Annotated in this window: 48 protein-coding genes (2 of these 48 only partly in view); 42 read left to right on the forward strand and 6 right to left on the reverse strand. The window is 53.8% G+C overall.

Annotation, left to right across the window (positions count from 1 at the left end; all coding sequences use genetic code 11):
- The 4 genes from FHS19_RS06020 to FHS19_RS06035 form a co-directional block, all read left to right on the forward strand.
- Positions 1 to 434 carry the 3' portion of a PTS mannitol transporter subunit IIA gene (locus tag FHS19_RS06020; RefSeq protein WP_183579989.1) on the forward strand. Its footprint begins 4 nt before the window's first position, so the window shows 434 of its 438 coding nt (coding positions 5–438); its start codon lies off the left edge, out of view; its stop codon occupies positions 432 to 434.
- Positions 431 to 1,570, forward strand: a complete 1,140-nt coding sequence (locus tag FHS19_RS06025) for a mannitol-1-phosphate 5-dehydrogenase (protein WP_183579992.1) — start codon at positions 431 to 433, stop codon at positions 1,568 to 1,570. The genes FHS19_RS06020 and FHS19_RS06025 overlap by 4 nt, the downstream gene beginning before the upstream one ends.
- Positions 1,571 to 1,633: 63 nt before the next feature.
- Positions 1,634 to 3,358, forward strand: coding sequence for a phosphoenolpyruvate--protein phosphotransferase (gene ptsP / locus FHS19_RS06030; protein ID WP_183579994.1), 1,725 nt, complete (start codon positions 1,634 to 1,636; stop codon positions 3,356 to 3,358).
- 2 nt (positions 3,359 to 3,360) lie between these two features.
- Complete coding sequence (locus FHS19_RS06035) at positions 3,361 to 3,624, forward strand: HPr family phosphocarrier protein (protein WP_183579997.1); 264 nt, start codon at positions 3,361 to 3,363, stop codon at positions 3,622 to 3,624.
- Between the two features lie 83 nt (positions 3,625 to 3,707).
- Here the strand turns inward: FHS19_RS06035 and FHS19_RS06040 are convergent, their stop codons facing one another.
- The gene (locus tag FHS19_RS06040) at positions 3,708 to 5,444 is read right to left on the reverse strand and encodes an ABC transporter ATP-binding protein (RefSeq protein ID WP_183580000.1); all 1,737 of its coding nucleotides are present in this window, start codon (positions 5,442 to 5,444) and stop codon (positions 3,708 to 3,710) included.
- A 309-nt stretch (positions 5,445 to 5,753) separates the two neighbouring features.
- Between FHS19_RS06040 and FHS19_RS06045 the strand changes: the two genes are divergently transcribed.
- Positions 5,754 to 6,044: a YrhK family protein gene (locus FHS19_RS06045; RefSeq protein WP_183580004.1), complete on the forward strand. Its 291-nt coding sequence runs from the start codon at positions 5,754 to 5,756 to the stop codon at positions 6,042 to 6,044.
- A gap of 160 nt (positions 6,045 to 6,204) precedes the next feature.
- Here FHS19_RS06045 and cypC read toward each other — a convergent pair whose 3' ends face one another.
- Positions 6,205 to 7,464, reverse strand: a complete 1,260-nt coding sequence (gene cypC, locus FHS19_RS06050; RefSeq protein ID WP_183580007.1) for a CYP152 family fatty-acid peroxygenase CypC — start codon at positions 7,462 to 7,464, stop codon at positions 6,205 to 6,207.
- A 419-nt stretch (positions 7,465 to 7,883) separates the two neighbouring features.
- Here cypC and FHS19_RS06055 point away from each other — a divergent pair, with 419 nt between their 5' ends.
- The 9 genes from FHS19_RS06055 to FHS19_RS06095 all read left to right on the forward strand — a co-directional run bounded on the left by FHS19_RS06055 (position 7,884) and on the right by FHS19_RS06095 (position 20,326).
- Entirely contained in the window at positions 7,884 to 8,876 is a 993-nt protein-coding gene (locus FHS19_RS06055; protein ID WP_183580010.1) for a BadF/BadG/BcrA/BcrD ATPase family protein, read from the forward strand.
- Between the two features lie 556 nt (positions 8,877 to 9,432).
- Positions 9,433 to 10,395, forward strand: coding sequence for an ABC transporter permease (locus FHS19_RS06060; protein ID WP_183580013.1), 963 nt, complete (start codon positions 9,433 to 9,435; stop codon positions 10,393 to 10,395).
- A gap of 13 nt (positions 10,396 to 10,408) precedes the next feature.
- Complete coding sequence (locus tag FHS19_RS06065) at positions 10,409 to 11,281, forward strand: carbohydrate ABC transporter permease (RefSeq protein ID WP_183580016.1); 873 nt, start codon at positions 10,409 to 10,411, stop codon at positions 11,279 to 11,281.
- Between the two features lie 82 nt (positions 11,282 to 11,363).
- Positions 11,364 to 12,995 carry an ABC transporter substrate-binding protein gene (locus FHS19_RS06070; protein ID WP_183580019.1) on the forward strand — a complete coding sequence of 544 codons (1,632 nt, stop codon included), beginning with the start codon at positions 11,364 to 11,366 and terminating at the stop codon, positions 12,993 to 12,995.
- 148 nt (positions 12,996 to 13,143) lie between these two features.
- Positions 13,144 to 13,950 (forward strand): Nif3-like dinuclear metal center hexameric protein, encoded by an 807-nt coding sequence (locus tag FHS19_RS06075; RefSeq protein ID WP_312887153.1) that lies wholly within the window; start codon positions 13,144 to 13,146, stop codon positions 13,948 to 13,950.
- Positions 13,951 to 14,055: 105 nt separating this feature from the next.
- Positions 14,056 to 14,730, forward strand: coding sequence for a GntR family transcriptional regulator (locus FHS19_RS06080; RefSeq protein ID WP_183580025.1), 675 nt, complete (start codon positions 14,056 to 14,058; stop codon positions 14,728 to 14,730).
- Positions 14,731 to 14,755: 25 nt separating this feature from the next.
- On the forward strand, positions 14,756 to 16,831 hold the full coding sequence (locus FHS19_RS06085; protein ID WP_183580027.1) for an alpha-glucuronidase family glycosyl hydrolase: 2,076 nt from the start codon (positions 14,756 to 14,758) through the stop codon (positions 16,829 to 16,831).
- A 43-nt stretch (positions 16,832 to 16,874) separates the two neighbouring features.
- Positions 16,875 to 19,244: a glycoside hydrolase family 2 TIM barrel-domain containing protein gene (locus tag FHS19_RS06090; protein WP_246426431.1), complete on the forward strand. Its 2,370-nt coding sequence runs from the start codon at positions 16,875 to 16,877 to the stop codon at positions 19,242 to 19,244.
- Positions 19,245 to 19,504: 260 nt separating this feature from the next.
- Positions 19,505 to 20,326: an isocitrate lyase/PEP mutase family protein gene (locus FHS19_RS06095; RefSeq protein WP_183580030.1), complete on the forward strand. Its 822-nt coding sequence runs from the start codon at positions 19,505 to 19,507 to the stop codon at positions 20,324 to 20,326.
- Here FHS19_RS06095 and pdxR read toward each other — a convergent pair.
- Complete coding sequence (pdxR, locus tag FHS19_RS06100; RefSeq protein WP_183580033.1) at positions 20,323 to 21,738, reverse strand: MocR-like pyridoxine biosynthesis transcription factor PdxR; 1,416 nt, start codon at positions 21,736 to 21,738, stop codon at positions 20,323 to 20,325. The genes FHS19_RS06095 and pdxR overlap by 4 nt on opposite strands.
- A gap of 123 nt (positions 21,739 to 21,861) precedes the next feature.
- Here pdxR and FHS19_RS06105 point away from each other — a divergent pair, with 123 nt between their 5' ends.
- Entirely contained in the window at positions 21,862 to 22,827 is a 966-nt protein-coding gene (locus FHS19_RS06105) for a DMT family transporter (protein ID WP_183580036.1), read from the forward strand.
- On the opposite strand, the gene FHS19_RS06110 is transcribed toward FHS19_RS06105, so the two are convergent.
- Positions 22,808 to 22,951 (reverse strand): hypothetical protein, encoded by a 144-nt coding sequence (locus FHS19_RS06110; RefSeq protein ID WP_163873822.1) that lies wholly within the window; start codon positions 22,949 to 22,951, stop codon positions 22,808 to 22,810. The two genes, FHS19_RS06105 and FHS19_RS06110, sit on opposite strands and share 20 nt — an antisense overlap.
- 275 nt (positions 22,952 to 23,226) lie before the next feature.
- Here FHS19_RS06110 and FHS19_RS06115 point away from each other — a divergent pair, with 275 nt between their 5' ends.
- From FHS19_RS06115 to FHS19_RS06155, 9 genes are all read left to right on the forward strand, one after another.
- Positions 23,227 to 24,834: a gamma-glutamyltransferase family protein gene (locus FHS19_RS06115; RefSeq protein WP_204797506.1), complete on the forward strand. Its 1,608-nt coding sequence runs from the start codon at positions 23,227 to 23,229 to the stop codon at positions 24,832 to 24,834.
- A 199-nt stretch (positions 24,835 to 25,033) separates the two neighbouring features.
- Complete coding sequence (locus FHS19_RS06120) at positions 25,034 to 25,894, forward strand: AraC family ligand binding domain-containing protein (RefSeq protein ID WP_183580039.1); 861 nt, start codon at positions 25,034 to 25,036, stop codon at positions 25,892 to 25,894.
- Positions 25,891 to 26,823 carry a DMT family transporter gene (locus FHS19_RS06125; RefSeq protein WP_183580042.1) on the forward strand — a complete coding sequence of 311 codons (933 nt, stop codon included), beginning with the start codon at positions 25,891 to 25,893 and terminating at the stop codon, positions 26,821 to 26,823. The genes FHS19_RS06120 and FHS19_RS06125 overlap by 4 nt, the downstream gene beginning before the upstream one ends.
- Before the next feature lie 130 nt (positions 26,824 to 26,953).
- Positions 26,954 to 27,952, forward strand: a complete 999-nt coding sequence (locus FHS19_RS06130) for an iron-hydroxamate ABC transporter substrate-binding protein (RefSeq protein WP_312887168.1) — start codon at positions 26,954 to 26,956, stop codon at positions 27,950 to 27,952.
- Positions 27,953 to 28,133: 181 nt separating this feature from the next.
- Positions 28,134 to 30,422, forward strand: coding sequence for a 5-methyltetrahydropteroyltriglutamate--homocysteine S-methyltransferase (gene metE / locus FHS19_RS06135; RefSeq protein WP_183580045.1), 2,289 nt, complete (start codon positions 28,134 to 28,136; stop codon positions 30,420 to 30,422).
- 162 nt (positions 30,423 to 30,584) lie between these two features.
- Positions 30,585 to 30,875: a DUF4183 domain-containing protein gene (locus FHS19_RS06140; RefSeq protein ID WP_183580048.1), complete on the forward strand. Its 291-nt coding sequence runs from the start codon at positions 30,585 to 30,587 to the stop codon at positions 30,873 to 30,875.
- Between the two features lie 128 nt (positions 30,876 to 31,003).
- Positions 31,004 to 31,561, forward strand: coding sequence for a GNAT family N-acetyltransferase (locus FHS19_RS06145; RefSeq protein ID WP_183580051.1), 558 nt, complete (start codon positions 31,004 to 31,006; stop codon positions 31,559 to 31,561).
- A gap of 262 nt (positions 31,562 to 31,823) precedes the next feature.
- Positions 31,824 to 33,776 carry an elongation factor G gene (locus FHS19_RS06150; RefSeq protein ID WP_183580054.1) on the forward strand — a complete coding sequence of 651 codons (1,953 nt, stop codon included), beginning with the start codon at positions 31,824 to 31,826 and terminating at the stop codon, positions 33,774 to 33,776.
- A 183-nt stretch (positions 33,777 to 33,959) separates the two neighbouring features.
- A complete protein-coding gene (locus tag FHS19_RS06155) occupies positions 33,960 to 35,264 on the forward strand; it encodes a discoidin domain-containing protein (protein ID WP_246426433.1) in 1,305 nt (434 codons plus the stop codon).
- Between the two features lie 67 nt (positions 35,265 to 35,331).
- Here the strand turns inward: FHS19_RS06155 and FHS19_RS06160 are convergent, their stop codons facing one another.
- Positions 35,332 to 35,532: a hypothetical protein gene (locus FHS19_RS06160; RefSeq protein ID WP_246426434.1), complete on the reverse strand. Its 201-nt coding sequence runs from the start codon at positions 35,530 to 35,532 to the stop codon at positions 35,332 to 35,334.
- A gap of 303 nt (positions 35,533 to 35,835) precedes the next feature.
- On the opposite strand from FHS19_RS06160, the gene FHS19_RS06165 reads away from it, so the two are divergent.
- Genes FHS19_RS06165 through FHS19_RS06175 form a run of 3 tightly spaced genes read left to right on the forward strand, consistent with a single transcriptional unit; the run spans position 35,836 to position 37,915 of the window.
- Complete coding sequence (locus FHS19_RS06165) at positions 35,836 to 36,828, forward strand: Gfo/Idh/MocA family protein (protein ID WP_183580057.1); 993 nt, start codon at positions 35,836 to 35,838, stop codon at positions 36,826 to 36,828.
- A complete protein-coding gene (locus FHS19_RS06170) occupies positions 36,828 to 37,697 on the forward strand; it encodes a sugar phosphate isomerase/epimerase family protein (RefSeq protein ID WP_116230725.1) in 870 nt (289 codons plus the stop codon). The genes FHS19_RS06165 and FHS19_RS06170 overlap by 1 nt, the downstream gene beginning before the upstream one ends.
- A gap of 26 nt (positions 37,698 to 37,723) precedes the next feature.
- The gene (locus FHS19_RS06175) at positions 37,724 to 37,915 is read left to right on the forward strand and encodes a hypothetical protein (protein ID WP_183580090.1); all 192 of its coding nucleotides are present in this window, start codon (positions 37,724 to 37,726) and stop codon (positions 37,913 to 37,915) included.
- 82 nt (positions 37,916 to 37,997) lie between these two features.
- On the opposite strand, the gene FHS19_RS06180 is transcribed toward FHS19_RS06175, so the two are convergent.
- Complete coding sequence (locus FHS19_RS06180; protein WP_183580093.1) at positions 37,998 to 38,891, reverse strand: AraC family transcriptional regulator; 894 nt, start codon at positions 38,889 to 38,891, stop codon at positions 37,998 to 38,000.
- Between the two features lie 254 nt (positions 38,892 to 39,145).
- Between FHS19_RS06180 and rhaB the strand changes: the two genes are divergently transcribed.
- From rhaB to FHS19_RS06250, 15 genes are all read left to right on the forward strand, one after another.
- Positions 39,146 to 40,594 carry a rhamnulokinase gene (gene rhaB / locus FHS19_RS06185; protein WP_183581476.1) on the forward strand — a complete coding sequence of 483 codons (1,449 nt, stop codon included), beginning with the start codon at positions 39,146 to 39,148 and terminating at the stop codon, positions 40,592 to 40,594.
- A 36-nt stretch (positions 40,595 to 40,630) separates the two neighbouring features.
- On the forward strand, positions 40,631 to 41,908 hold the full coding sequence (gene rhaA, locus FHS19_RS06190; RefSeq protein WP_183580096.1) for an L-rhamnose isomerase: 1,278 nt from the start codon (positions 40,631 to 40,633) through the stop codon (positions 41,906 to 41,908).
- Positions 41,909 to 42,213: 305 nt separating this feature from the next.
- Positions 42,214 to 42,756, forward strand: coding sequence for a BNR-4 repeat-containing protein (locus FHS19_RS06195; protein ID WP_204797505.1), 543 nt, complete (start codon positions 42,214 to 42,216; stop codon positions 42,754 to 42,756).
- A gap of 46 nt (positions 42,757 to 42,802) precedes the next feature.
- Complete coding sequence (locus FHS19_RS34555) at positions 42,803 to 43,003, forward strand: hypothetical protein (RefSeq protein WP_221223834.1); 201 nt, start codon at positions 42,803 to 42,805, stop codon at positions 43,001 to 43,003.
- Between the two features lie 373 nt (positions 43,004 to 43,376).
- Complete coding sequence (locus FHS19_RS06200) at positions 43,377 to 45,167, forward strand: sensor histidine kinase (RefSeq protein ID WP_183580099.1); 1,791 nt, start codon at positions 43,377 to 43,379, stop codon at positions 45,165 to 45,167.
- Positions 45,168 to 45,288: 121 nt separating this feature from the next.
- Positions 45,289 to 46,038, forward strand: coding sequence for a response regulator (locus FHS19_RS06205; protein WP_183580102.1), 750 nt, complete (start codon positions 45,289 to 45,291; stop codon positions 46,036 to 46,038).
- 150 nt (positions 46,039 to 46,188) lie between these two features.
- Positions 46,189 to 47,526, forward strand: a complete 1,338-nt coding sequence (locus FHS19_RS06210) for an ABC transporter substrate-binding protein (RefSeq protein WP_183580117.1) — start codon at positions 46,189 to 46,191, stop codon at positions 47,524 to 47,526.
- A gap of 348 nt (positions 47,527 to 47,874) precedes the next feature.
- Positions 47,875 to 48,756, forward strand: coding sequence for a carbohydrate ABC transporter permease (locus tag FHS19_RS06215; protein ID WP_183580120.1), 882 nt, complete (start codon positions 47,875 to 47,877; stop codon positions 48,754 to 48,756).
- A gap of 23 nt (positions 48,757 to 48,779) precedes the next feature.
- Complete coding sequence (locus tag FHS19_RS06220; RefSeq protein ID WP_183580123.1) at positions 48,780 to 49,625, forward strand: carbohydrate ABC transporter permease; 846 nt, start codon at positions 48,780 to 48,782, stop codon at positions 49,623 to 49,625.
- 4 nt (positions 49,626 to 49,629) lie between these two features.
- Complete coding sequence (locus FHS19_RS06225; RefSeq protein WP_183580126.1) at positions 49,630 to 51,876, forward strand: FAD-dependent oxidoreductase; 2,247 nt, start codon at positions 49,630 to 49,632, stop codon at positions 51,874 to 51,876.
- Between the two features lie 209 nt (positions 51,877 to 52,085).
- The gene (locus FHS19_RS06230) at positions 52,086 to 54,161 is read left to right on the forward strand and encodes a serine hydrolase domain-containing protein (RefSeq protein WP_183580128.1); all 2,076 of its coding nucleotides are present in this window, start codon (positions 52,086 to 52,088) and stop codon (positions 54,159 to 54,161) included.
- A gap of 211 nt (positions 54,162 to 54,372) precedes the next feature.
- Positions 54,373 to 55,053: a serine/threonine protein kinase gene (locus FHS19_RS06235; RefSeq protein WP_183580131.1), complete on the forward strand. Its 681-nt coding sequence runs from the start codon at positions 54,373 to 54,375 to the stop codon at positions 55,051 to 55,053.
- A 77-nt stretch (positions 55,054 to 55,130) separates the two neighbouring features.
- Positions 55,131 to 55,505, forward strand: a complete 375-nt coding sequence (locus tag FHS19_RS06240; RefSeq protein ID WP_183580135.1) for a MerR family transcriptional regulator — start codon at positions 55,131 to 55,133, stop codon at positions 55,503 to 55,505.
- Entirely contained in the window at positions 55,506 to 55,823 is a 318-nt protein-coding gene (locus FHS19_RS06245; protein ID WP_183580138.1) for a thioredoxin family protein, read from the forward strand.
- Positions 55,824 to 56,094: 271 nt separating this feature from the next.
- Positions 56,095 to 57,671 carry the 5' portion of a discoidin domain-containing protein gene (locus FHS19_RS06250; RefSeq protein ID WP_183580141.1) on the forward strand. Its footprint extends 1,105 nt past the window's final position, so only the first 1,577 of its 2,682 coding nucleotides appear in the window; the start codon lies at positions 56,095 to 56,097; the stop codon falls past the right edge of the window.

Here is a 57,671-nt window from a genome sequence, read left to right on the forward strand (position 1 = left end):
GTATTTTATCCGCGGATCAAATTCGTGTGAACGTTAAAGTATCCGACAAGTTCGAGGCCATTCGCCTCGCCGGCCAAATGCTGGTCGATGCCGGACATGTGGATCAGGAATATGTCGACAAGATGATTGAGCGAGAAAACGCATTGTCCACTTATATGGGTGCAGGTCTTGCCATTCCCCATGGGACCAACGAAGCCAAAGGGATGATCAAGTCGACCGGTCTGGCCGTGCTGCAAATTCCGGATGGGGTCGATTTTGGCGGGGATGAACCGGCGGTACTCGTCGTCGGGATTGCCGCCCAAAACGGTGAACATATGGACATTCTGACCAGCGTTGCCATGGTTTGCTCAGATGAGGACAGCATGGAAGGCATCCGTACGGCGAAGACCGCCGAGGAAATTTTGAGCATCTTTGAAAGCGGGATGGAAGAATGAAGGCTCTACATTTCGGCGCAGGAAATATCGGAAGGGGATTTATCGGACTGCTGCTGTCGCAGTCGGGTTACGAGGTCGTATTTTCCGATGTGAACGAGTCGTTGGTGCAAACGATCCAGCAGCGCCATGCTTACACAGTCACCATTGCCGACGAGCGCGGGAAGCAAATCCAGGTAGAAGGCGTTGACGCGATTGACGGCCGGGATCTCTTGGCGGTTGCGGAAGCAGTGGCTTCCGCCGATATGGTCACAACGGCTGTCGGAGTCAACATTCTGAAACATATCGCGCCGGGGATTGCTGCAGGTTTGAAGCTTCGTATGGAGCGCGGAGCAGCTCCGCTGCATGTCATTGCCTGCGAGAACGCTATCAGCGCCAGCACGCAGCTGAAAGAACATGTCATGGGTCATTTGTCGCTCGAAGAACAGCAAAAAGCGGCTACTTATGCGGCCTTCCCGGACTCTGCGGTGGACCGTATCGTGCCGCTGCAGCATCATGAAGATCCGCTCGCGGTCACGGTGGAGCCGTTCTACGAATGGGTGATCAATCGATCCCAAATGTTCCCCGGCTCCCAGGAAATCCAAGGCGTTCATTACGTTGACGACTTGATTCCTTATATTGAGCGCAAGCTGTTTACAGTAAATACCGGTCACTGCAGCGCGGCTTATGCCGGATACCGGAAAGGATACGAGACCATCCAGGAAGCGATGAAGGATGAGGAAGTCGCCGGGCTGGTTACCGGTGTGCTGCAGGAAACGGGGAGCATGCTCGTGCGCGCTTACGGCTTCGACCCTGAGGAACATGAGAACTATATCCGCACAATCATGGACCGCTTCCGCAATCCGTATTTGAGCGACGAGGTTGTCCGGGTCGGCCGCTCGCCGATCCGTAAGCTGTCCCCGGAAGACCGCTTGGTCCGGCCGGCGCTTCGGGCCTGGGAGCAGGGCGGTTCCTTTGAGCATTTGACCGAGGTCATGGCGCTGGCACTTAAATTCGACTACGCGGAAGATCCGGAGGCCGTCAAACTGCAGAGCGTGATCGCGGACAAAGGCGTCCGCCAAGCTTTTGCCGAAGTAAGCGGTCTAGATCCAGACCATACGCTGACCGAGAAAGTACTGAAGGCCTACAATCAGCAATAATCGATCGAACTTAAGCATATTCACGATAGACGAATATCAACGTAAAATAAGGAGGTATGGCCCATGAGCCAAATGCTGACCGGCGTACCCGCATCACCGGGCATCGCCATTGCGAAAGCGTATCGGCTGGAAGCGGATGAGTCCATCCCGCAGCAGCGAAAGGTCGAAGATCCTTCGGCCGAGAAACAGCGTCTCCGCAGCGCGGTGGATGCAGCCAAGGCCGATATCGACCGGATTCGGGAATCGACGCTGGAGCGGCTTGGACCGCAGAAGGCCGAGATTTTCGAGGCGCATCTGTTTCTACTGGACGACCCAGATTTGATCGACACGACGCTGGACCAGATTGATAGCGAAGGCGTCAACGCGGAATATGCCCTCTACGAAGTGGCTTCCAGCATCATCGAAGCGCTGCAGTCCATGGATAACGAGATGCTCCGGGAACGCGCGGCTGACGTAAAGGATATCACGGGACGGGTCATCAGCAAGCTGGAGGGACGGGAGCACAGCGCGCTGTCCGAGCTGAGCGCCGAAACGATTCTGATTGCCAAAGACTTGACTCCGTCGGATACGGCCCAGTTGAATCTGGAATTCGTCCGGGGCTTTGTGACGGAGATCGGAAGCCGGACGTCGCATTCCGCCATCATGGCGCGCTCCCTGGAACTGGCTGCCGTCGTCGGAACCGGTACGGATGCTTCATCGATCCGGACGGGGGATACGGTCATTCTCGACGCAACGGCCGGGCAGGTCATCGTAAATCCGTCGGATGAGCAGCTCCGCGAATATTCCGCCCGCAAATCCGAATATGAAGAGTACAAGACCCGTATGCGCAGCTATGTGGATCGGCCGTCGGTCACCGCGGACGGCGTTCAGGTGGAGCTGGCCAGCAATATCGGCGGCATTGACGATCTGGAGAAGGTGCTTGCGAACGGAGCGGACGGCATCGGCTTGTTCCGTACCGAATTTCTGTATATGGGACGCAGCTCATTCCCTTCCGAAGAAGAGCAGTATACCGTCTACAAGCATGTATTGGAGAAAATGAACGGCAAACGGGTCGTCATCCGTACGCTGGATATCGGCGGCGATAAAGAGCTGCCGTACCTGCAGCTTCCGAAAGAGATGAATCCGTTTCTGGGCCAGCGGGCCATCCGTTTATGCCTGGACAAGGAGGATCTGTTCCGCACCCAGCTTCGGGCGCTGCTTCGGGCCAGCATGCACGGCAAGCTTGCCATTATGTTCCCGATGATCGCAGTCCTGGGCGAGCTTCGGGAGGCAAAGCGGATTTTGGCGGAAGAACGAGCCAAGCTCGAGCAGGAGGGAACGAAGGTGTCCGACACGCTTGAGGTCGGCATTATGATTGAAATTCCCGCTGCAGCGATCGCCGCCGATGTGTTGGCGAAGGAAGTGGACTTTTTCAGCATCGGCACGAACGACCTGATTCAGTATACGATGGCTGCAGATCGGATGAACGAATCGGTCGCCTATCTCTATCAGCCGCATCATCCGTCGATTCTCCGTTTGGTGCAACTTGTTATTCAAGCAGCTGACCGTCACGGCAAATGGGCCGGCATGTGCGGTGAAATGGCCGGAGATTCGGCAGCGATCCCGCTGCTTCTCGGCCTCGGACTGTATGAATTCAGCATGAGCGCCTCGTCCGTACTCCCGGCCAGAGAACTGATTTCCCGCTTGTCCCGGGAGGAGTGGGCAGGCTTGGCCGAGCAGGCGCTCGGCATGAGCACCCAGCAAGAGGTGCTTGATTTTGTCAACCAACAACTAAGGAGTGAAGCGTAACTATGGTATCCCAAACTTTTACCGTCATCCACCCGCAAGGGTTTCATGCCCGCCCTTCGAAACTATTCGTAGAGAAGGCAAATACGTTCCCTTGTAAAGTCACGTTGTTCAAAGGTGAGAAGAAAGCCAACGGCAAAAGCTCCCTCGGGCTGTTGACCCTGGGGATCGCCGCCGGCGATGAAATCCGGCTGGAAGCCGACGGCGAGCAGGAAGAGCTGGCGCTGCAGGAGCTGGGCCAAATGCTTACCAAAATTTACGAAGAGTAGTCTGAAGCAGCAAAAACCATCCAGAGCCTCAGGGAGAAATCCCTGTCGGGCTGGATGGTTTTTTTTGGTACGGGAGCAGCCGGTCACAACTTAAGCTGCATGTTATATAAATGCGCATAGGTACCGTTCCGCGCCAAAAGCTCGTCATGCGTACCTTGTTCCGCAATTCCGTCATCCGTCAGCACGATGATCCGCTGTGCATTCCGGACCGTGGACAGCCGATGAGCGATCACCAACGTCGTACGGTTGTCGGACAGCTCCTCCAGCGACGCCTGGACCGCCTGCTCACTGTCATTATCGAGGGAACTGGTGGCTTCGTCAAAGATAATCACGGGCGGATTTTTGAGAAACACGCGTGCAATGCTGAGCCGCTGCTTCTGGCCGCCGGATAACTTGATGCCGCGCTGGCCGATGTCGGTATCATAGCCGTCCGGCAGCCCCATGATGAAATCGTGGGCATGGGCCTTTTTGGCTGCCTCGATGACTTCGTCGCGGGTGGCCTCCACGTTGCCGTAACGGATATTATCGATAACTGTGCCGGCAAATAAATAGATATCCTGCTGGACGATGCCAACGTTCCGCCGGAGGGAGCGCAAGGTCAATCCGCGGATGTCTTGGCCGTCCAGAAGAATGGTTCCTCCGCTCACTTCATAAAACCGGGGGATCAGGGAGCACAGCGTCGTTTTCCCGACGCCGGACGGACCGACGATCGCTACGTATTCGCCGGCTTCGATGGTAAGAGACAAGTCGGTCAGCACCTCCCGGTGATCATCTTTATATTTGAAGGAGACCTGCCGGAATTCCACCTTGCCTTCGGCATGGCCGAGCTCTGCCGCATCCGGCGCGTCGCAGATATCCGGCTCCACCTCCAAAATCTCCATGAACCGGTCAAACCCCGTCATGCCTTCCTGATACAGCCTCGCGAAATTCACCATCCGCTGAATGGGCTCGATCAGAATGCCGATGCATAAAAAGAAGGTCAGCAAATCCGGCAGCTTCATCGACGAATGGACGATGGCAGCCCCGCCAAAGACGATAACGGCGACGGTAATCAGCTGCGTAAAGCCGATCATTCCGCCGGAGAAAATGGCTTCGCTCTTGTATCCGTCGCTTCGGCTTTGGAGAAAGCGGGCATTGGCCCGGGCGAATTTGCGGATCTCCACCTGTTCGTTCGTAAACGATTGGACCACACGGATTCCGGCGAGGGAGTCTTCCACCTGTTCATTGATGTCCCCGATCCGGTCCCGGCTGATTCGCAGGGCCGCATTCATTTTCCGGTTAAAATAAAACGCGAACGCAGCCATCACCGGCAAAAACAGAAAGACGATCAGGGTCAGCTTAACGTCGATCGCGATCAAAATGATGAACGCACCGGTAAATTTCAGGATTGAGATGAGCAGATCCTCCGGTCCGTGATGGTACAGTTCGGCAAGGGACAAAATATCGTTCGTGGTCCGGGTCATCAGCTGGCCGGTTTTTTGTTCGTCGTAAAAGCGGAACGAAAGCTTCTGCAAATGCCCGAACAGCTCGCTTCGCATGTCGCCCTCCATCATCGCGCCCATCATATGGCCTTTGTAATCGACGAACACCTCGCAGGCGATATGGAGTATGACCAGCGCAAGCAGCCCTGCACCGACGGCATAGATTCGGGACAGCGCATCGGAATGACTACCGTCAAGCAGCTCCGAGGTAATATAACGGACACCGAGCGGAAGAACAAGCGTAATTGCCGACAACATAAAAGCGCATGCCATATCGGCGGCAAACAGTCCCTTGTAGGGTCTATAGTAGGAAATGAATTTTTTGATTCTGGAATTCAATTGGATTCCTCCCGTAACGCAGGAGGGTTAAAGTATAGTCGCCCTCCTGTTGGTAGGTAAGACGGCGATTTTTTTCATAAAAAACACCCTTTCCGTAAGAATTACTTCAATCATATCCGAACGGGTTTCCATTTAGGAGTAAAATTTGCCTATATCTAAAAATTACCGAGATAGGGGCAAGCCTTTCAAACGGTTCATGGGATTGATTCATGAAGGATGGGAGGGGTAATGAAATAAAACGGATGTTCTATAAAATAAATGCGGGCTCCTGTGAAGACAGTCCTCTTTGAGTTACAGGAAAGGAGCTGATTGATTATCCGACATCATCTTATGGAGTTTGAGCAGCTTAAGACGGATGAACATCACTGGCATTGGGTGGTCAAGTTTCCGCACCACCGGCTTGTGGTCCATGAACCCGGCAAGGTTCTGCGGATTGCGAGCGACATCCTCATTTCGCTGTGCTACATCGGCGGCAGCATGCTGTTTTTCCAGGAGTCGACGCAAACGGCGGGCGTGTGGCTGTTCGTCATGGGCAGCTGCCAAATGCTCGTACGCAGCGTGCTGCGTATTTTGGGCAAAATCGATTGGAAACAGCGCTAAGTCATTACGCTAAAGAAGAGGTCTGGCTGCCATGTGAATCCAGGTCCTTTTATCCGGGTTCCGAAAATGATCATTTCGAGGCAAGTTAAAAAGCCGCATTGCTGCGGCTTTTTCTCTGTTCAGGGAATGTGTGGTCTATTGAACATGAGCAAATTTATTTTTAAACACATCGAACGTTCTGAATGACAATGTTGCTGTGAGGAAGCGACGGAATATCGCTGAAGCTGTAGCTCAAATCCTGCTGAGGCACGTCATAGCTCATCCGGTTGGCCAGGAAGTCGAGGCTCTCCTTCATGATTTCCAGGGTAAGCCATTCGCCGGCGCACCGGTGTCCCGTATCATGATCGCCACCGCCTTGAGGAATAAACTTGAAGGGCGATCCTTGCCAGTGCTGAAAACGGTCCGGCATAAACTTCTCCGGCTTGTCCCACAGGTCCGGGTGGTGATTGGTGCCGTACAGATCGAGCATGGTTAACGTCCCTTGCTCAAACCGGTAGCCGTTCCAAACGAAATCTTCAGCCACCCGTGCTGCCGTCACGGGGAAGAAGGGATAGAAGCGGCGGACCTCCTGGATAAAATGGCCCAGCCGTACTTCATCCGATCCGGCCAGCTTTTCCCGTTCTTCGGGCTGCTGAATGACGGCCAGTGCCGTAAAGGCGATATAAATGGAAACGGCGACGATCGGGCGAAGGATATTCAACATTTCTACGGCGGCGGTTTTTAATTCGAGCAGCTGTCCATCCCGGTCCCGGTGGAAAGAGATGACGGCCAGTGCCGTATGTTCCGGCGCTGTGAAGCGGTTGGCGCGCACGTCCTCAATCAGGCCGCTGACCCATGTCTCCGCCTTGGTTCTGGCGTTCCGGCCCTTCATATAAGGAATTCCGAGGGAAGCGGGAGATTCGAACAAGGCGCTGAACCAGCCGGTTTTCTCCCGTACTTCTTCCGGTGCAAGCGGGATCCCTGCCCATTCGCAGGCAGCCCGGCATAACAATTCCTTCGCTTCCTCGTAAATTTCGACTTCTTTTCTCGTTTCAAAGCTTCTCGCTGCAATCTCCCAATACTTCCGGGTCAGCTCCCGGATACGCTGCATCGCGTCGTTGGTCATGAGGGACATGAACATCGCTTTCCGGTGGCGGTGGGCTTCGCCGTCCAGCGTTTGAACCCCGTTTTCACCGAACAGCGTTTTAATTACACGTTTGGGTGCAGCACCGAATCGGATAAATTTATCCTCGTCATAAAACAGCCGGGCGGCTTCCTCTCCGCGCATGCATATGGCCCGTTCGCCAAGCAAACGCGTCTCGAATACATCCGATTGAAATCCGAGGGTTCGGTTCGTAATATACAAATAGCCTTCTTTTAAAAAAGTTAAACTGTGATCCAAGCCTTCTTCTGTTGGCATCGGTCTGTTTCCCTCTATCATGAATGCAACCTCCTTCATATAATAAACCGCATTATACATACATACCCGAACTGTACTTGATTGATTGTACCCGGCATGAACATACGTAGGATCTGGATCAACCGGGGTACGAAACAAAGTATTCCCATTCTCTGTGAAGGATAAAAGACGTCGCAGTTTTGGCTGCACCGGAGGAAGCGGCCAAAGACTATCGACGTTCTGGAGAACGGGGTCGTTCTGGCTGTGCCTCGGGCCGGTTTTTCAGCTTTCTTGGGAGGGGGCTTGGATCACAGAACCTATTACAAAGGATCGTTGGAACAAAGGATAAGGTGAGAGCTTTGTCGAATTCAACCTTACCAGTCAATAAACTCCACAAAAATGTGAGTTCTTATATTGGAATTGTGATTGGAAGATAAAGATCAGAGGGCAGGGAGAGTCATATGGCTGGAAGCAAGCTGATTATGGGTATCGATGGAGGGGGTTCCAACACCAGGGTGATCATCGCAAGTCCGGAAGGAAACATCGCTGCGTACATAGAGGATCAGAAAGCGGCATCGCAGCATCGCGATGAACAGGCTACGGATAATGTCAGGAAGGTGATCCGCAAAGCGCTTTCCGTTGCAGGGTGTTCCCCTGGGGAAATTTGCGGCATGGCCGCAGGCATCGCCGGCTTTGATCGGGATCAGGATTTAGCATGGGTCCAGGAACTGACCCATTTACCGGAAATGACATGCCCCAAGTGGCACGTAAACGATGCGGTCGCCGCCCATTACGGTGCATTGATGGCAAAGCCGGGCATCGTGGTTATTTCCGGTACAGGCTCGATTATTTTCGGTATCAATGAAGAAGGGCGATACATACGTAATTACGACTATCATCACTATGCTGCAAGCGCAGCCAGGTTTCTGGCCTATGACGCCGTTTATGAAGCGATTGCCGGACATACGGACGATACCGACGGACGTCTGGTTCATGATATGCTCTTGCATTGGAATGCAGCCGACCTTGGGGAGCTTGCACTCCTGGGCAGGAACGGTTTTCATGATGACCGCCGCGAAAGGGACCGGATATTTGGAGCCTTTGCCCCTTATGTTACGGAGGCGGCAGGGGCAGGCAGTTCATTAGCCCAAGCGGTTTGCGACCGATCCATCCACCAGATCGTGGTCGGCATCCGTTTGCTCGGCCGGCATTTCCAAGCCGAAACGCTGCGGGTTGCGTGCATCGGCAGTGTGGCGAACAGCAGTTATTTTCAGGGAAAGCTTAAGCGAATCGCCAAGGATGATCCGGGAAGACCTTTCCGTTTGATGGATCCACATTTCCCTCCCGTTGTAGGCTCGTTCTTGTACGCAATGGAGCAGCTGGGACTTCCGGTTACCGACAGCGTTCTTAACAGGTTTGAACGAACATTGAGCGAAAATACAGGGCCATCGTAGAACCATAAATGCTTGTTCTCCTCTCGGGTTTACATTGCTAAAGCTAGTTTTTTTGCAAAAGTTCTATGTATCGTAAAGATTTTTAACTATCATATGTTGCCGGAACAAAGCCTGTTGTACCAGGCTTTGTTTTTTTATGTTTACTTGTCGACATAACTTTTTTAATAGTCTCGAAAGAAAAATATTGAAATCCAGGAAAAGGTCCATTACAATAAAAACAGCTCAACTACCATACTAGTTATACTAGTATTCCAATTTTCTTCTGAACTGCCTCACCATTTTTATTCCGGTCTGTTGTTTTCAGGTTTAAAAAATCGATGCGTTGCTGATGCATTGAATTTTTTGAAGGTTAATTGTAAGCGCTTTAGGAAAGGGGAGGTCTTTTCAAGGGTCGACGGCCGCACACAGCACGCAAAATGTAAGCGGTTTATCAACTTGCCCGGACCGGGATGAAAGTTCATATGTGAAATGGTTGCGCGAGACATCAGATGGATTGGTTCAAGAAATGTAAAAAATAACAGCGACATGTTCTGCGCGGATTGGAGTGATCTGAAGAATGGAAACGAAGGCCGTAAGCCCCGCCTTGCCCCAGGAAAGAGCCGTCAAGAAGCAGAAGCAGCGTTCTGTGGGGAGGCTTTTACGCAAAGACTGGCAGTTGTATTCGCTCTTGGTATTACCGATCATTTACCTGCTCATTTTCAAATACGGACCGATGATCGGCAACGTCATCGCCTTTCGCCGTTTTGTTCCCGGGGGGAACATCTATGGTGAGAAATGGGTGGGGTTTCATTACTTCCAGATGTTTATCCAGGACCCGAACTTCTGGAAAGTATTTACGAACACGCTGATTCTCGGCGCATTGACCCTGCTGTTCACGTTTCCGATTCCGATCATCTTTGCGTTGCTGCTTAATGAAGTGAAGAACAAGAAATTCAAGAAATTCGTTCAAACCGCTTCTTACATGCCGCACTTCCTGTCGATCGTCATCGTGGCCGGCATGATCCTGCAGATGACTTCGGCGAGCGGTTCCATCAATGCGCTCATTCGTTTCTTCGGCGGGGACGGCGTTAATTTCATGCAGCGGGCCGAGTGGTTCCGGGCGATTTATGTCACCTCCGAGGTCTGGCAGGGTATGGGCTGGGGAGCGATTCTGTATCTGGCCGCACTGACGACGATTGACGAGTCCCTGTACGAGGCCGCCAAAATTGACGGCGCCAACCGCTGGAAGCAGACGCTGCACGTGACGATCCCCGGGATCTTGCCGACCATCGTCACCCTGCTGATCCTGAACATGGGCAGCTTCTTGGCGATCGGCTTTGAAAAGATACTGCTGCTCTACAATCCCGTCATCTACGAAACATCCGACGTCATTTCTACATATTTGTTCCGGGTCGGTCTACAATCCAGCAGCTTCAGCTACGCCACGGCCATCGGATTATTCGAATCGATCATCGGACTCATTCTGGTGTTCTCAGTCAATGCAATTTCCAGAAAAGTAACGGAAAGAAGCCTATGGTAGGGAGGTGCCTCAAGTGAAAGACTCCGTTTCTTATAAAGTGTTCAAAGTTGTCAACACGATCATTCTGCTGCTGATCGTATTCATCACGGTATTTCCTTTCATTAACGTGCTCGCCCAATCCTTCAGCAGCGAGGCTTATATCAACGCGGGGAAGGTCAACCTGATTCCGAGAGGATTTAATATCGACACATACCGGACGGTCGCCAAGGACGCGATGTTCTGGACGAACTATAAAAACACCGTCGTATATACGGTGGTCGGGACGGTCATTTCGATGTTCATGACAACCATCTTCGCGTACGCTCTATCCAAGAAAAGGTTGATGGGACGTAAATTTCTAACGATGTTCGCGGTGTTCACCATGTTCTTTAACGGCGGGCTGATCCCGAACTATGTTCTGATTAACAGCCTTGGCTTTGCCAATTCGATCTGGGCGATCGTCGTTCCGGGGGCCATCAGCATCTACAACATGCTGATCATGAAGTCTTTTTTCGAGAACATGCCGGAGGAGCTGGAAGAAGCGGCTTCCATCGACGGTTTGAATACGTACGGGATTCTGTTCCGCATTATTCTTCCGCTCAGTAAGGCCATCATGGCCACCATGATGCTGTTCTATGCGGTGGGCCATTGGAACTCCTGGTTTTCCGCCTTCCTGTACATGGATCAGAAGGAACTGTTCCCGGTCACCGTATACTTGCGAAACCTCATTGCCGGGGCAACGGGTGGCGCCTCCGCGGGGGCGACGTCAGCGGATAACCTGACCCAGATCTCCGCGAATATTAAATCGGTCACCATGGTATTGACCATTCTGCCGATTCTGCTGATTTACCCTTTTGTCCAAAAGTATTTTGTATCGGGTGTTATGCTGGGTTCCGTGAAAGGATAAATCCGATCCGGATCACCGCATTCATTTCATAGCTTTGCAGTTCTTTGCAGTTCCGATATTCATTCATGGGGGGAGTATACAAATGTTCAAACGTTCTCGTAAAAAATGGGGAATGACGCTGATGGCCGCGGTGATGAGCCTGTCCGTGGCTGCCTGCAGCAACAATCTTGGCGGCAGCGGGGGAGAAGCCAAGGATCAATCCAAAGGCGCGATGGAGAATTACGGCGCTAACGTTTCGTTCAAGGCAACCGAGCCGTTTAACCTGCCGATCCTGTTCAGCGACCAGCCGGCCTACCCTTACAAGAAGGACTGGATGCTGTTCCAGGAAATTACGAAAAGAACGGGCGTCACCCTTCAGCCAACCATCGTTCCGATGAGCGATTACAGCCAGAAGCGGTCGCTGCTGATCAGCTCGGGAGACGCTCCGCTGGTCATTCCGAAAACATATCCGGGGGAAGAATCTTCCTTTGTGTCCTCCGGTGCGATCCTGCCGGTTAGCGATTACATCGACATGATGCCGAATTTTAAGGACAAAGTTGAAAAATGGGGCATGGAAGAGGAATTAGACGGACTCCGGCAGGAAGACGGTAAATACTATGTGCTCCCTGGCATGCATGAAGAGGTATGGCCGGATTATACGCTGCTCGTAAGGACTGACATTTTTGAAAAGAACAACATCCCGATTCCGGCGACCTGGGACGAACTGTATACCGCTCTCAAGAAGCTGAAGGAAATCTATCCGGACTCGATTCCGTTCTCCGACCGTTTCCAGTTCAACAGTACGCTCAATATCGCAGCGACCGGATTCGGAACGAAGGGCGGCTGGGGCTTTGGCAACGGCCTCACATACAAGGCGGACAAGGACGAGTTCGTATACACGTCCACAACGCCGGAATACAAAAACATGCTGACGTATTTCAACAAGCTCGTATCCGAAGGCTTGCTGGATAAAGAAAGCTTTACGCAAACGGATGATCAGGCGATTCAGAAATTCGTATCCGGTAAATCGTTTGTGATCAACGGCAACTCCCAGACTGTCGTGCTGCACCGAACTGACATGAATAAATCGCTCGGGGAGGGAAAATTCTCCGTCGCCAAAATTACGGTGCCAGGAGGACCGGCAGGTCAGCTGATGTCCGGTTCCCGTCTGGAGAACGGCGTCATGATTCTGGCCAAAGCGAAGGAAAGCCCGAACTTTAAAGCGATCCTTCAGTTCATTGACTGGCTCTACTATAGCGACGAAGGTGAAGAGTTCACCAAGTGGGGCGTTGAAGGGGTAACGTATACCAAGGAGAACGGCGTCCGGAAGCTGGTCGACGATATCAACTATAACGGTTTGAACCCGAAAGGAACGAAGGACCTGCGTATCGATTACGGCTTCTCCGGAGGAGTGTTCGCCTACGGCGGTACAACGGAGCTGCTGCAATCGATGTTCAGCGACGAAGAGAAGAAGTTCCAGGAAGATATGAAAAAGACGAAAACCGTCGTACCGGCCGAGCCGCCGATTCCGTATTCCGTTGAAGACCGTGAGCAGGCGACGCTCTTGAGCACGCCGCTGAAAGACTACTCGGATCAAAACACGCTCAAATTCATCCTTGGTGAGCGCCCGTTGTCCCAGTTCGACGCATTCGTGAACGAGCTCAAGGGACAGGGTCTGGATAATTATGTTAAGCTTGCCAACAAGACATATAAAGCATATAAAGAAAAGAAGTAAGTCATCATCAACACGAACTTATCAGAAGTTACACGAATCGGGTTGCCGTTTCGCCAGCGAAATGGCAGCCTGTTTTCAACTCGCCGGGCGTTATGCCGTTCGTGCATGACTCCGCGACTAACCTCCATGCCTGCCATGGTCCGAAGGAGTGAATGGTTTGCCTGTTACCGCTCAGGAGGTCATAACGCATTTAACGGAACCCGCCGGCGCCTTGGAATCCCGAATCGACGGAATCATTGCCGGGACTCCCGAAGCGGAGGTCCGCGGAATCGGGGTTGCTTTTATTGCTTCCTACGAGGTTGTCCTTGAGGCCGTCCGGCTTGGGGTAAACCTGCTGGTTACGCACGAAGGGGCTTTTTACAGTCATCAGGAAGAGAGGGGCCTTGCTCCGGAGGATCCCGTTCATGCGGCCAAGCGGAAGGTTATTGAGTCGGAAGACATGATCATTTACCGGTTTCACGATCATCCGCACAGCTATCGTCCGGATATCATCACGGCGGGACTGCTCGGAGCTTTGGGTTGGGAGAATCATGAGCACAAGGATCTGGGGACGGCTTCCATTGTGAGGCTGCCGCAGAGTCTTACGTTATCCGAAATCGCCGAGCATATAAAACAGAAGCTGAACCTGCCCTACCTGCGTGCCGTCGGCGATTCCAGAACGGTCTGCGGGCAAATTGGGATTGCCGTTGGGTACAGAGGAGGAGGACAGCACGCGATCCCTTTATTCGAGCAAGAACGTCTGGATCTGATGATCATCGGCGAAGGACCGGAGTGGGAAACGCCCGAATATGTCCGGGATGCAGCCGCGCAGGGACGATCCAAAGCGCTGCTGATGCTGGGTCATGCAGCCAGCGAGGAACCGGGGATGAAGCTGATCAGTGAACGGCTTGCCGGCCGATTTCCCGGACTTCCGGTCCACTTTATTCCCACCGGTACCATGATTGAAATCCTGTAAATGTCTGCAGTGTTGTCCGACTAAATTATTTAAAAAAGAATGTTTGGCAGTCATTTCAACCTTCGCGTGTTGTGAAATGAAAGCAAGGAGAAAGAGGTAACCGTAATGTCGACAGAGCAGAAAATCAAGGGTTCCACCAGGGCTTATTCTTATAACCTGTTGAGGGAAAGAATTCTTCATTTGGAGCTCGAACCCGGCACCAAAATTTCGGAGAAGGAAATCGCGGACGAGCTGAACGTCAGCAGAACGCCCGTTAGGGAAGCGTTTATGAAGCTGGCGGAAGAAGAACTGCTGGACATCATCCCGCAGAGCGGCACCGTGGTGTCCCGCATTAACCTGAAGCATGTGGAGGAAGGCCGGTTTATCCGCGAGAAGCTCGAAAAAGAAATCGTGGCGCTGGCCTGCGACCAATTGGTTGAAGACGCCCGATTCAGAATCGAAGCGAACATTGCCATGCAGGATGTTTGTGCCGGACAGAACAATTTTTACAAGCTGTTTGAGCTGGATGAAGAGTACCATCAGATCCTGTTCGATGCCACCGGCAAACAGCGGACCTGGAAGATGCTGCAGCAGCTGAACATTCATTTTAACAGGCTGCGGCTGCTCCGGCTCTCCAAAGACTCCAACTGGGAAAATATCATTCGTCAGCACAAGGAAATCTACCAGCTGATCATTCAGCAGGATAAAGAACACGCGATGAAGGTGATGGAGCAGCATCTCCGCCTTGTCGTCGTGGAGCAGGACTTTTTGAAAGAGAAATATCCGCATTATTTTATATAAAGAACATCGGAGGGACGAGGAGCTTATGGCACAAGAGGCAAGGCTTCCATACTCGTCAGCGGATCAGGGCTGGCTTAGTTATACGAAAAATGCATCTCTCGGCGGGATCAAGGAACTGACCCAAATTGCGGTATATGGCGCTTCGGAAGTGCTGGATTCCGCGCTGGCCGAACTCATTTACGGCATTTATGAAATGACAGGTACCCTTCCTGTCATTGTGTCAGACCCGGATCGGCAGGCGTCAAGCCTGATCCGGCTTGTTTTACTCGAGGAGATCGTGCTGCCGGAAGACTGGATGAATGCAGCACGGATGAAGGATCTGGGGGAAGAAGGATATGCCATCCGGCAACATCCCGAGAACGGCGGCAGCTCGCTGTATGTGATGGCGAATACGGACAGGGGCCTCTTGTACGGCACATTTCATCTGCTGCGGATGCTGCGGACCGGGCAAGAATTGGACCGATTGGATGTGACAGACAGCCCGCGCAATCCGCTGCGTATGATGAATCATTGGGATAACATGGACGGTTCCATTGAACGGGGTTATGCCGGCCGGTCGATTTTTTTTCAAAATAACCGCTTTGTGGAGGATAAATCCCGAATTTGGGACTATGCCAGGCTGATGGCTTCCACCGGGATCAACGGCATCGCGATCAATAATGTCAATGTCCATCGCACGGAAACGCAGCTGATTACTCAGCAGCTTCTGCCGGAGGTGGCGAAGGTGGCCGACATTTTCCGCCGATACGGCATCCGATTGTTTCTCAGCATCAACTATGCAAGCCCGATGGAGCTGGGCGGACTGGACACGGCCGATCCGCTGGATTCCCGGGTGGGCGATTGGTGGAAGGAAAAAGCAAAGGAAATATACGAATATATCCCAGATTTCGGCGGATTTGTCGTTAAGGCGGATTCGGAGCATCGTCCGGGCCCGTTTACATATGACCGTACGCATGCGGACGGTTCGAACATGCTGGCGGAAGCGCTGGAGCCGTTCGGCGGGCTCGTCATTTGGAGATGCTTCGTGTATAACTGCCTCCAGGATTGGAGAGACCGGTCAACGGACCGGGCCCGCGCGGCCTACGATCATTTTAAGCCGCTGGATGGACAGTTCAAAAATAACGTCGTTCTTCAGATCAAAAACGGGCCCATGGATTTTCAGGTCCGGGAAGCGGTATCGCCGCTCCTAGGAGCCATGCCCGGCACGAATCAGATGCTGGAGTTCCAAATCACCCAGGAATACACAGGGCAGCAGAAGCATCTGTGCTATCTCGTTCCCCAATGGAAGGAAATCCTGGATTTTGATACGTTTGCCCGAGGTCAGGGCACTGAGGTCAAGAAAGTGGTCTCCGGGGAGGTCTATCCATATCGGTCCTGCGGGATCGCCGCAGTGATCAACGTAGGAGACGATCACAATTGGACTGGGCATACGCTGGCGCAGGCCAATTTATATGGCTACGGCCGCCTCGCCTGGAATCCGGATCTGACTGAAGAGGAAATTACGGGTGAATGGATCCGGCTTACCTTTGGCGGCGATGCTTTGGTCTCCGCAGAAATTGAACCCATGCTAGCAGATTCCTGGCATGTGTACGAGAGCTATACTTCACCGCTAGGCGTCGGCTGGATGGTCAACCCGGGGCATCATTACGGGCCGAATGTCGACGGTTATGAGTATTCGGTGTGGGGAACATATCATTTTGCCGATTGTCACGGCATTGGCGTAAACCGGACGATCAAGGACGGAACCGGCTATGTCTCCCAATACTTCCCGGAAAATGCACAGCGGTATGAATCGCTTGAAACGTGCCCGGATGAACTGCTGCTGTTCTTCCATCACGTTCCGTACAGCCATGTGCTTCATTCCGGCAAGACGGTGATCCAGCATATTTATGACACCCATTTCGACGGTGTGGAGGGCGTGGAGCAGTTGATCGGGCGTTGGCGCAAGCTGGAAGGTCATATCGATGAACGGCGCTACCGGAAAGTCTGGGAGCGGCTGCATATTCAACTGGAGCATGCCAAAGAATGGCGGGATATCATTAATACGTACTTTTACCGGAAATCCGGCATCCCGGATGCAGCCGGCCGAACGATCTATTAGTCAATTAACGATTATCTCTTATGAGGAGAGCAGGAGGTAGCTCATGGCAGAACTGACAATGGAAGCGGGAACCCGCAGCAGGAAGATGAGCTCGTTCAATACAGGGTGGTTGTTTGCCCTGGGAAATTACGCAGGCGCCCAGCAGCCGGATTTTAAAGATCAGGAATGGCGGAAGCTGCAGGTTCCCCATGACTGGAGCATTGAGCAGCAGGTGGATCCTGCCATGGAATTCGGCGGCATGCAGGCTTACCTGCCGCGATGGAACGTGGGGTGGTACAGAAAGCACTTTCATATTAAGTCGTCCGCCGCCAATGAGCGCGTCTATATTCAGTTTGATGGGGTACACCATAACAGCGAGGTATGGATCAACGGCCATTATGCCGGCAAACGGCCATATGGGTATGTCAGCTTCCAATACGATCTGACGCCTTACCTTAAGTGGGATCAAGACAATGTGATCGCGGTCAAGGTAGACAATACCCCGATGCCTTCCGACCGGTGGTATTCGGGCTCGGGGATTTACCGCAACGTATGGATGGTACGAACGGATGAGCTGCATATCGCAGCTTGGGGAACGTTTATTACTACCCCGAAAATTCTCCCGGATGAAGCCACTGTCCAGGCGCAAATCCGGGTAAGCCATCATGGCGAAGAGCCTGCGGATTGCAAGGTTGTCACCGAATTCGTGGACAACCGGGGTGTGGTCTTGGGTAAATGCGAATCTCCTGTGACCGTGTCCGCTTCAGAAGAGGTTATGGTCGAACAGGAGACCGTGATCCCTTCTCCTCTGCGGTGGTCGCCGGAGCAGCCGGTAATGTATTACGCCCGGACAACGATTGTTCGGGACGGAGCTGAAACCGATGAATATATTACGCCGTTCGGCATCCGGGAAGTCGTTCTGGACCCGAACCGGGGCCTCATTCTCAACGGAGTGCCGCTGAAGCTGAAAGGCGTGTGCATCCACCACGATCTGGGCTGCCTGGGCGCAGCCTACCATGACCAGGCCATGGAGCGCAGGCTGGAGAGGCTGAAGGAAATGGGCTGCAACGCGATCCGCTTCGCCCATAACCCGATGGCTCCGGAGCTGCTTGATCTATGCGACCGTATGGGCTTTCTGGTCATTGATGAAGCGTTCGACAAGTGGAAGTCGCTATATTATGAGCACTTGTATGATGATTGGTGGGAGAAGGATCTGGAAGCGATGCTGATCCGGGACCGGAACCATCCGAGCATTTTCCTGTGGAGCGTCGGCAATGAGGTCGAAAATCAAGGGCAGCCATCCATGCTGGTCATGTTGAAGCAGCTTACCGAATACTGCCGCAAGCTTGATCCGACCCGCCCCGTCACCTGCGCGCTCGAACCGCATAACGTGCCGATCAGCCTGCGCGAAGGCCCGATTGAAGATAAGGTGCTGCACACGAAAAAGATGGCGGAGCTGGTCGATATTCTGGGGCTTAATTATCAGGAGCAGTGGTATGAGCATTACCGGGAAGCGATGCCGGATACGCTGATCGTCGGCACCGAGACGTTCCCGTACTACCGCGGGGAAGGCAACCGTGTGAAGGGCTACCTTCCGGTCAATCCTTGGTTTGATGTCGAGAAGCACGACTATGTCATCGGGCAATTCGTCTGGGCCGGGATCGATTACCTGGGAGAAGCTTCGTATCCGTACAAAGGCTGGGCATCCGGACTGATCGATACCTGCGGCTTCCGCAAACCGATCTCTTATTTGCAGCAAAGCTTCTGGTCCGAGGAGCCAATGGTTCATATTGCCGTGTTCGATCCGGCACAAGAGGACGCAGGCGCGCAGTGGACGCTGCACTGGAAATCGCCGGGCCTCTCGAGCCATTGGACCTTTCCCGAGCAGGCGGGCAGATTGATGAGGCTGGTTACGTTCACCAATTGCGAGAGCGTGGAGCTGTTCATCAACAACGAATCGTATGGCGTCCGTAAAATGTCGGATTACCCGAATCGCTTCATGGAATGGCATGTGCCGTACCATGCCGGCACCATTCGTGCGGTCGGCCGTAACGGCGATGCGGTAGTATCCGGGTATGAGATGAGGACGGCAGGCGCGCCGCATCGGATCGTGCTGGACGCCGACCGCTCCCTGCTGAGAGCGGACGCCCGTGATATCGCGCATATTGAAGCCAGCATCGTGGATGAGCAGGGAATCGTCGTCCCGAATTCGAACTTCGAGATAAGCTTCGACGTTCAAGGTCATGGCGAGATCATTGGCGTCGATAACGGGGATTTGCGCGATCACGAATCTTATCAGGGCAGCCGCAGGGAAACCCGCGGTGGCCGTTGTCTTGTGGTTGTCCAATCCGGACCGGAAGCCGGCGAAGTGGTGATCCGCGCAGCTGCGGTCGGATTGGCGGAGGGTGAACTGCGGATTAAGGTGGAAGAATGAAATGAATGCGGGCCGCATGAAGAACTTGTTTTAAAAAAATCGAATCTTTAGATGTACTCGTTGTTATAGCCTGCACCGCAGGCTTTTTTTCTTTTCACGGAATGCTCGCTGTGTTTTTGAACGGAACGATTCGGTCGCCGCTACCATTCTTAGATAAAGATTAAGTGCTGTATTCCATACTTCGATGACCACCGAATGAAGAGGGAGTTATAATGCAAACAACATGCTCCAGAGGACAACATCGAAAGGAGGAACGAAATATGGACTGGACGGAACAAAAACATAAAGCAGCCGATTTCAGAGAGCTTCATGCGCAGACCTTCATCCTGCCCAACGCGTGGGATGCGGCAAGCGCCAAGGTCTTCGAGCAGTGCGGATTCAAGGCCGTGGGCACGACCAGTGCAGGTATTGCTGCCGCTCATGGCTATGCGGACCGGAGCATGCCGTTTGACACGATGCTTGCTGCGATCCGTGAGATTGTACAGGCTGTGAGTATCCCGGTTAGCGTAGACATGGAAGACGGATATGGATCGACGCCGGAAGAAGTCGCGAGTTCGGTAAGACAAGTGATCGAATCAGGCGCAATAGGGATCAACCTGGAGGACAGTAAGATGAATCCCCATGATGGCCTGTACGATATCGCTGATCAGAAGAAGAAAATAGCCGCCATCCGGCAGTCCATGAACCCGTTCGGCATCCCGGTGTTTATTAACGCCCGGACGGATCCGTATTGGATTCGCATGGGGACGCCAGCCGACATGCTGAAGGAAACGCTCAAACGGGCTAAGGCTTACAGGGAAGCAGAGGCCGACTGCGTTTTTGTGCCCGGAGTTAAAGATATTGCTGCGATCCGCATCCTCCGGAAAGAAATCGGCGGTCCGGTCAATCTGCTGGCTGGCGCCGGCATGCCGTCCCTTCATGAGCTGCAGTCTATGGGGATTGAACGGATCAGCACCGGCTCCGGTCCTTACCGCGCCGTGATTTCGCTGCTCCACCGAATCGGCGGCGAAATGCTGGAACACGGCTCGTTTGAGCGAATAACATCGAATGTACTCACTTATGACGACTTATTGGAGCTCTAACGATGAAGGGTATGTTCCTGAACATAATCATTTATAAACTGCTGAATATAGTGAACGCCAAGGCGGATTTCATCGGGTTCCAGATGACCGTAGCCCAGCAGGAGCTTGTCGGTGTGCCTTCCTTTCCGGATGCTGTGATACTCGACCGGGACCGTGCGTATCCCGCTCCGGCGTGCTTGCTCCCGAAACGAATCGTCAAAGGCTATACCGGAAAACTCGACGGCCAATTGCAGCCCTGCCGCATCTCCCCATGGACGCCATCGTTCTCCAAAGCATTCTCCCAGTGCATCGAAGAGAGCCTGGCGTCGTTCTCTGTACAGCTTCTTCATCCTTGCGATATGCCGGTCGAATTTCCGGGTACGCAAAAACTCGGCCAGCGCCGCCTGTTCAAATGGCGGATTCTGCACGTCCGTATAGGTACGCAGCCTTCTCCAGCGGCTTTGCAGCTCGCGGGGAACGAGCACATACCCGATCCGGAGCGCGGGAAAAAGAACTTTGCTGAACGTACCGATATAAATGACCCGGTCCGGGGCCATCGCATACAGAGGTGTTGCCGGTTCCCCGTAATATCTGTATTCGCTGTCATAGTCGTCCTCAATGACGTAGCTGCCGCAGCGGCGCGCAAAGCGGATCAGCGCGGCTCGCCTTGCTGCAGGCAAAATGCCCCCAAGCGGAAATTGATGCGACGGTGTAACGTATATCGGCCCGCAGTGATCCAGGGATAAGGCGTCGGTCTGAAGCCCATGGCCATCTACGGGAACCGGCGTCACCGTGTATCCTTTGTGAATAAAAGTCTGGATCATCTCAATATTGCAGGGATCCTCGGCCAACATTTCCGGGTGGTCCGTATGGAGCAGATCAGCAACCAAGTGGAGCGCCTGCGTGGCACCAGCGGTAATATAAATATCACCGGTGTCGACGGTTAGCCCTTTGCTGCGCAAAAGCCAGGCGGCAATCTCTTCACGCAGCTGCGCCAAACCTTGAGGGCCGCCATAGCCCAGAAGCTCCATCGGCATTTCGCCCAAGGCTTTCTGGGATACCCGCTGCCATACATAGCGCGGAAACTGGCGCAGATCCGGCTGGCCTGTCTTGAAGTCCGCCAGAAAGGAAGAAGCAGGGGCCCCTTCTTGATGATGCTGGGCCGCATTCTGCTTCGCTTGATCCAGTATTAGCCCTCCTACAACCCGGGTAGGCGCCCCCTGCCGGCTTTGTGCGTACCCTTCGGCGATCAGCATGTCATACGCTTCATTCACGGTATTCCTTGACACGGAGAGCGTCTGCGCCAATTCACGGGTAGAGGGGAGGGGCGAGCCTTCCTTCAGGGTCCCGTTCATCATTTGATCTCTCAGTTTTTGATAAATTTGCCGTTTCAATGAAACGTCCAAGCTCCGGTCCAACTCGATTCCCCACATGGGATCCTCCAACTGGTTGGTATCATTTCGGGATGAACTGGTCCTTTTGCGTACCAGTTTGTTCCACTATGATTGTAACAGCCTTTTGGAAACGAAACTACTGAACCGGGGAGGATGCCGATCATGGAACGAATCAAAGGTTATGTTTATCTGTTATGCGCATTTGGGCTTGCCGGTACCTCTGTCGTGGCGGCCTCGTTTGTTAACGGCAGGCTGGGGACATTTACGATTACTTCCATGGGTCTTTTGTTCTCGCTGGCTTGTCTGCTGCCTTTCTGTATGGGCAAGCTGCTGAGAACGATCCGGATCCTGTCGCCCAGGCAATGGCTGCTGCTGTTCTGCCAGGCTTTGTTCGGCGTGCTGCTGTTCCGCATGTTTTTGCTCTACGGACTTATCCGCACAAGTCCGGTGGAAGCCGGTATATTAACCGGCGCAACCCCCGCAATCACGGTATTGCTGGCCGTGCTGGTCCTGCGTGAAAAGATGAAAGCTGCCCATTTTCTTGGAGTCGCCGGCACGATTTGCGGCATATTGTTGATCCAGGGCGTGTTTATGCCGGAAAGCCGTTTTACCAATGAACATATGGTGGGAAACCTTCTGGTCCTGGGTGCCGCCGGCTGTGAATCACTGTTTAATGTTCTATCCCGCTCAGCGGCAGTCCAAAGCAGCGGGAAACAGGAGGGTATACATCCTGTCGTGCAGACGACGCTCGTCTCCGCGATGGCATGGCTGATCAGCCTGATCCCCAGTTTGGCGGAGCAGCCTTTAGGTGCTCTTTCCGAGATGGGATGGCAGGAATGGCTGGCTCTCGTCTGGTATGGTCCTGTGGTGACCGCCCTGGCGTTTATTTGCTGGTATGCCGGCATCCGGCGCTGCAGAGCTTCGACCGCCGCCGCTTTTTCGGGCATGATGCCGTTCACTTCCCTGGCGCTCTCGGTATGGCTGCTGCAAGAACAAGCGGGATGGGCGCAATGGGCAGGGGGCTTGCTCGTCATTGCCGGCATGGTTTTGATCGGAATCGATCGGGAGCCCAAACTTGTACGGCTGATCAAAAGTACCGCAGGTTTACCTAAAAAAAGCGGGACATAAATTCATCAATGGCTGTTGTGTCTTCATAGCTGCCGATAATGACGAACAGCAGGAAAGGAACGGCGATGACCGCGATCAGCAGGCCTTTGCCAAAATAGAGGAGAAATCTGGTCAACATATTCATTTTCGATCACTCCTTCAACATTTTTGAACGCACAGTGATGAAAAAAAGACCCTGATCAGAGTTGCTTCTGATAAGAGTCGGGAGCCGCTGCGGCCAGTAGATCCGCAAAGTTCTGATTCAATCTTCCGGTACAATATATGACTGAAAATTAGGAGTAAGAACGGCAGACCCCCACCGGAATCCTGGTCCTGGAATATGAAAAGATGATTGACAGTTTAAAACTCGGATGATATGTTTACCGGCAAAACCGAAGAAATCAGGAGGCTGAAGCATTCATGTCCTTTGATCCTCTGTATCATCCGTATCCTTCTTACCGGCTGCCGGTTTACGCGAATAAAGGGATGGTGGCCACTTCGCAGGCACTCGCCTCAGCGGCAGGTTTGGACATTCTGAAGCGCGGGGGCAACGCCATCGATGCGGCGATCGCTACCGCTGCGGCGCTGACGGTGGTGGAGCCGTGCTCGAACGGAATCGGCGGCGACGCCTTTGCCCTCGTGTGGACGAAAGGGCAGCTGCACGGGCTGAACAGCAGCGGCCCGGCGCCGGCCTCGATCTCGATCGAAGCGGTGAAAGCGCTGGGGCATCACGAAATGCCGCGCTACGGCGCGATTCCGGTGACCGTGCCGGGCACGCCGGCAGCCTGGGCGGAGCTGTCCCGCACCTTCGGCCGGCTGCCGCTGGCCGAGACGCTGGAGCCTGCCATCCGTTACGCGGAGGATGGCTACCCGGTATCGCCTACGGCCGCAGCCAACTGGCACGCCGCCTTCCGGCGCTACAGCACGCTCGAAGGCGAAGAATTTGCGCCGTGGCTGAGCTTGTTTGCACCCGGAGGCAAGCCGCCTGCGGCCGGCGAGATGTGGCGCTCGCCCGACCATGCGCGGACGCTCCGCCTGATCGGCTCGACGGAAGCGGAAGCGTTCTACCGCGGGGAGTTGGCCGAGCGGATCGCCGGATTTATCTCCCGATCCGGCGGCTTTTTAAGCGAAGAAGATCTGGCTGCCTTTAAGCCGGAGTGGGTAAAGCCGATGTCGGTACCGTACCACGGCTACGACATTTGGGAGATTCCTCCGAACGGGCAAGGTTTGATCGCCTTGATTGCGCTCAACATTTTAAAGGGATTTCCGGCGGCGTCCCAAGAATCGCCTGAGTCTTACCACCGACAGATCGAGGCGATGAAGCTGGCGTTTGCAGACGGTGCACGGTACATAACGGATGCTGCGCATATGTCCGTCGATCCGCATGTATTATTGACGGAAGAATACGGAGAGCTGCGAAGAGGGCTGATCGGCGGCGAAGCGATGGTTCCGGCGGCAGGCGAGCCGCGCGCTAGCGGAACGGTGTACTTGGCGGCGGCGGATGGAGAAGGCAACATGGTCTCTTTTATCCAGAGCAACTATACCGGCTTCGGATCGGGGATCGTCGTTCCCGGCACGGGAATCGCTCTGCAAAACCGCGGGCTGGAATTTTCGCTGGAGGAGGATCATGCCAACCGCCTGCTGCCGGGAAAACGGACGTACCATACCATCATCCCGGGTTTTATCACCAAAGGAGATCAGCCGGTCGGACCTTTCGGCGTGATGGGCGGATATATGCAGCCGCAGGGGCATGTCCAGGTGGCGATGAATCTGATTGATTACGGCCTTCATCCGCAAGCAGCGCTCGATGCCCCGAGATGGCAGTGGGTAAAGGGGAAGACGGTGACGGTAGAGCCCCACTTTCCGATGCATATGGTCAGACGTCTCCAGCGTATGGGACATGACGTTCAGGTTGCGCATGACTTCGGCTCGTTTGGTCGGGGGCAAGTCATCTGGAGAGATCCGGATACCGGTGTGCTGTGCGGAGGAACCGATCCCCGGACCGATGGCGGAGTTGCTATCTGGTAAAGCCTTTCCACCATGAAGCTCGGCCGATTCTGGCCCAAGTGAAAGGATGCGAAGCCCGCCAATATGGATGTTGGCGGGCTTTTTCCGTGGACCATACCGTTTCGCTATGGCTTACACGGTGGCACCGAGCAATATCGTCCAATCCATGCGGTCGGGCTTTCTGATACCCTTACAGAGTAACCAAGAAGGAGGTGGCGGCATGCCTGACGAAATTCGAACGGTTCATTACGACGCAGGCCTGCAGGTCGAGGCATACCGATTTGTGGGTGTCAAACAGAAGTTTCCCCCTCATTTTCACGACTATTACGTGATCGGGTTTATTGAGGGCGGACAGCGCTATTTGGAATGCCGGCAGCGGGAATACATCATCAATCCTGGCGATATCATCATTTTCAATCCGCGTGATGTTCATACCTGCGAGCAAGTAGACGGCCTTGCGCTGGATTACCGCTGTATTAATATCGAGTCTCATCGGATGGTGGAGATCGCGCGGGAGATTACGGGCCGAAGCTATTTGCCGGCATTTACGCAAACCGTTTTGTGCCAAAGCGAGTTCGCCCCTTCGCTAAAGGAACTCCACGCCATGATCTGTGAGGGGGAATCGGATTTTATCAAGGAAGAGCAGTTCTTTTTGCTGATGGGGCAGCTGATTCAGGAGTATACGGACGTCTCTGTCTGCGGCACCTATGAGGAGAGGGCTGGCTTTCAGGACGTGTGTGATTACATGGAGACGAACTTTGCTGGGGCCATTTCGCTGGACAACTTAAGCGATATGGCAGGGCTCAGCAAGTACCATTTTATACGCTCGTTTACCCGGGAACGAGGCATATCGCCGTACAGCTACTTGGAGACGGTGCGGATCGGACACGCCAAAAAAATGCTGGAGCAGGGAACGCCTCCGGCCGATACGGCGCTGCTGACGGGATTCAGCGATCAAAGCCATTTCAGCAACTTTTTCAAGCGTTTCATCGGGCTGACGCCGCGCCAGTATATGCGAATTTTCATGAATGATAGGCGGAAGGAGCACGCCCTGCCCACTAAGGGGGCCAAAGACATATGAAGCTGTCCGAAAACCGGACTGCGGGCCATCTGACCGCTTTATTGACGATTCTGATTTGGGGGACGACGTTTATATCGACCAAAGTGCTTCTGGACGATTTTGAACCCTTCGATATACTGCTGCTGCGTTTTGCGATCGGGTATTTGGCACTGCTCGCCGTTCATCCCCGAATGATTCCATTCCGGCGGGTCAAGGAAGAGCTGCTGTTTGCGGGTGCGGGCCTTTGCGGGGTGACCCTATATTTTTTGCTGGAAAATGTGGCGTTGACCTATACGCTTGCCTCCAACGTCGGCATCATCGTTTCGGTCGCACCTTTTGTCACGGCCGTGACGTCCAGGCTCATCTTAAAAGAAGGAAGGCTGGACCGGCTGTTTTTCGCAGGCTTCGCAGTTGCCATGAGCGGAGTGGTCCTGCTTACACTGGAAGGAAGCTCCGTACTGAAGCTCAATCCGCTCGGGGACTCCTTGGCAGCACTGGCTTGCGTGTTTTGGGGAATCTATTCGATTCTGACGCGCAAAATAAGCCAGTTGGGATATGATACCATCGGCTGCACGCGGAGGATCTTTTTCTACGGACTGCTGTTTATGCTTCCGGTTTTATTTACCGGGGGCCTGCCCGGAAATATTGAACGTTTATCTGACGCAGCCAACTTGGCCAATCTGCTGTTTCTTGGGCTGGGCGCATCGGCGTTATGCTTCGTCACCTGGAACTGGAGTGTTGGTGTACTTGGACCCGTGCAAACTAGCGTATATATTTATCTTGTGCCGGCCATCACCGTGGCTGCGGCGGCCTCGATCCTACATGAGAAGATCACGGGAGCTGCGCTCTGGGGCGCGTTGTTGACCATCGCCGGGTTAGTTCTTTCCGAACGAAGGGGGTTAAAAACGAGAAGCGGATTGGACAAAGAAACATCGAGCAGGCCTCTGTAAAACAGAACACCAAAAAAATAATTGCCACCTCCGAAGTGTCATGATATATTGATAATGATTATCAATATCAATTACATAGGGGTGGATACAGTTGCTTAAATTTATAAGACCTTACACACTGATGGTCTGTGTGTTGGGAATAGCTTTGCTGCTGGCAGCCTGCAGCGGGAACGGATCCAATGCAGGGGCGGGGACGGCAGGGGGCGGAGGTGATACGGCTTCCTCCTCTTCAGCAGAATCATCGTCAGAAACGTCGTTATCCCAAACCGGCGGACAAGAGTCTGCAGGAACGGGGAAGACGGTTACTTTCCATGCGGGCAACGGCGATGTTCAGGTACCCGAGCATCCGCAGCGGATCGTCGATTTGACGAATTTCTATACAGGGTACTTCCTGGCGCTAGGCGTTAAGCCGGTCGGCGTGTTGGAAGGCGCCATGGAGAATCCGTATTTCGCGGGCATGCTGGACGGTGTCGAAAGCGTCGGCAACGAGCCTTCTCCAGAGAAAATTTTGTCGCTGAAACCTGATTTGATCATCACCTATACCGGGACGGACGGAATCGATCAGCTGGAGCAGATCGCGCCGGTCGTCGCCATCGAATACGGCAAAAAAAATGATAAGGATCAGATGATCGATTTCGGAAAACTGACCGGTAAAGAAGCGGAAGCGAAAGCTTGGGTCGAGCAGTGGGAAAGTAAAATCAATGAATTGAAGCCCAAAATTCAGGAAGCGGTGGGCGACAAAACGGTGTCCATCCTGAATCCTTATGCTAAAGGGCTGTATGTGTTTGGCCATAACTTCGGGCGGGGCGGAGAAATCATTTATGACGAATTCGGCCTGAAGGCGCCGCCGGAAGCACAGAAGGAAGCGATTGACAGCGGAACCGGCTGGGCTACGATCTCTATGGAGAAGCTCCCGGAATTTGCCGGTGACATTATTTTCACCTGCCCGTGGTCGGGGGATACGAGCGACCCGAATATCGTCTATGACAACCCGGTATGGAAAAGCCTGCCCGCAGTCAAAGCAGGTCATGTGTTTCAGCTGAATCCGAAGGCAGACACGTACAACGACCCGGTGTCACTGGAAGCTCAGCTGAAGTTCATATCGGACAGTTTGCTGTCCGTTAAATAAAAAGTTGATGTAAGCTCTGCAGCAGCTGTGGATAAACAAGCAGCCTGTGGAGCTTATTTTTGTTAGAACAAAGTCGGTCGTTATAGCTTACGGCTATAACTGGATATAGTTATTTCCAGTTATACGGCAGCCGACGTCGCGTGGTATCTTTTTGGTAACAATTTGCAAAGGGGTAACGAAGATGGCACACAGCAGCAGTTTGGGATATCCGCGCATCGGCGCAAACCGGGAATGGAAGAAGGCGCTGGAGGCGTTTTGGTCCGGCAAAATCAAAGAATCGGAGCTGCACGCGCAGCTGAAGGACATTCGTTTGAATCATCTGAGCAAACAGCGGGACCAAGGAATCGACCTGATCCCGGTCAATGATTTCAGCTATTATGATCACGTGCTGGACACGGCAGCCATGTTCGGGATTATTCCGGAGCGTTTCGAATACAACGGCGGGCCCGTTCCCGTATCCGTATACTTCGCGATGGCTAGAGGAAACAAAGACGCCACGGCCTGCGAAATGACCAAATGGTTCAATACGAACTACCATTACATCGTGCCGGAACTGGGCGGCATTACCCCGGTCCTTACCGAGAATAAACCGCTTCTGGCATACCGTGAAGCCAAGGACAAGCTTGGCATCGAAGGAAAACCGGTGATCGTCGGACCGCTCACTTTTCTGAAGCTGTCCAAAGGGTATACCGGATCAGAAACGGACGCCTGGCTTGACCGGCTGCTCCCGCTGTACGCGCAGATCCTGAAGGAGCTGGAGCAGGAAGGTGTAAACTGGGTGCAGGTGGATGAGCCGATCCTCGTAACGAAGCTAAGTGATGCAGACGTCAGCCGGCTGCAGAAAATTTACAAGACGCTCAAAGCTGCAGCGCCAGACGTAAAAATTATGCTGCAAACCTATTTTGAAGCTGTGGAACGCTATCAAGAAATTACAGAGCTGCCGGTCGACGGAATCGGGCTGGATCTGGTCCACGGCTGGGCGGGGAACCGGCAATCTTTCCGTGACTTCGGCTTCCCGCAGGATAAAGTGCTCGGAGCGGGTGTCGTCGATGGACGCGGCATTTGGAAAGCATCCCTGCGTGAAAAGCTCGATCTGCTGAACGAGATCGCGGAGATCGTGCCTTCTGAACGGCTTGTGATCCAGTCCTCCTGCAGTTTGCTGCACGTACCGGTCACAGTCCAGGCGGAAACCAAGCTTCAGCCAGAACTTCTGGGGGCGCTGGCATTCGCCGATGAGAAGCTGGAAGAAATCGTGCTGCTGAGCAAGGCCGTTCAATCCGGCGCGTCGGTGATTTCGGATGAGCTCGAAAAGAGTGAGGCAGCGGTAACCGCCCTCATCCGTTCCGGAGAACGCAACCGCACCGATATCCAACAAGCCGTGGCCGCTGTCAGCGCGGAGCCAGCGCAGCGCGAGGCTGCTTTTGCGAAGCGCCTTGGCGTCCAGCAGGAACGGTGGCAGCTGCCTATTCTGCCAACGACGACCATCGGCAGCTTTCCGCAGTCGGCGGAAGTACGCAAGGCACGCCAGCTGTGGCGCAAAGGCGAATGGAACGCCGAGCAGTACACGAATTTTATCCGGGAGCAAATCGACCTCTGGATTCAGCTGCAGGAGGAAATCGGTCTTGATGTGCTCGTTCACGGCGAATTTGAACGGACGGACATGGTCGAATTTTTTGGGGAAAAGCTGGCGGGGTTTGCCTTTACACAAAACGGATGGGTTCAATCCTACGGTTCCCGCTGCGTCAAGCCGCCGATTATTTTCGGGGATGTCGCTTGGGAGAAGCCGATGACGGTCAAGGAGACCGAATATGCCCAGTCCAAGACGAAGCTGCCGGTTAAAGGCATGCTCACCGGGCCCATCACCATTATGAACTGGTCGTTCGTCCGCGATGACATCAGCCGCGAGCAAATCGCCTACCAATTGGCGTATGCTTTACGGCAAGAGGTCGAGGCGCTGGAGAGTGCCGGGATTGGCATGATCCAAGTGGATGAGCCGGCCGTTCGCGAAGGGCTCCCGCTGAAGGAACAGGATCAGAAAGGCTATCTTGAATGGGCGGTGAAGGCGTTCCGGCTGACGACATGCACGGTGCAGAATTCAACGCAAATCCATACCCATATGTGCTATTGCGAATTCCATGATATGATCGATTCGATTATTGCGATGGACGCGGACGTCATCTCCATTGAAACTTCACGGAGCCACGGGGAGCTTATTCAGAGCTTTGAAGAGAATACGTACCCGCTGGGTATTGGCCTCGGTGTCTACGACATTCACAGTCCCCGAGTTCCTGACGTAGAGGAAATGACCCGGATGATCGACCGAGCTCTGCGGGTGCTGGATCCGAAGCTCTTCTGGATCAATCCAGACTGCGGACTCAAAACCCGGGGAATCGGGGAGACGGTAGCCTCGCTGCGGAACATGGTCGAAGCTACTCGCTTTGCCCGCGAGAAATACGCTTTGCAGGTGTAAATTGATATAACCCCATCGCGTTTATTTGCCAACGGCGCGACGAAGACACATATGCAGCGGTAAAAGCTGTCTATGATTCTTCCGTTTTCATCCACTTTCTAGACTTGCCCTCACTTCTCTGATCATACCGTATTTATTGATAGAGAAAGGAGGTGAGCAAGGATGCCTATTGTAACGCCATACCAGAACAGCCTGCGGTATACGTCCACGATCGGCTCGGGGACAGGAACAGGAGCTGCATTCATCGTTGCCGCCACGGCATTTACGAACGATGCGGGCACGGCGGCGACGGCTTTTCCTGGAGCGTATAAATATTACAACCTCTTTATCAATATCAACGGGATGCTCCAGACGGCAGACACGTCCTCGGTCACAACGACCGCCATCACCATTCCCGGAGGCGATGCACTGGACGGAGGAATTCCACTGGTCCTTCAGTTCGTCGTCTCCTAACGTTTAACGCGGCACAAGCGTAGTGCAATGAATCGTTCCGGATCCTTCCGGACGGTTTTTTGCATTCATCCGGCATTTCGGTTCATGATATATTAATAGAATATTGAAACTGATTCGGGGGTTGAATTATGCGGCAATTGGAGATCAGAAGACCGACGGCAGCAGATGTCGAGGGGATACATACGTTTTTTAGGCTGGTTATCACGGATACGTTTGAGAAAGAAGGCATAGCCCACCTTCACGATGATATCGAGCATGAAATCGCCTCAAAGCATGCCTACCTCAGACGGGACTTGGAAACGCATGGCCGCCTGCGCTATTTTCTTATCGCATGGATGGAAGACAGGATCGCCGGGACGATCGAGTATGGACCTTGCAGCTCCCTGATCGATGAATCCACCGGTCATGCGCTGAAAGATGTGATCGAAGTCGGGACCGTGCTGGTTCACCCCGAGCTGCATGGCCAGGGCATCGGCAGCACGCTGTGGAGTGCCATACTGCTCACTCTGCAGGCAAGAGGCATCTCGCACTTCTGCCTGGACAGCGGGTATCGGAACGCCCAGCGGATCTGGAACCGGAAATTTGGCGAGGCGGACTATGTACTGGTCAACCATTGGGGAGAGGGGCAGCATCATATGATCTGGTCCCGAAACATCGAGGATACATCCATCTCGTTTAGATTATAATATCGCTGAATCGTTGAAAGTTTCTTGGGATCGCTCTATCCAGCCGGTTTCCGGCCTGATGGGAGCGGTCTTTTTTTGGCGCGATTTAGGATGCGTAGCCGGATATTTTTTAGCTATAAGCATTTTATACCCCTTCCGGATGTCCGGAACAGGGATACAATAAGTTTACAAATCATACAGGAGGCGGTACGCATGCGGCAACGCTATATCGACACGAAACCGAAAGGATCCAATCTGATGAAACCTGTGAGGTTAGAGCGATATGAACGATACGATAAATATTGGAGTTTTGGCCCATGTTGACGCCGGCAAAACGACTTTGACGGAACAAATTCTGTATCAGGCTGGGGTGATCGAAGAGGTGGGATCGGTCGACCAAGGCAGTACGATCACCGACTCTTTGGACATGGAACGGAGAAGGGGGATCACCATCAAAGCGGCAGCCGTGTCGTTTATGCTGGGCGATCTCAAGGTGAATTTGATCGATACGCCGGGGCATGCGGACTTTATATCCGAAGTTGAACATTCCCTGGGCGTCCTGGACGGCGTGATCCTGGTCGTATCCGCGGTTGAGGGAGTGCAGGCACAGACACGGGTATTGATGCAGACACTCAAGGAGCACGGAATCCCGGTGATTTTCTTTATCAATAAAATCGATCGGCCGGGTGCGGATTTCATTCGGGTGCGGGACTTAATCCGCAAGCTGCTGGATGAACGCATATGCGAGGTGTCCGTTGCCGAACAAGAGGGAACCGAGTCTGTTCAGGTGATTCCGGCGGATCCCGGTGCTTCGGGCTGGATCGAAGTGCTGGCTTTGGGCAGCGAATCGCTGATGGAAGATTTCGCCCAAGATGAAGTCATAACCGAAGACCGGCTGGGACAGGAGCTCGGCAGACAAAGCCGGCAGGGACATGCGTTTCCGCTGTTTGCCGGATCGGCGGCGAAAGGCTTGGGGGTTCGGGAGCTGCTCTCCAGGCTGGCCGGTTATTTTCCTGTCCAACCATCTCAGGCGCTGTCCGCCCTGCCGCTGTCAGGACTGGTCTTCAAGATGATCGTCCAGCCAGGCGGGGAACGGCTCGTTTTTGTCCGGTTGTTTGGCGGACGGCTGCAAGCCCGGGCTGAAGTGACGGTCATTGCGCAGAATGGCTTGTCCGAAAAGATTAAGATCAAACAGCTGTACGGGTTAAAGGATGGCCAAAGGAATCCGGTTCAGCACGTCGATGCCGGGGATATCGCTATTTTTGCCAGCGAACAGGTGAAGGTGGGGGACGTGATCGGCTGCGTGTCGGAGAACATGAAGGTATTCCGTTTTCAGAAGCCCCCGATTCAAGTGCAGGTATCCGCGGTTCGGCCGGAAGAAGGTCACTCCCTTCATCAGGCGCTGAGCGAGCTGACCGTGGAAGACCCGTTTTTGCAGTATGTATACGATTCTCATACGCACGAGAATATCATCCATGTCTTTGGCAAAGTCCAGCAGGAAGTGCTGCTCGAAACGCTGCGGGAGAGGTATGCGATTGAGGCTGTTTTCTCGGCACCGCAGGTGATTTGTATCGAAAAACCGGTATCTTCCGGGGAGGCCGTGGAAAGCATCGGGGAGCCGGACAACCCGTTCTGGGCGACGGTCGGCTTCCGCGTCGAGCCTGGGCCTGCGGATTCCGGTCTGGTGTACCGTCTGGAGGTTGAACTGGGATCGCTTCCGCTGTCGTTTCAAAAGGCGATCCGGGAAACCGTAACGGAGGTCCTCCAGGAAGGGCTGTACGGGTGGGGCGTTACCGATATCACGGTTACCCTGACCCACAGCGGTTACAGCAGTCCCGTATCCACGGCAAAGGATTTCCGCCTGCTGACACCGCTTGTTCTGATGAAGGCGCTGGAAGGAGCGGGGACCCAAGTGTATGAACCGGTCAACGAGCTGCAGATCAGCCTTCCCGAATCCAGCATCAGCAAAGTGCTGTTTCGGATCACGGCGCTGGAGGGGACCTTTGAGGAACCGAAGTTCGATGGCGGCATTGTTTATGTCATGGGGACGATTCCGGTGCGAAACGCTGACATTTTGAAAACCGAGCTGCACGGTCTCACGGGCGGAGAAGGCGTTGTGTCGGTAAAGCCAGGCGGTTACATCGCCGCTGCATCGCCAATACCCGTCAATCAACGGAGGCAGCTGAATCCGCTCCAGCGCGGTGAATACATGCTGCATATCAATAAGGTTAAATAAAACAAACGGTACATCCACAATCCGAGGTTCCAGGCGAACGTCGGATTGTTGGCATGCACCGCAAGCCGTCATGCAAGATCTGATTCTGAACCCCGAAAATGACACATATCGTTAGATGGCATAACGTTTCATCTGCTGCAGATTATCCGAAACCATCCATTTTTTGTAGAGAGGTGAACTGGTTTGAAAGGAAAAGCATTCAAAGCGCTCATGAGCTGCCTTCTGCTGCTGGGGCTGCTGCCTTGGAGCGCATCGGCAGAGACGGCACCCGAATCCGTGATTTATGGCGGCGGTCCGTTCTATGCCGGGGGGACCGATACGATGAATACGCTAAAAGCCTCCGGGTTCACGACGGTCATGCTCTGGACCATCCATGTCAACAGCAACGGGGATCTGGTGTATAACGATCAGCCGGTGGTTTCTAACGGCAGCTATATCGGCAAAGCGTCATGGCCTGCCGAGCTGGCTTCGCTCAAGCAGGCACCCACCTCGGTGAAGCGCCTTGAGATCAGCGTCGGTTCCTGGGGCGTGAGCGATTTCCAGAACATCAAAAATCTCGTAGCGTCTCAAGGGACGGGAACAGGAAGCATTTTGTACAAAAACTTTGCCGCGCTCAAGTCGGCGCTTGGGGTCGATGCGGTGAGCTTTGACAACGAGGACTTATACGACGTTAACTCGGCGGTCGCCTTTGGAAAGATGCTGTCCGGGATGGGCTTAAAGATCACGCTGTGTCCTTATACCAACGTCAGCTATTGGCAGAGCGTCAAATCCCAACTGGGGTCTAGCGTGGACCGCGTGTACCTGCAGGTATACGACGGCGGAGCGGGGAATGATCCGGCAGCCTGGAGCAGCCAGCTCGGAATGACGGTAATGCCGGGATTGGACAGCCAAACGTCCAGCGGCGGCAACACCCCCGCCCAAGTCAACAGCCGGATGAGCGCATGGAAGTCGTCGGCGGGCATCCAGGGAGGGTTTATCTGGTATTATGACGCCATTTTGAACAATCCGGCCGGAGGTTCAGCGGAGGACTACGCGGCGGCGATCAACAGTGCGCTGAGCGAACCCGCTAACGGATCGTTGACGACGGGCGGCACGGTATCCGCCAGCGCAATGGGTAGTCCATCCGGCGAAGAGAAGGAGAAGGCGTTTGACGGGAGCAGCTCAACGAAATGGCTAATTTTCACGAATGCGGGCTGGATTCAGTATCAATTCGGCGGCGGGGCATCCCATATCGCCACTTCCTACTCGGTAACGTCAGCTAATGATTTTCCAGCCAGGGATCCGAAGAATTGGTCGCTTCAAGGATCGAATAACGGTACGAGCTGGACGACGCTGGATACCCGTACAGGCCAAACCTTTGCAAGCCGCTTCCTGACGAAAACGTATACCTTTAGCAACACGTCCGCTTATTCGTATTACCGGCTCAACGTGACGGCGAACAATGGAGGCGCGGAGCTGCAGATCGCCGAGATCGGTCTGTATCCATAATTCCCTAACCCCGCGTGAGCCGTTCAACACCGTCAGCTCACGTATAGAGGCTGGCGGTGCTATTTCGTCAATCGCGTTTGATTTTGCCGAATTCATCCGTTAACCTGTCCAGCTTACGATTTAATGCTTCCAGCTTCTTATCGTAATGGCGGTAAGTGAAATAACCTAGAACCGCTTTGCCCAGAAAAAAGACGACCGCGGCGATGACGATCAAAAAGTAATTGTGGGCGAGCTGCCTGAGCCAGCTGTTAATCGCATGCATATCCATGAGCGAGCTTCCTTTGTCCTTGTGATGAGTATACATCAGCTTTTTCCATATCGGAGCTATTATATCCGCTTATCATCGAGCGTTTAGGAAATAAGCGGCAGACAGAAGCAATAACGCAGTTTCAAAAGTGCCGCCTTTCTGTGAAATCATGACAGGACGGCCGTCAAGTTGTCGTTATATTGCATTGTTCGGATGCGCTTTCATTTCTATAATGGGGATGACATAAATTACTGCTGAGATGAAGCCGGCAAGCCGTATGGAAGTATCCTTACTGTACCGTATTTTATTGAGGAGGCTGTGTACATGAGCAAAGTTCGCGTAGGCATCATCGGCACGGGAGGCATCGCCGCTTGGCATGCCAGACAACTGCTGGAACTACCGGAGGTTCAAATTACAGCTTTGACGGACACCAGTGACAAGAATCGGAATGCTTTTGTGGAAAAATTCGAGCTTCGTGAAGCCCGCCAGTACTCGAATTACGAGGATATGCTGGCACAGGCAGAGCTGGACGCGGTGGTGATCTGTTCACCGCACACCCAGCATTTTCAGCAGGCGCAGGATGTGCTCAGCAGCGGTCGGCATGTACTGATCGAAAAGCCGATGACCTGCTCTTCGGCCGAGGCCGAGCTGCTGATTCATACCGCCGAGCAGGCGGGGAAAATTTTGCAGGTATCGTATCAGCGCCACTTTCAACCCGAGTTCCTGTACATAAGGGATGCCATTGCTAGCGGCGTCATTGGCAAAGTCACCTCGGTTACCGCTTCGCTGTATCAGGAATGGAGACAGGGGACGCCCGGTTCCTGGCGGCAAGACCCGGCGCTCTCCGGGGGCGGCTTCCTGATGGATTCCGGCAGCCACATTATCGATGTGCTGCTCTGGACCACCGGGCTGACGCCGGTAGACGTCAAACCGCAGCTGCATATGCACGGTGCGCCGGTCGAGATCGATACTTTCACCTCGATCCGGTTTGCGGAAGGCGCTGTGGCTGGTTTGAATCTGGTCGGCTATGCACCTTGCTGGCATGAAACCTTCGTGTTCTGCGGCGAGGACGGCGGTATCTTCTATGACAACGGAAAAATCACGCTGCGGCGGCTGAAGCAGGAGCCGATCGTTCCGGAACTGCCAGAGCAGACGACGAACCAGGACAAAAGTTTCATCGACGCGATCTTGGGCCGGCACGAAGTGCTGGTGCCTGGAGAATTCGCTCTGAAGGTTGTCAAGCTGTCCGAGATGATCTACCAGGCGGCAGGCTATGTCCCGCAGGCCGCGTCGATAACAGAGGAGGAAAATGTCTAATGAGCAATCCCATCGGAATGCGAATTCCACCCAAAATCGGTGCGGAAGGTATCCGGCAAACGGCTCTGTGGGCGGCGGAAGCCGGTCTTGATATTCTGGATGTCCCGCAGCTGACTCCGGAAGTAAAGCAGGCGTGCGAGGAGGCCGGCATCGGGATCGGATCGGTCGATGCCCAGCAGACGGCAAAGCTTCTCAGCCGCGACGACTCTGTAAGAGAGGCGGCTGTAACCTCAGTAAAACAGCAAATGGACGGAATATCGGAACTCGGCGGCAGCGTCATGTTTATGTGTCTCGTCCCGGAAGACCATACACTGCCACGCAGGGAGGGCTTCGCTATCTGGAAGGATACGTTTCCAGAACTGGTCCGCCATGCTGAGGAGAAAGGTGTTTATATGGCGATCGAGGGCTGGCCCGGCCCGGCGCCGTATTATCCGACGCTGGGATGTACGCCGGAAATGTGGAGAGCGATGTTCGAAGCGATCCCTTCGCGGCATTTCGGGCTCAACTATGATCCTTCCCACCTGGTCCGGCTGGGCATTGATTATCTCCGCGCTTTGAGCGAATTCGGGGACCGGGTCGTTCACTGCCACGGTAAGGATACGGAAATTTTGCACGATGAGCTGTACGAGTGCGGAGTCATCCCCGCAACCTTTGGGGAGAAATATGGTTTCTCCGAAGGCTCATGGCGTTACACGATCCCGGGACATGGCGAAGTGGAATGGAGCAAGGTTGCCGTAAGGCTTGACCGGCTTGGCTACCAGGGAGCGGTAAGCATCGAGCTCGAGGATCACCGGTTTTGGGGATCAATCGAGGCGGAGCGGCAGGGGATCGTGAAAGCTGCCGAGCATCTGGCTCTGTATTTTAAATAATTCTGATTAGCATATGTCGGTCTATTTTGAATGAAAAGCACCCAGGGTGTTTTAATCTCCCGCATCATCCCGTCATCTCGGGAGTGCTCCCTGCAGGAGACGAATGGCCGGATGCCGAGCTGCGGGGGCTGCTGAAGCTGGCCGACCGGGCGCTGTATGAGGCCAAGCGGGCCGGCCGAGACACGGTGAGGATTGCTGCGGAAACGTCCCTAGAATAGTACATAAAGGAAGCCAGCCCCTTGGGGGGCTGGCTTCCTTTTGCGTGTATGTATTGTATATTTGAATATTTTCAATGTCGCATTAGTCTTCTCTTCCGGCCGCCGTCCTCGTCATGGACGCGTGTGACTGCCGGTATTCTCTGGGCGTCATGCCGGTAATCTTCTTGAAGAGCCCGTTGAAAAACGCGATGTCCGCATACCCTACGGCCGCAGAGATATCGTGTATCCGGCGGGGAGTCGACCGGAGCAGGCGGCAAGCCTCCTGAATCCGGATTCGCTGTAAATACTTGATGGGAGTGAGTCCGGTATGTTTAACGAACAGCCTTTGAAACTGCCGCTCCCCAATCCCAAGCTCACCGGCCAGCTCCTCTACGGTAAACGGACGGCTGTAATGGCCATGAAGCATGGACAGCACATGGTCCATACCTACAGTGGGCGGCGATGCCCCTTCCACTGTGGCTTCATGAATCCGGATGATGCAGATCATCAGCTGAAGCATGCCTGCGTACAGGGCGGTTTCCCTCCCGGTACGCTCTACCGAATACTCGCGGTACAGCCGTTCAAACCAGCCTTTGGCTTCGCCGTCACGGTCGCGGTAGTGCATAATTTCATGAAAAGCCAGCAGCCTTCTCAGCTCATCGCCTCCGGGTACCAACCCCAAAATTTTGGTAGCGTTCTCCATGGAGGTCAGGCAGTTATACACGATCAGCTGTCGGTCCTTAGCGGTTGACCCCGGCCGGAAGACATGCGAAGCGCCGATTGGAATGACAAACAGGTCCCCCGCAGATACGGGCATGACCTCATCGCCTGTATGGTGGTACCCGGTTCCTTCACTGACATAACTCATTTCCAGAAAATCATGGTGATGTTCGGTTAACTCATAGGACTCGGCATTGCGGTTTACGAAAATCGAGAAGTCATCCCAATTGTTGAAATACTCTCTGCCGCTCAGCAGCCTTACCGTACGCTTAGGCATGATTTTTAACCTCGCTATGTCGGAATTACCGGGTAAAATGTCGCTTTTACCTAAATTACCCGGGGTGTTAATCATTTTATGATAAATAGGAGGATAGAACAAGATCTGGACATGGAACTCTTGGAAATGACGCACGACAAGTTTTTATGGAAGCAGCGGAAGGGCTGGTGCCGGAACCTGCTCCTGAAATGACAGTGCGGATCGAAAGCGTTTCCATGGGGAGGACGAACTTGGTTCAGAAAGGGGATGGAGGTATGGATGCTCATATCGCGGTCGATATCGGGGCATCAAGCGGGCGCCTCGTTCTCGGAAGGCTGCAGGATTCCAAGCTGGTGCTGGAGGAAATCCACCGATTCGACAACGGCTTCCGTGAGCAGGACGGCTCCCTGTATTGGGATATCGAGCATTTGTTGGAGCAAATCGTCGCAGGGCTGCAGGCAGCCAAGAAGGCTGGGGTCGATTCCTGTACGTTAGGGATCGATACCTGGGCGGTGGATTATGCACTGGTCGACAAGGAAGGCAAGAGGCTTATGGAGGTTTACGCCTACCGTGACTGGCGGACGGATTCGGCCCCTGCGGAGCTGGAGAAGCTTATTTCCCGCGAAACCCTCTATGAGAAGACAGGCATCCAGCAGCTGACGTTCAACACAATCTACCAGCTGTTTGCACATGACCGGGACGAACGGACACGGGCGGACCAAGTTCTGCTCGTACCGGATTATTTGTATTACCGCCTGTCTGGGAAGCGGATCAACGAAGTGACCAATGCGTCCACCACACAGCTGCTTAACTTGCAGAGCCGGGATTATGATGCAGAGCTGTTATCCTTACTCGGGATGCGTCGAGAACAGTTTGCCGCGTTGACCGAGCCGGGAACCCCCCTTGGAGGGCTGGACCCGGCACTTCAGCAGCAGTACGATTTGCCGTTATGCAGCCTTGTCGTCACGGCAACCCATGATACCGCTTCCGCGGTGCTTGGTGTACCCGCCCGTGAGGGGAGTTCCTGGGCCTACTTGAGCAGCGGTACATGGTCCCTTCTGGGCGTGGAGCGGGATCAGCCATTGAACACGAAGGAAACGATGACAGCGAACTACACCAACGAATGGGGCGCTTATGGAACCTATCGTTTTTTGAAAAATATTACGGGTCTCTGGTTAATCCAGGAGGTCCGCCGGCAGAACGGAGACCGGTACAGCTTTGCTGAGCTGGTTCAAATGGCGGAGCAGTGCGGGCCTTACCGCAGCCTGATTGATTGCAACGACGACCGGTTCCTTAATCCGCCGGACATGGCGGAAGAGATCCGCAGCTTTTGCAGCGGGACCGGGCAGCAGGTCCCGGAGTCGATTGCCCAGGTGGCGCGCTGCATTTTCGACAGCTTGGCTTTAAGCTACGGCACGTATTTGGATGAATTGGAAGCGCTGACCGGAGAACCCATCGAGGTCCTGCACATCGTGGGCGGCGGAGCGAAAAACGCACTGCTCTGCCAGCTGACGGCCGACGCCACCGGCCGGAAGGTTTGCGCAGGCCCCGTCGAATCCACGGCGCTCGGCAACTTGATGGTCCAAATGATCCATGCCGGAGTGTTCACGGATATTCACGAAGCCAGAAGAGCCGTTGCCGAATCTTTTGAAGTGACCCTCTATAAACCGGAACCCGTCGCGGTTGATGTTAAGGAACGCTGGAATAGGATCGTGAAGAAATGATCATTTACCAAATCCAATTCTCGGGAGGCAAGTAACATGGATCAACAAATTCGGAAGAGCTATGAGGATGCCAAAACGCTGTATGCCCAGCACGGAATCGATGTCGACCAGGCGCTGGAAAAGCTGGCGCAGATTAAAATTTCGCTCCACTGCTGGCAGGGGGACGATGTGCGGGGTTTCCTGTTCAGAGACGCTGAGCTTAGCGGGGGAATTGCGGTAACCGGAAGTTATCCGGGACGGGCGGCCACGCCGGGTCAGCTGAGAGACGATCTGGACAAAGCCTTGTCCTTGATCCCCGGCAAGCATAAAGTGAATCTCCATGCGATTTATGCTGACACCGAAGAGAAGGTGGACCTTGACGAGCTCGAGCCCCGCCATTTTCAGCGTTGGGTGGATTGGGCCAAGGATCAGGGACTCGGTCTGGATTTCAATCCTACGTATTTCTCCCATCCGAAAGCGGCCGACGGTTTTACGCTCAGCCATGCGGATGAGGAAATCCGCCAGTTCTGGATCCGTCACGGCAAGGCATCCCGCAAGATTGCCGAGCATTTCGGCCGCGAGCTGGGTCAGCCCTGCGTGACCAACGTCTGGGTACCTGACGGGTACAAGGATACGCCGGTCGACCGCCTGTCGCCGCGCCAGCGGCTGCGCGATTCGCTTGACGAGATTTTCGGCGAAGAGATCGATCCGTCGTATAACATCGATGCGGTGGAGAGCAAATTGTTTGGTCTGGGCTCCGAGAGCTACGTTGTGGGTTCGCACGAATTTTATATGGGATACGCGCTGTCACGGGGCAAAGCGGTTTGCCTCGATGCCGGGCATTTCCATCCGACAGAAGTCATCAGCAACAAGCTGACGTCCATCCTGATGTTCAGTGAACATTTGCTGCTGCATGTCAGCCGTCCCGTTCGCTGGGACAGCGACCACGTCGTGACGATGGATGACGAGCTGCTCGAAATCGCCCGTGAGCTGGTCCGGGGTGAGTTGCTCCCGAGAACGAGCATCGGCCTGGATTTCTTTGACGGCAGTATCAATCATATTGCCGCTTGGGTCATCGGCACCCGAAATACGATCAAAGCGCTCCTCCGGGCCATGCTGGAACCGGTGGATGAGCTGAAGCGGGTGGAGCTTGCAGGCGATTTTACTTCACGGCTGGCTTTGACCGAGGAGTTCAAATCCTACCCCTTTGGGGCTGTGTGGGATTACTACTGCGCTTCGCAGGGGGTGCCTGTGCGCGAGCAGTGGCTGCATGAAGTGAAACGCTATGAGGAGCAAGTTTTATCCGCCAGAAACAGCTTAGTTCAGAACACTTAATTTATGGCAGAGTCAGGGTAGTGCAATGAATAACAATCTCATAGAAGCGACGCCGTGTCCGGCGTCGTTTTTTTACGTCGACATTAACCATGATTCTATGATCTGTTTCCAGTGAAAAAAAAGAGATGATTTTGTTCTATGGGATGCATCAATTTGTGTATTACACCCGGCTCGTACCTCGTGCTACGATAACCGTGCGCATGAGCGTCCTATTAATTTGAAAGCGCTTCACATTGTGGACAGGATAGAGTCTCATGCTTCAGGCATATGAAGGGGTTACTTTACCCAAAGGAGGTCGATAATATATGAAAAAAGGAAGACCGTGGAAAATTGGAGCCGCGGCGTTGATGCTGGCTTCGCTCCTGCCATCCGGGATGGGCAGCGCTGAAGCGGCACTGACCGAGGTGCCGTACGCCATGGATTCAAGCAATCAAGCGGGTTGGTGGACGCCGCTCGAGACGTATGGAACGGGTTTGGAGTATGCCTACATGGCATATAACGCACCCGGAAGCGACGAGTCCAAGCACAAAGTATATATCGCCCGGCGTGACGGGAACGGATCATGGTCCAACATTCCGGTAATGAACGGCAGCGCGGTTGCGGAATACAGTGATGATTTGGGGCACAACCAGCCCTCGATCGCGCGGGACGGAAGCGGCAGGTTCCACGTGTTCGCTTCGATGCACCACGAAGCATGGCACTATTTCCGGTCCGATACGGTAGGGGGAGCGCCGCAAAACCATTCCGCCGATATGCCGACGCCTTCTACCTTTAAAGGCACCTATCCCGTCTTGACCACGGCACCGAACGGAGACGTATACCTGTTGATCCGGTCCGGCTGTGTATAACGCGTCCGAAACCAAAGCGGCCATCGATATTACATGGGCTGGCTCCGTGCCACGGGTGTACTACGCCAAAAGCAGCGGTACGGACCGCGCATTTATGGCCGTACCGTCGGGCGGCGGCTGGAGTCAAACGTCCATTGCGCCAGGCAAGCCAATCGAGCGGCTTAGTGTAGAGCGCAATGATAACGGTGTCGACATTTTGTATCTTGTGGACGTCACGAACCGCAAGCTGTATTACGGAAGAAATTGATTAACAAATCACGGGACCCCCTCCATTTTCCCGTGCTGACCGTTTAAAGAAGAGATGTTAACAGGAGGCGAGGAACGCTTCTGCTGGGGACTCGAAGTCATCTTGCAGGGAATCCGTCATGCTTCGTTGAGGAGCTGCTGGCAAATAGCTTCAAGGGGAGAGTAAAGTATATCAAGGGTTTATCCGAAGGACCGCATATGGGATGCGGTTCTTTTTCTTTAGACGGGGAGGTGCAGCAGGTTGTCAATAGAACGATTTGATGCTTTTAACGGGCTTGTACGATACAAATTTACACTCTTGAACAAACATTGTTATCCAGGGACATGGTGTGAGATATAATGGGAGCACCTAGTGTGAAAAGGAGTTCATCGTTATGCGGAAATGGCTCAGCCACCTCGTCCCCCATAAGCTGAAATACCGGTTATTTGCCCTGTTTGCGCTCGTCATTTTGCTACCGTTCAGCGTGCTGAATTTGTACAATTACCAGAAAATCGAATCGCTTGTCCAAAATAAAATCAGCGAGCAGAGCCATGAGCAGCTGGACAATCTGCACCGGTCGCTCGAGGATCAGCTCAGCATCGCGTTCAAGACGCTGATCTTTCTGGAACAGGATTCTGAAGTCAGGCGCATCCTGCAGAAGCCGGAGGAACGGTCGGTCCTGGACAACAAGGAGATCATGGAAGACAAGTTCAAAGGGCTCAACAACAGCTTTTTCCTGTACAATCCGTCCGTCTATTTCACGCTTCTCGATAACAGCGGCCATGTGTATACGTCTTATCCGCCGAATACTTCCCTGAATTACAGCCAGATTACTTCGAACGCATCTTTCAAAGCGCTTCAGGAATCCAAGTCCTCTTATCTCTGGGTGTCCGACGACGCTAATTACGTGTCACGGGATATCAGCAAAAGCCCGAGCCTGCTGTCTCTGTATGCCGAACTGCGCGACCGGAACAACCGGGCTTACGGCTTGGCGCGCATCAGTATCGATTTTTCCTTTTGGTTTCAATCCATGCTGCAAAAATCCGAGAGTGATCAAGCATACTTCATCATGACCCGTACCGGTGAAGTGATCGCCAGGTCAATGCCCGATTCGTCGCTGTCGGCCACAGCCGTCAAAGAAATTGCGAACATGCCGCAGAGCGGCCATTGGACGGATCAGCAGTCCGATACGCTGGTGAATTACAGCTATTTATCTTCCCTGGATTGGTACCTCGTGGACCGTATTCCGCTTCACCTGCTGTTCCGGGAAATCGAAACGCTGAAGAAGCAATACTTCGTGACCTTTTATGCCATTACCGCCGCGTTTATAGCGGTTGCTTTCATGATCGCCCATGCGTTTACAAGGCCGTTGTCCCATATGCAGATGAAGATGAAAGAGGCGGTCCGCAAAGATCTGATGATCCGGCTGCCCGAGAAGCGGTACAAAGGAGAAATTTTGGAACTGACCCGGACGTTCAATACGATGATGGTCGATATGAACGGGTTGGTCCAGCGGCTTCGTGCCGAAGAACGGCAGAAGGATGCGGTGCATTTTCAAATGCTGCTCGCTCAGATGAACCCCCATTTTCTGCTGAATACGCTGAACACGATCAAGTGGATCGGCCTCCGGAACGGAAACGAAGAAATCGTGGAGATTTGTTTGTCGCTAGGGAAGCTGCTGGAGACGAGCCTCAACTCCGACGTGGACCTGATTCATCTCCGTGATGAAATTGAGCTTACGCGAGCGTTCCTCTATATTCAACAGGTGAGATACGGGAACCGTTTTCAAGTGGAGTTCAGCTATGATGAGGACTTGGTGTACGCGCTGGTGCCGAAGCTGAGCCTGCAGCCTCTGGTGGACAATGCAATCAAGCACGGCATCGGCAATAGGGCCGAAGGCGGGCGGATTCTGATCCGGATGGGACGCAGCCGTGTTCTGCAGGGACGGTTAACTTTGGAAGTCGAGGACAATGGCGTCGGTATCGAGCAGTCCAGCAAAAATCAGGCCGAAGACCGCAAGCGTCCGAGCATCGGATTGCAAAATGTAAGGGAGCGGCTGCGCCTTTTGTTCAAGGATAAAGGGGAGCTTGAAATCATTCCGCTTGAGCAGGGAACGCTGTGCCGGATGCACCTGCCCGTGCTGCTGTCCGAGCCTTATGTGAATACGCGTCAATCGATATCATGAAAGAACGATCTATGAGGAGCTAAAGTTTGATCTGGCTGATTTCTTGGGATGTGAACCGTTCTAAGTCTGAGCTGTGACTCTGTTTGGTTGCTTCTATCTAGCTGTTAAGGAGTGAAAGCGCATGTGGAAAGTGCTGCTGGTTGAAGACGAAACCTTCGTGAGGGAATCGGTCAAGGAGATCATCCGGTGGGAGGAGATGGGCTTTACGCTCGCGGGAGAAGCGAGTAACGGTCTGGAAGCGCTGCCGATGATCAAGAACGACCCGCCGGATCTGGTGCTGTGCGATATCGTCATGCCGCAGATGGACGGCCTTGAACTCCTGCAGGAAACGCGGAAAGCCGGCATCGGGTCCAAATTCGTCATGCTGACCTGCATCGGGGACTTTGAATCCATGCGCAGAGCGATGGAATACGGGGCGTCCAACTATATTTTGAAGCTGTCCATGAGCGTGAAGGATCTTCGGGAGACGCTGGTTAAAGTGAGCAGGGAGCTGTCTGCCCGGCAGTCGCCGATCGAACGTCCGGTTCGGCAGCCGGCGGCCCGGGAGAAGATTACGCACCCGGAAGTAAACAAAATTATGGAGTATATCGAACAAAACTACGATCAGGACATTACGCTCAAATCGCTCGCCCGTTATGTCATGATGGGGGAAAACTACGTCAGCGCCTTGTTTAAAAAGAAAACCGGGGAGACCTTGATCCACTACCTGCACCGGACCAGAGTCGAGAAGGCCATCGAATACTTGACGACGACGGACCTTCCGGTCAATCGGATCTGCCAGAACGTTGGTTTTATGAACGACAACTATTTTATTAAAATTTTCAAACGGATGACGGGAATGACCCCAAGCCAGTACCGGATGAAGCAATAGAACAAAATGCATGTTCAGTATCCGTTAAGAGCCGCCGAACTGCGTATTTCTGTTCCATGGGAATCATGATTCTGTTACTTACGGCGGGGCCCGCCGCTTTGCTATCCTTGAGCTGCAACAAACAATTCATTTTGATACGGGGGGCTTCAATTGAGAAAAAAAGGTTGGCTTGCGGGATTCGTATCGTTGGCGCTGATCGCGGGCGTGGTATCGGGCTGCTCCGGCGGCAGTAAGGGAGACGCCGAGGGGCCGGCGGGCAGTGCAAAAGCCGCTTCGTCCGCTTCAGGCGGTGCCGTCAAACTGAAAATGTGGGGCGGAGTTCCGCCGGAGGCCGGGCCGCAGGAAGTAGTGGATGCCTGGAACAAGGATCACCCGGACATTCAAGTGGAATATGTGCGCTTTGTAAATGATGATGAAGGCAACTTGAAGCTGGACACGGCGATTATGACCGGACAGGATGTAGACCTGTTCGTCAACTATTCCGCTTCGCAGGCGTCAAAACGGGTGGCTTCGGGGGCCGCGGCTGACCTAAGCGCCTTCACGGACTATAATATCGATGAGAAAATGGGGCCCGAAGCGGCCGGCTGGAAAATCGACGGCAAATATTACGGCGTGCCGACGACGAAAAGCTCCTTTTTCGTTGCGCTGAACAAGGATGCCCTGGATGCAGCCAACCTCCCGGTTCCGAAGGACTGGACCTGGGATGAGATGAGGGAATACGCCAAGAAGCTGAAGAAAGGCGACGGCTATGGATTTATCCAGAATACAGAGCCGTTCGTCGACCCAATCGACTCCGTGCTCGCGAAAGAAGGGTATACCCAGGCGGACGGAAGCTCCAACCTGGATCATCCGCTCGTGCGCAAATGGCTGGAAAGCTTGTACGGCATGATGAAGGATGACAAAACGACGCCTCCGCTCGGCGAGCAGCTGACATCCAAAATGCCGGTCGAGCAAATGTTCCTCAGCGGTGAAGTGCCGATGCTGAACATCGGTGCATGGCTGCTCCGCAGCTCCAACAACTTTACGGATTATCCGCGCGACTTCAAAATCGCGTTCGCCCCGGTACCGAGGCTGGAAGAAGATGCGGCCAACTATGTGACGCGCGGCGGTATAGGCGATTATATTTCGATCAACGCCAAATCCAAGTATCAGAAGGAAGCCTGGGAGTTTCTGAAATGGTATGCGGACGGCGGTATGGCGCCGATGGCGGCGGGAGGGCGTTTGCCTGCATCGAAGGATGCCGATCAGGATGCGGCGATGAAGAGCATGCTGGGCGACAAGGGAGACACCTACGATCAGGAATCCTTAATGTACGTCATGTTCGACAACAAGACGCCGACTTTTGTCCGTACCGTTCCACAAGAGGTTATGGATCTGCGTTCACAGGAATACGAGAAGTACTTCCTGGGATCGCAGGACCTGGACGCGACGGTGGCGGCCATGGTCAAACGGCATGACGAATATGTAAAATCCAATCCGCAGCAATGACCTATTGCAATGGAGGCGATACGATCACCTGATTACAAGGGACGGCCAAGTTTAACGGCCGTCCCTTGCTGCATGCTGGATACTTGGATCTAAGCAAAGAAAGTACCCAGGCAAGGAAAAAAAATCTGGGAACAACAGCGATCGGTGGAAACTTTATACGCTTGCCCCTAGACGGATTCGATTGCCTGATTATCCATAGAACGATTTGATGAACAAGCGCCGCGTGGTTGTCCCGAGGCGCTTTTTTTGCATCATTTTGTGATATGAAGACGATGGTTTTGTTCCTTCTGCGAAACGTCCCGGCTTGCTAGACTGAGGACATCAAAAACAAGAAGGTAGGCGAAACACATGAACAACCATTGGATGAGAAGGCAGCGCGGGCTGGGTTACGTCTTCATCGGGCCGAGCATGATCGGCGTACTGCTGTTCTTTCTCATACCGGCCGCATACTCTCTGGGTCTGGTCTTCACGGATTACAAATTCATGAATCCCAAGGTCGGGTTCGTCGGTCTCGATAATATTACCCGGATGCTGCACGACAAGCTTTTCTACCTGTCACTTAAGAACACCGTGCTGTTCCTCGTGGCGGTGCCGCTGTCCATTGCGCTTGGCTTTGTCGTCGCGGTGATCCTGAATCAGCGGATCTATTTGAAAAAGCTTCTGCGCGCCCTGTACTTCATGCCTTACATTACGAGCGGGGTGGCCGTCGCGTTTGTCTGGATGCTGCTGTTCCAGCCGAAGCAGGGCCCGATCAACGGATTCCTCCGCGGCATCGGCATCGAACACCCGCCGGGTTGGCTGTCGACGACCGCCTCTTCGATGTTTGCGATCGACATCATCTGGATTTGGTTCCTGATGGGCTATAACATGATCATTTATTTGGCCGCGCTTCAGGAAGTATCGCCGGAGCTGCTGGAAGCCGCGAAGATCGACGGTGCCCGGGCGGGACAGCTGCTCCGCAAAATCATCTGGCCGCTAGTGAGCCCCACCACGTTTTTGCTGCTGGTGACCGGCATGATCATGACAATCAAGACGTTCGGCATCATTCAGGCGACGACGCAGGGCGGCCCCGGAAACAGCACGACCATCCTGTCCCTGTACGTTTACCAGAACGCCTTCCGGTATTACGACATGGGCTACGCCGCCACGATATCGTGGGCGCTGTTCATCATCATCCTCATCATTACAGTGATCCAATGGATCGGCCAAAAACGATGGGTTCATTACTAAGAGAAAGAGAGGCCTGAAGCATCATGGAACTCCAAAAACGACTGCTGGCCGGCACGCCGGGCAGGCTGATGGTGACACTGATCATGCTGGCGCTGGCCATCGTGATGGTTATGCCTTTTCTATGGATGATCAGTACGTCTTTGAAAACTCCGACCGAAGTGTTCAAATACCCGATCGAATGGATTCCCGCGCATCCGACGTGGGAGCATCACCTCAAGGTGTGGACCGGACCGAAAAGCTTCGGTACCTATTACCTGAATTCGCTAAAGATTGCCCTGATCGGCATGGCGGGAGCCACGTTTTTATCCGCGTTCGCGGCATACGGTTTTGCCCGGATTGAATTCAAGGGAAGAAATGCGCTGTTCATGCTATATTTATCCATGATGATGATTCCTCCACAGGTACTGTTCGTGCCGAAGTTCATCATGTTTGAATGGGCCGGCATTTATAATACGCATCTCGCACTCATTCTGCCCGGCTTGTTCACGATATTCGGCGTATTCATGCTGCGCCAGTTCTTCCTGTCCATTCCCCATGAGATTTCCGAATCGGCCTTTATCGACGGGGCGGGGCACTTCCGGATTTTCTTCCGGCTCATTCTGCCTCTCGCCAAACCGGCGCTGGCCACCTTGGCCATTATCGATTTCTCCTGGCAGTGGAACGATTACGAGAACGCGCTGGTCTTTTTGATCGATGAGCGGCTGTACACCATTCCACTTGGACTTCAAAACTTTATCCTGGAAAATACGGTGGACTACAACGGCATGATGGCTGCGGCGTCTGCGGGCATTATCCCGATGATCGTCGTGTTTGCGATCGGCCAGCGCTATATTATTCAAGGTTTGACCAACTCTGCGGTGAAAGGGTGAGAGGATGAAAACCGAGACGATACGAAGCGACGTTACCGTCATTGGCGGCGGGCTGGCCGGCGTATGCGCCGCCATTGCGGCGGCAAGGCTTGGCAGCCAGGTCGTGCTTGTGAACAACCGCCCGGTTCTGGGAGGCAATTCAAGCAGCGAGGTGCGGGTGTGGGTATGCGGGGCGACCGCGCACGGCATCAACCGGTACGCTAGGGAGACCGGCATCATGGGCGAGCTGTTCGTGGAGAACCAGTACCGCAATCCGGACGGCAATCCGTACCTTTGGGATTTAGTAATTCTGGAAGCGGTGCGGGCGGAGCCGAACATCACGCTGCTGCTGAATACCGATGTGCATGAAGTTGAGGCGGACGGTCCGGAGGAGAACCGGACGATCCGGTCGGTAACCGGCTGGATGATGGGCTCCGAGCGGCGCATCCGCATGGAAAGCCCTGTCTTTCTGGATTGTACAGGCGACGGACTCGTCGGCTTTATGGCGGGTGCCCGCTACCGGATCGGCCGGGAGGCCTCCCGTGAATACGGGGAAGCGTGGGCGCCGGAGAAGGCGGACGGTATTACCTTGGGCAGTACGCTGTTGTTTTATACGAAGGACGCGGGTCACCCCGTCCGGTTCGTACCGCCTACCTTCGCCAAGGACATTACGCAGACGCCGATTCCCATTAAGCGGGTCATCCGCAGCGGCGACTCGGGCTGCCATTATTGGTGGATCGAGTGGGGAGGCGAACTTGATACGGTCCATGACAATGAAGTCATCCGGGACGAACTATGGTCGGTCATCTATGGGGTCTGGGATTATATTAAAAATTCAGGGCGGTTCGATGCCGACGCCATGACGCTGGAATGGGTCGGTTCCATTCCTGGAAAAAGGGAGTACCGCCGCTTTATCGGCGACTATGTGCTGAACCAGAACGACATCATCGCGCAGGAGCCGTTTCCTGACCGCATCGCCTTTGGCGGCTGGTCCATCGATCTGCATCCGCCGCAGGGGATGTATGCCGAAGCCAGCGGCTCCAAGCATATGCACGCGGACGGCATCTATCATATTCCGTACCGCTGCCTGTATTCGGCGAACGTCTCGAACCTGCTGTTCGCCGGCCGCAATATCAGCGCTTCCCACGTGGCTTTTGGCACCACGCGTGTCATGGCAACCTGCGCAGTGATGGGGGAAGCGGCCGGCACCGCCGCATCGCTGTGCGCGGCGAAGGGCGTGTCGCCGCGAGATATTTACCGCTCTCATCTGCTCGAGCTGCAGCAGACGCTGCTTCGGCAGGACGCGTCTGTCATCGGCCTGCGGCATGAAGATGACCGGGACCTGGCCCGCCAGGCAAAGGTATCGGCCTCGTCGGTCCGCGGCAGCATCGCCGTCACCAAACCGCATTCAGCCTGCCGGCTGGAGCGGGACGCCGCGATATTGTTTCCGGTGGAGCCGGCGGTGGAAGGGCTGGAGCTGCTTGTGAACGCGAGCGAAGATACCCGTCTAGCCGTGGAACTGTGGGACACCGGCCGGCCGGAAAACTATATTCCGTGCTCAAAGGTGGCTGAAGCCGAAGCAGTCGTCTCCAAAGGCGAAGCACAGTGGGTAACCCTACCGCTGGCATGGGCACCGGAATCGCCGCAGAATGCATTTGTCATCATCCGCGGGAATCCGGACATCAGCCTGTACCGGTCGTCCGAACCGCTCAGTGGCGTTATCGCTTTTGAGAAAGGGGCAATCCCGAACGCTTCGGCCGACTTGGAGGACCATGACGAGAATCAGCCTGTCGTGGCCTGGAGTATGAAGTCGCTGGTCCGGCTGCCGTTCTGCTTCAAGGTTCTGGGTACGACCGGTGCCTATTGGCCGGCGAAGGCGGTCGGCGGATACAAGCGGCCATTCGGCGGACCAAATTTATGGGCATCGGATACGATTGGGCCGGGGGACGAGGCGTGGCTGCAATTGACATGGGAGAAAGAAGTCGCACTGCAGGAGGTAAGGCTGACCTGGAACGACGACGTCAACGAAGACCTCATCAACTTGCATCATCACCGGACGCCGTTTCAAATCATCCCTGAACTGGTCAAGTCTTACCGGATCGAGGCACGCTCTCAAGGAGAGTGGAGTAAGATCGCCAGTGTTAAGGATAATCGGCGAAGAAGCAATGGGATCGGTTTGAGCGAATGCATATCCGCCGATGCTTTGCGCCTTGTGATCGAAGAAACGAACGGTGCCTCCGCCGCCGAGCTCGTGGAGATTCGGGTATATTGATTGGAAAGAAAAGGGGACACATGATCGCAAATGTACTGTTTGAGGCAGCCATCCACGAAGATGGCTGCCTTTTCGAGTGAGCGTAAGCTAGATAGTTGGTCCTATGCCGAACCGCAGTATGAGACGAAGTTCCCTTTTTGTTGGAAAACTGAACCAAATCCGGGTGAATGACGTAGTACTGAATAGTCCAAACAAAAGGAGGTTCATTCATGAAAAAAAGGATGGCATGGCTTCTGACTGCCGCACTGACATTGACGCCGCTGGTTCCTACTGCAGCAATGGCGTCCGGCACGGAAGCAACGGTTCCGGCCACCAAAGGGCTTAAACAAATCGCCGCGGAGAAAGCGGAACTGCTCACGAAGCAGTACGGGACGGTCAGCGTACAGTACGCGCTCATCGACCAAGGAAAGATCCAACTCTCCGGCCAAACCGGAAAGAATGATCAGGGGGGTAAAGTTCCGTTAACGAGCGGCACGATGTACGGCATCGGCTCAACGAGTAAAATGTTTACGACAGCTGCCATTATGAAACTGGTCGATGAGGGGAAAATCAATCTGGATACCCCGCTTGTACAGTACATACCGGAATTCAAAATGAAGGATGAACGCTACAAGCAAATCACACCGCGCATGCTGCTGAACCATTCCTCCGGGATTCAAGGTTCCAGCCTGAATAATGCGTTTTTGTTTGAAGACTCGGACCCTCACGCGCACGACACCCTGCTTGAGCAGCTGTCCAAGCAAAGCTTGAAGGCCGATCCGGGCGCTTTCTCGGTGTATTGCAACGACGGCTTTACGCTGGCGGAGATCCTGGTGGAACGCGTCAGCGGGACGAAATTTACCGCCTTCGTTCATCAATACTTCACCGAACCGCTGGACATGAAGAATACCAAAACTCCACAGGATATGGTGGATACGTCCCTCACCGCAGGACTGTATTATCCCGGCATCCAGCAGCAGCTGCCGAATGAAACGGTGAACGTGATCGGAACGGGAGGCATATATTCCACGGCAGAGGATTTGGCGCGGTTTTCGCAAATTTTTACCGGGCAACAGCCAGGCATCCTGTCCGCCAAGTCGGTGGAAGCCATGGGTCAGCCCGAATACAAAAAAGGACTGTGGCCGAAAGATGCGGATAATTCATTCGATTACGGCCTGGGCTGGGACAGCGTAAGACTGTATCCGTTTAACGATTATGGTATCAAGGCAGTCGTCAAGGGCGGGGACACGATTCTATACCACGCCTCGCTGATCGTCCTTCCGGAGCAGAATATGGCTGCGGCTGTCGTGTCTTCAGGCGGAAGCAGCTCGACGAACCAGCTGCTGGCGACACAGATTTTGCTGGAAGCGCTGAAAGAAAAAGGCTCGGTCAAAGAGATCAAGCCGGACAAATCGTTTGGTAAGCCGGTTCCTGCCAGCATGCCGGAAGATCTGAAGAAGGAAGCCGGATATTACGGCTCGAGCAACCAGCTGGTCAAGGTCGACCTGAAGGATGGAATGATGTCCGTTACGGTTCCGAATGTGCCTGAGTATCCGGCGGAGAAATATGTGTACACTTCGGACGGAACGTTCGTGAACGAAGCGGGTACCGCGAAAGTCAGCATTGTGAACGAAAAGAACGGATTGACTTACCTCTGGGTCCAGGAATACAGCACCCTTCCTGAGCTTGGGCAAATGGCATTGTCCCATTATCTGGCGCAAAAGCTGGACGGCAACCCGCTAACAAAGGACACGGCCAAAGCTTGGGATCAGCGTGAAGGGAAAACCTACTATCCGGTAAACGAGAAATACACATCGATCATGTATTTGATGAAACCTACGCTGGAGCTGAAACGGGCCCAGGATTTCCAAGGGTATTTAAACGACAAAAAAATTACCGGACCGAATGCGGCAGCGAGCGTCCTGCAGATTCCGGGCATGGGCGGCCGGGACACGTCAGAGTACAACTTCTATAAAAAAGACGGAGCCGAATACCTGGAGGCCGCTGGCAGCGTGTTCGTCAGCGAGGATCTGGTGAAGCCGCTGTACCATGGCAAACAATCGACCGTCAGCATCAAGGCAGATGGAAATGCGAGATGGTTCACGGTTCCGAAGCAAGCCGCCGGAAAAACGATGACAGTGAAACTTCCGGCCGAAGGAGGATTCGTCGTTTATGACGCTGAAGGCAACCTCGTAAATATGAGTGAAGTCAGCGGATCCAACCAAGTCGTCCTGCCTAAGGACGGAACCATTGTTTTCGCAGGTGACGCCGGATCTTCGTTCAGCATCAAACTGGACACAAAGTAAGGTAATATACGTAATAAGCTATCATATCACTCATCATTTCAATCGGTTTAACGTAAAACCACCGTATCTTCTATCTAATGGAGGGGCGGTGGTTATTTTATTACAGCGGGGCAATATCCTTGCCGAAACAAATGAGCTGCGTCCACTTGGATTACCCGGCCCGTATACAGTAGAATAAGTAAAATCGAACTCGCAGGAGGCGGTCGAACCAATGAACAACAGTGAAGCGTGGAAGCAGGCCGAACATGCTCTATCCCGAATGGAAGTGCTGAAGCAAGGCAGCAACGAGCCGGTGGCCATTGCCGGCGAATCGGAGGATTTAGTCTGCATCGGCATCGGAACCGACGCGGCAGTGTTTGTGTACGAACCGCTTCCAGCGTATGCATATAAACTTTATACCGAAGCAGCGCTTCCGAAGAAGCAGGCGGAAATTCTAGTGTACAGCCGGTTGGAGGGCAGTCCGTTTTTTCCTGTGTTTTATGGGGCAGGGGAGCGCTATGTCGTCATCAGCCGGGAAGATGGCATGACTCTGTATGACTGCCTCCTCTATGGAATCCCGGTGCCAAGGCAGGTCATCGACGATGTGAATGCCGCCCGCGCGTATGTAAGGAGCAAAGGGCTCAACCCAAGGGACATTCATCTGAAAAATGTGCTGCTTCAGGACGGGCGCGGGAAAGTCATTGACGTGTCAGAATATGTCCAGAGCGGAAACGATAAGCGCTGGGAGCATCTGGAATGGGCGTATGATAACGTGTATCCGCTGCTGGAAGGGAAAAGGCTTCCCCTATGGCTGATCGAAGCCGTAAAAACGGCATACAATCATCTTGATCCGCTGAACATCAATTTGCAGGAATTTTCCGAGCGCATACGTAAGCTTTTTATGAAAAAATAGGTGGCCTGCCTCTTGACCCTCACATTAGTGTCAGGGTTTACAATAAAGACCGGTCGGGCAGGGAGGAGGAGATGGCCTTGAACATAGGAGAATTGGCGGAGCGGACCGGCGCCAGCATTCGTTCCCTTCGTTACTACGAACAAAAAGGGCTGCTTGCGCCGCTGCGAAAGGAGAACGGGTACAGGGAATATACCCCGTTTGCGGTCGAGCAGGTGCAGGCGATTCAACTGTATTTAAATCTTGGATTGTCCACCGACGAAATATCCGGAATTTTGCAGTGCGTCCTGCAGAACAAGGAAGCCTTTTGCAAAGATGTGCTGCCGATCTACCAGCAAAAGCTTCAGGAGATCGATAAACAGATTCAGGTGCTGACGAGCATCCGGGCCAATTTGACCGAACGTATCGATTCTATCCTGCTCGAACGATCTATTTCCGGTGAGGAGGAATGTTAAGTGAGCATCCTAACGGTCAATGATACGACGTTTGCGTCGCAAATAAGCGCACAGGGAACCACTTTAGTCGAATTTGGAGCGGTATGGTGTCCTCCCTGCAAGAAGCTGCTCCCCATGCTGGACGAATTGTCCGGTGAATTGGGTGATCAGGTGCAGTTTCTTCAGGTGGACTGCGATGAGTCTCCTGCTACCGCCAGCCATTATCAGGTGATGTCGGTTCCAGCGGTCATCGTGTTCCGCGACGGGGAGGCCGTCGAGAAGCTGGTCGGTCTGCGGCCGAAGAGCGTTTACGAGCAGGTTGTAGCCAAGCATAGCTAAATAGAGTCATGAAGATGTAAGCGGGGCTGGCCGATTTGTCCGGCAAGCGGGATGCATGGCAGCATCTGCAGCAGATGATTCGATTTGGCGCGATAGTAGACAAAAAGGCGGCGATTCCGGAAGCATGGGTTTCATGTGTGCCGGTCGCCGTCTTTGCCTGTTTGGGGAAGGAATAAGAAAACACAAACGAATCGATAAAAACGACATGTTAAACGGTGAAAAGCCTTGTTAATATGTAAGCGATTTCAAAATAAGAGAGGTGGGATATGATTTGACGGGTTGGAGGAAAAAGCTTAGCGCAAGTCTGATCGTATTAATGATCTGCTCCCAAGCGGTAATGGCCGGAGGGAAGCAGGCTGTTGGCGCCGCTGCAGCCGAGGACGTTAATTTGGCGTTTGGCAGTACGGCGAAGGCAAGCTCGGGCAGCGCAGCGAACGCGGTGGACGGCAAAGGCGAAACCGTATGGCAGCCATTGGCCGCCGACAGAAAGGATGATATGAACGTGTGGCTTTCCATCGACTTGGGTCAGGAGGAAACCTTCAACAAGGTGATGTTCAACCTGAACCGGGCAGACAATCTGAAGGATTACCAGCTGCTGTATTCCAACGACCAGACGAATTGGAATGAAGCATTCAGGAAAAACAAGGATTTAAGCGCATCGGAAACAGCCAGCTTTGAGGCGGTCAGCGCACGGTATTTGAAGCTGAGTCTGAACCTTAGCAAAGACCTGAACGTGCAGCTGTCCGAGCTGTCCGTGTATAACAGTACGGAGGCACCTGCACCGGCGGATCTTCAGCGGATCTATTTTACCGATGCGGCCGGAAAGGAATACCCGAACAACAGCGAAATCCGGCTGGACAAAGGAGAAGAAGCGACGCTTTTTTTGAAAGGTGAACTGAAATCCGGCAGCGTCGTGGATTTAAGCGAAGTGGCGAAAACCTATAAGTCTTCCACCATGGACGTTTCCGTGTCCCCGTCGGGAACCGTGACGGCGAATCAGGTCGGGGCTTCGCTGTTGCAGGCGGTCGTACATACAACGGAAGATTTGAAGACAAGCGACCTTTGGGTGGTGGTTGATGATCCCGCAGCCTTTCAAGGCGAAGCCTATGTCGTCAATTCCACGCTGACGCATCCGCGGATGAAGACGGAGATCGGGCAGCCGGCCGTCATCGAACCGCAGGACGTTTATCCGACCGTATCCCTGACTCCTACCGTGAACGGAAATGTCACTGGCGATTTGATTTATAATGGAAGCAAGACAGTTGACACCTGGATGAAGACGGCGCTGACTAAAGGAGAAGCGGTGGAATGGACGCCTGTGGGGAAAGCGGACCGGCAAGGCTCTTATCAGCTCCGCTTGAAGATTGAACAGAGCGGCAAGGAACCCGTGTATGAGTCTTATTACTTTACGGTACTTGATCCGAAAAGCATACCTGCCGGACAAAGCCAAATCGCTTTTTCGGGCAAAGACGGAGAGATGGTATACGTGGGCGATTACCGCGGCAACAAAATTCTCGACTTCTCGAATGTCGGCTACATGGGCGGCGGTGTAAAAATCCCGAACGTGCCTGTTCAAGCCACCGTATCTCCGGGAGACGGTGATGACACCGCGCGCATTCAGGCGGCGATCGACGAAGTTGCCCGGCTTCCGCTCGGCAAGGACGGGTTCCGTGGGACGGTCCTGCTGAAAAAAGGCAGATATGACGTCGGCGGCACGCTGACCGTCAAAGCCAGCGGGATTGTGCTGCGGGGCATGGGCCAGGACGAAAAAGGAACGCTCATATACGGCACAGGGGCCAATCCGCGCAATTTGATTGAAATCGGGGAGAATGTCGGCCTTACTTTGGA

This window comes from Paenibacillus rhizosphaerae, assembly GCF_014192015.1.
In the GTDB taxonomy this organism is placed as follows: domain Bacteria; phylum Bacillota; class Bacilli; order Paenibacillales; family Paenibacillaceae; genus Paenibacillus_AQ; species Paenibacillus_AQ rhizosphaerae.

Bases quoted from the DNA above. Each gene is read 5' to 3' on its own strand.
- FHS19_RS06025 (WP_183579992.1), top strand. From the start codon at position 431: ATGAAGGCTCTACATTTCGGCGCAGGAAATATCGGAAGGGGATTTATC.
- FHS19_RS06220 (WP_183580123.1), top strand. From the start codon at position 48,780: ATGGAACTCCAAAAACGACTGCTGGCCGGCACGCCGGGCAGGCTGATG.
- FHS19_RS06200 (WP_183580099.1), top strand. From the start codon at position 43,377: ATGCGGAAATGGCTCAGCCACCTCGTCCCCCATAAGCTGAAATACCGG.
- FHS19_RS06180 (WP_183580093.1), bottom strand. From the start codon at position 38,891: ATGCCTAAGCGTACGGTAAGGCTGCTGAGCGGCAGAGAGTATTTCAAC.
- FHS19_RS06090 (WP_246426431.1), top strand. From the start codon at position 16,875: ATGGCAGAACTGACAATGGAAGCGGGAACCCGCAGCAGGAAGATGAGC.
- FHS19_RS06085 (WP_183580027.1), top strand. From the start codon at position 14,756: ATGGCACAAGAGGCAAGGCTTCCATACTCGTCAGCGGATCAGGGCTGG.
- ptsP (WP_183579994.1), top strand. From the start codon at position 1,634: ATGAGCCAAATGCTGACCGGCGTACCCGCATCACCGGGCATCGCCATT.
- FHS19_RS06170 (WP_116230725.1), top strand. From the start codon at position 36,828: ATGAGCAATCCCATCGGAATGCGAATTCCACCCAAAATCGGTGCGGAA.
- FHS19_RS06145 (WP_183580051.1), top strand. From the start codon at position 31,004: ATGCGGCAATTGGAGATCAGAAGACCGACGGCAGCAGATGTCGAGGGG.
- FHS19_RS06230 (WP_183580128.1), top strand. From the start codon at position 52,086: ATGAAAAAAAGGATGGCATGGCTTCTGACTGCCGCACTGACATTGACG.
- pdxR (WP_183580033.1), bottom strand. From the start codon at position 21,738: ATGTGGGGAATCGAGTTGGACCGGAGCTTGGACGTTTCATTGAAACGG.
- FHS19_RS06235 (WP_183580131.1), top strand. From the start codon at position 54,373: ATGAACAACAGTGAAGCGTGGAAGCAGGCCGAACATGCTCTATCCCGA.
- metE (WP_183580045.1), top strand. From the start codon at position 28,134: ATGGCACACAGCAGCAGTTTGGGATATCCGCGCATCGGCGCAAACCGG.
- FHS19_RS06195 (WP_204797505.1), top strand. From the start codon at position 42,214: ATGAAAAAAGGAAGACCGTGGAAAATTGGAGCCGCGGCGTTGATGCTG.
- cypC (WP_183580007.1), bottom strand. From the start codon at position 7,464: ATGATAGAGGGAAACAGACCGATGCCAACAGAAGAAGGCTTGGATCAC.
- FHS19_RS06150 (WP_183580054.1), top strand. From the start codon at position 31,824: ATGAACGATACGATAAATATTGGAGTTTTGGCCCATGTTGACGCCGGC.
- FHS19_RS06205 (WP_183580102.1), top strand. From the start codon at position 45,289: ATGTGGAAAGTGCTGCTGGTTGAAGACGAAACCTTCGTGAGGGAATCG.
- FHS19_RS06120 (WP_183580039.1), top strand. From the start codon at position 25,034: ATGCCTGACGAAATTCGAACGGTTCATTACGACGCAGGCCTGCAGGTC.
- rhaA (WP_183580096.1), top strand. From the start codon at position 40,631: ATGGATCAACAAATTCGGAAGAGCTATGAGGATGCCAAAACGCTGTAT.
- rhaB (WP_183581476.1), top strand. From the start codon at position 39,146: ATGGATGCTCATATCGCGGTCGATATCGGGGCATCAAGCGGGCGCCTC.
- FHS19_RS06060 (WP_183580013.1), top strand. From the start codon at position 9,433: ATGGAAACGAAGGCCGTAAGCCCCGCCTTGCCCCAGGAAAGAGCCGTC.
- FHS19_RS06110 (WP_163873822.1), bottom strand. From the start codon at position 22,951: ATGAATATGTTGACCAGATTTCTCCTCTATTTTGGCAAAGGCCTGCTG.
- FHS19_RS06080 (WP_183580025.1), top strand. From the start codon at position 14,056: ATGTCGACAGAGCAGAAAATCAAGGGTTCCACCAGGGCTTATTCTTAT.
- FHS19_RS06095 (WP_183580030.1), top strand. From the start codon at position 19,505: ATGGACTGGACGGAACAAAAACATAAAGCAGCCGATTTCAGAGAGCTT.
- FHS19_RS06070 (WP_183580019.1), top strand. From the start codon at position 11,364: ATGTTCAAACGTTCTCGTAAAAAATGGGGAATGACGCTGATGGCCGCG.
- FHS19_RS06125 (WP_183580042.1), top strand. From the start codon at position 25,891: ATGAAGCTGTCCGAAAACCGGACTGCGGGCCATCTGACCGCTTTATTG.
- FHS19_RS06215 (WP_183580120.1), top strand. From the start codon at position 47,875: ATGAACAACCATTGGATGAGAAGGCAGCGCGGGCTGGGTTACGTCTTC.
- FHS19_RS06160 (WP_246426434.1), bottom strand. From the start codon at position 35,532: ATGGATATGCATGCGATTAACAGCTGGCTCAGGCAGCTCGCCCACAAT.
- FHS19_RS06055 (WP_183580010.1), top strand. From the start codon at position 7,884: ATGGCTGGAAGCAAGCTGATTATGGGTATCGATGGAGGGGGTTCCAAC.
- FHS19_RS06035 (WP_183579997.1), top strand. From the start codon at position 3,361: ATGGTATCCCAAACTTTTACCGTCATCCACCCGCAAGGGTTTCATGCC.
- FHS19_RS06105 (WP_183580036.1), top strand. From the start codon at position 21,862: ATGGAACGAATCAAAGGTTATGTTTATCTGTTATGCGCATTTGGGCTT.
- FHS19_RS06165 (WP_183580057.1), top strand. From the start codon at position 35,836: ATGAGCAAAGTTCGCGTAGGCATCATCGGCACGGGAGGCATCGCCGCT.
- FHS19_RS06225 (WP_183580126.1), top strand. From the start codon at position 49,630: ATGAAAACCGAGACGATACGAAGCGACGTTACCGTCATTGGCGGCGGG.
- FHS19_RS06140 (WP_183580048.1), top strand. From the start codon at position 30,585: ATGCCTATTGTAACGCCATACCAGAACAGCCTGCGGTATACGTCCACG.
- FHS19_RS06115 (WP_204797506.1), top strand. From the start codon at position 23,227: ATGTCCTTTGATCCTCTGTATCATCCGTATCCTTCTTACCGGCTGCCG.